The sequence below is a fragment of the Vibrio sp. T3Y01 genome, assembly GCF_013114525.1.
In the GTDB taxonomy this organism is placed as follows: domain Bacteria; phylum Pseudomonadota; class Gammaproteobacteria; order Enterobacterales; family Vibrionaceae; genus Vibrio; species Vibrio chagasii_B.
The window spans coordinates 230,686-288,356 of the sequence record NZ_VTXJ01000004.1 but is presented as its reverse complement, the minus strand read 5'-3'; the positions used below and the strand labels follow the sequence as shown (position 1 = coordinate 288,356).

Here is a 57,671-nt window from a genome sequence, read left to right as displayed (position 1 = left end):
TGATCTTATTGTTGAGCTGACGATTACTTAACTCGGAATAGTATTTAGAAAGGAACTCATTGATGTGCTGTAACTTGATCGATTTGGTTGGCAACCGCCCCATGAACTCATCAAGGCGGTAACAGTCCCTTTCTAAATTTCGATAAACGTCTTTGGAAAGCCGTTCTTCTTTCTTCACACGAGACAACACTAATGGAAGCCACTCTTTTAAAGGCCGATTAAATTTGTCCTTACGGCCTTTAGAGACAGCTTTGCGAAATGGGGTCATCTCAGAAAGGGAAAACGCGCTTCCTAGCTCAGGACGATATTGCAAGTTGTAAACATGCGCGGCTTGTATCGCTTCTTGCTCTACAGTCCCGATAGGAAATAGCTTCTTCACACCATCTACGGTCGTAAACCGAAATCGAGATTGCCCCCTATGGCTCATTTTCACCAAGAATGGAGGGTAATGAGCCGTTTCTTTGCTTCTAGCTCTACCAACCATTTATGACTCCAAGAATCTTAGAAGTTCACTCACCCTGTCTGCAGGGTTCCCTATCTCGTCGTCAACACAGACTAAATATCGGCCCGTTGGCGTTCTAGTGCCCTCGAGCTTGCCATGTTTAATCCAGTTTATGATGGTGGTATTGCATATCCCTGAATCAGGGTAAAACTCATCAATAAATTGTCTAGGTTTGATTTTACGCGTCGCCATGTCGTTCTCCTTACCTTTCTCACTACATGAAAATTAAGATTTTTCATCTACTGGTAGAAAAACTATGCACGATTTTTTCAGTGACATTCTATTTGCGCAGCAATTAACAAAAAGAATTCCCGAAGCATAAAATGATTCAACGAATCGATTTCAAGCCCACTTTAGGGTGGACTAATACAGTAGTACCAAGTTGCTAATCTATTGATTTTATTTGACTATTTCATTGGCCTTTTTAACCGTTTTTTAGGCCAATTAGAGCTTAACCACCAGCTCTAAATGCATGAAATGCATATAAATCAATACCATACAGCTAAGACTACTACCAACATCGGGGTTTCACCGTTTTTGAGCTCTTAAAAACGTCATACAGCCTCTTATCACCACTGTTTTAGAGAACCATCCCCACTCGCCCGACTTCTTTCAAAGCAACACCATCAGCACTGATACCTACAGGCGCCGAATTCAGTGGGTACCACGCGATGCTGTCTGCTTCTTGTGCTGTGATTTCACCTTCCCACTGGGTTACCACAAAATAATGGATCAGCTGTAACTCTTTTGTTGGGTGATAGAGCGAGCATAAGAATGTGTATTCAGTTGGAGTAACGTTTAGCTCTTCGTTAAGCTCTCGAAACAATGCTTGAATTTGATTTTCACCCTGCTCTATATGACCACCAGGTATTGTTATTAAGCCGGGATCAGTGTCCTTAGAATCGCTGCGCTTTTCTAACAATACATGTGATTCATTGATCAAGATAAAAGAGACACACTCATGGACATCCATCGATTTTTCCTTAGGCCGAAGTTTAGATAATTAGACTTTCTTTACGACAACAGAACCTGCAATGAAATCATGAATCGCTCTGCGTTTATGATTAAATAGCATGGAGATGAACTCTAAAAGAACCCAACCGATCATTGCGTACCCAACAAAAATAAAGGCTCGTCCTTGCTCTAAACTTTCCCAAGTCTGGCCGTAGAAAGACAGTTGCGCGTAAGCATAGAGACTAAAGGGGATAAGCATGATTGGGACAATATCTCTCATACAAGACTGTTTGAGGGTTAAGTTTCGACTTTCAGATACATCCACTACTTTCACTCGAGTAACCATCTTACCGATTGTTTGCCCAAATTTAGCATGCATGCCAACGTAGTAAGTGACACCAATTAGTGAATTCACCACTCCCCAAGCAAAAACACCACCCGAGCTGATCACGCCAGAAAGTACGTAGTTGTCTATCCACTCCAAAGGTAAAAATACGATTGAATCTATCCAGATAGCAAAGAAGCGTCTCCAGAAATTAGAATACTTATTGGCATACATTTTTGTTCCTTGGTCTCTATTGGCAATAAAGCACAGACCCTACAACACATCAGCTTTTAATACATTCAACTAGCTATGATTTATAAAACAAATGCGAAGCGGTATGCATATGTCGATAATTTACCCCACCGATTTTCAGGCTCACTAACGCTCACGACAAGTTCTTGCTTAGTCTTTCATACAACTCCAAGGCTTCAACTTTAGAGGTTAATTGCCCGAGAGCGTATTGATGTGCTAATTCAATATCGCCACTTTGGTCTGGATAATAACGCTTGGCTACAGCAGTACACTGGATCAGGTTGGTGTACCAACTGCCGTCTTTCTCAGCGACAAAGTAGTACGCCGCCCGCACTAACTTTTTGCCAATCAGCTTAGCGACATCCGCATCGGTCATTGTTTTAAAGGCTGGACTCATTTGATCCAGAAAAGTAGACAAGTCACCATTAAGCGCTAGGGCTATTTCACGACTAGGTTTGTAACGTTGAAAATCAATAGATAAATCATTACCCCAAATACAACAGCAACAGTGCTTGAGCCAAAACTGCCAATGGAATTTTTCTTGTGGTTGCAGCACTTCCGAAAGAAAGCCAGGGTCAATATCAAGCTTACTTACTTGGGGATATGCTTTGGGAATACAGTCAGAAAGGCGTTGAAATACTCGCTTCTCTTTTTTGCCAATAGGTGTATTGAGTACGATAGAAACATCCAAATCCGAGCGACCAACAACCGCCGTGCCTCTCGGAACACTTCCATATAGGTAGATACCATCAATTTGATTCGGCAGGTCACTTAACAACGAATCAATAACAGCAGTCACAACCTCTTGGAATTCGGGAGCGATATTCTTAGGAGAGTATAGGTTTTCGATGAACCCGTCTTTGTCGAGACCTCTAGTTTGATTCAGCATGCCACTTTCCAGCTATATTAGGATCTGTTTCACAGCCCGAGATAGTACATAGAACAATACCATTCTCTTTTGAGTTTGCACTGATCACGAGCTCTCCTTGCGAACTCCAAACCGAGCTCTTGCCACACGTTTCCCAACCTCCCGTCACAGAGATATGGTTGCTCAGTAATACTGGTATACCGTGTTCCGACGCAATTCCAGATAAGATTTTAGAATCCGGATCAAAGCCATTCTCAGAGATTAAAGCGCTCGCTAAATAGATATCAGCGCCTAGATGTTTGGCTCGTTGGGAGTGATCCGCCTCTATGAAGTCAGCACATATTGCTAGCGCGATTTTATGCCCATTCACATCAAATGTATAATCAACATCGCCAGCGGAGCAGTAGTTGCCCTCTCCATCATGCAGGTGCTGTTTAGAGTAGAACTCGACTCTGCCGTCGGGAAAACAAATAACGGCGCCTATGGTGGGATGGGATAAGCCTGGAACTCGCAGGGGACAACCAGCCACAATAATCATCTCACTTTGAACCGAAGCTCGGGAGAGTTCTTCAAAGTTTGATGCCTCAAGAGACAATGCAAGTTCTTCCGCTAAATCAAGCTCATAGCCGGTTAGTGATAGCTCGGGGAAAACAACCACATCCGCATTGTACTTTGACGATTGCTCTATCATTTTTAGATGTTGCTTAAGGTTTTCTCTCCAGTTGCCTCTGACGACAGGAATTTGGGCCAAACTGATAGTGACACTCATTTCAAACTTCTCCAAAAAACAAAAATTGCTACACAAATGTCTACATAGCTAAATGCGGTCTACGTTAGGGGCTGTACTTATAATTTGGCTGCAAACAACGCTAATCAAAGCGACATCAACTCTCGCTTAATGTCATTGTCCAATTTTTCAATCGCGTAACGAAAAGCCACTCTTGGTATTGAGGCATGTTTGGCATTCAGATAACCAATAACCTGTTGAGGCTCTTTTTGACTGAGTACTTTAAGCATCCAACCATAGCCTTTCTGTACTAAGTCATGCTTATCTTCGAGCAATAGATCCGCCACGCGAAACGGATCCAACGCAGCGTAACGATTCTTATTGATAGGATAAATTAAGACGACCGCAGCGGCCCTGCGTACAGCGAAATTCGAATGCTCGACCCATTTGGTTGTGAGATCGAACAAGTCATTGTATTGAGACAGTAACTCCCCAAAAGCATGGGTACAAAAGTCGTCACAATCGTTCCAGTCTGTGACGAACTCTTTTAACCAACGATCAAAAACAGGAAACGTGTCTCTTGAATATTGTTTTCTTACTCTAAAAGCCCAATCGTACGCGATAACTCCTAGCGCCCAGTCTCTTTGCTCCAATAATTGAGTACACAGAGACAACACACTAGAAATATCTTTGTCTTCAAGAGTCTTAAAAATCTGAGCAGAAATGGAACGAACCTGAGCTGTTTTGATATCCACTTTCGGATAACCCACTTCTGAAAGATGCTGCTTTACCGTTTCGACCATACTCACTAAAACAAACTCCTTGTCTATCTAAATTCAATATTGAAGTGAGATATCCGGCTCTTAAGATACTTCTAGATTGAGTTTTATAAAATAAAGCCATGTAAATCACAACATTCATTATTGGTTAATAAAATCACCTCTGCAATATAGAAATTTCCTTTGGCAATAGTCACTTATGGTGCATACTTGCCGCCTTCAAAAGAGGTGCATAATGAAAAAGAACGGTTTTACAATTATTGAGCTTGTTGTCGTTATTGTGATTCTTGGAATAATCGCCATTACGGCAGCGCCCAGATTCCTGAATGTGAGTACAGATTCGCATATTGCAGCCGTGAAAGGTACTGGCGCTGCTTTCAAAGCAGGTGTCGATCTTGCCTACTCAAAAAATTTGACCTTAAACGGTGGCGGTCCATCTACGAACATCCCTATCTATGATGACTCTGCCACTGGCCAGCTTGACTTCAATGAATGGGGATACCCAGTACAGCAATGGCCTTACGCAGAAGATTTTCCAAGGTTGGATAATCCGGAAGACTGTATTTCGGTATGGGGAGCTCTCCTGATTGATCCACCGAGCGTTTCTAGTTTCAACTCACCGACTAATACTGACTATATCGCTGAGTACATCCACACCGACCAATGCCGTTATCATTATCGAGTCGTACCGGGGATATCTATTTACTACAACTCGATGAATGGCGATGTCACCGTGGATGACGAACCAGACAGCTAAGCTCTAGTTTAATACTCAACGTGTTGGTACACACAAATAAACTTAGAGAATGCCAAGCATCAAGATTCAGCCATCCTAGAAATTAAGACAAGCACGTTTTGGCGAAAACCAGCGTGCTGTCTAACTCTCCAGAAGGTAAACGCCTAGCATTAGCATAGCGCACTTCTGCGGGTGACCACATCATTCCCATTCAGTACTAAGAATCGCCAATACAACGGTATCCCACCACTTATTTTTGAAGAATCGGTGCTCTTTAAAGCAAGCTTCTTGTCTCATCCCGAGTGACTTACACAATCTTATCGCCGCTAGATTCTCACCAATGGTTTCTGCATAAATTCGATGAACACCTAACTCTGAAAACCCAAAACCAGCCAGAGCTTTGGCCGCTTCTACGGGTAGCCCTTTCCCCTGAATTGCTCTCGCAAAAGCGCAGCCCATTGAAGCTTGCTGGTTATCTTCAAGGCGTAAACACACGGTTCCGATAAACTTCCCTGACTCTTTACTTTCCACAGCTAATTGATAGGACTGACGAGGTTCTTCCTCAGCCTGTTCAACAAACAATTGGGTGAGTTGATGGTACTTACTAGGCTCACAATCAGTTTCATCATAGAAACGCTGATATTTGGCGTCCTGTGACATGGCCACAAACGCGCTTTGATCTTCAAGCGTCATATCTCGAAGAACTAATCGGTCAGTTTCTAGTTTGAACATCAAAATTTCTTTTTATCTGTCGCCTAAACTGTATGGCGTTACTGACAGTCAAGCCAATAACGAGCTACTGGGCCAGGAAAGACTTTACCAAAAACTATTTTTTCAAACTTACCGCCATTTGCCTCAATGACTTTTCGTGAAGCTATATTGTCTTCGTCTGCGGTAATCAAAGCTTGTTTAATACCCAGAGAGCTCGCTTTTGGAATAGCGAATTTGAGTATTGCCTTGCCGTAACCAGAACCTCTCTTTGAGGGAGCAATATCGTAGCCAATGTGCCCCGCTTCAAGTGACAGAAACTCATTATCGATGCGATGACGAACACGAATGGCGCCGAGTATCTCTCCTTCATCATTTACCAACCAATAATGATTACATGGCACATAACCATCGGGTAAGTTAACGCCTCTAGCCTCATCATTTAAGCATTCAATATAACGAGAAAAATCAAGAACACCGCCTTTGTAATAATCAGAGTTATCGATGTCGTGCTCCAAGAAGTCTTGGTAATACACCTTAAAAGCGAACTCAAATTCTTTGGAGGGCGATACTAGTTTCATTGTTGTCTATTCCTCTTACGATAAAATTAAAGGATCTTTCTAATTAGCAAGATGAATCTGATAGGTTCCAATTTGACTGCGAGTAAGTATGAGTTCATCAAACCCATTTACGATCAAATCCGCTTGGTTCAATTCTTCTCTGGTATGGCTGGTTAATAGAGCGATAGTGAAACATCCTGCCTTCTTAGCAGATAGTACGCCAGATGGTGAATCTTCAACTGCAACACAATCTTCGGTTTTTGCGCCTAAAGCTTCTGCTGCTTTGAGGAAAGGCTCCGGTGCTGGCTTACCTCGTACCACATCTTCAGCACAAATCATGACCTTTGGTAACGTAAAACCGGAAGCTTCTAAGCTTGTTGTTGCGACGGCTCTTGGCCCACTCGTTGCGATTGACCAGCAATCCGGACCTAATTTTGATAAAAAATCATGAGAATTTGGTATAGCCTTGGCGCGCTTCATCTCTTGGGTCGCAATAGCTTTAACTTTATTGACCTCAGTGACATTGGAGAATTCCATGCCAATACAGCTCAGTGTCTCTTCGATTTTTCGCCCATGGATATACTCACTCATGGTTTCAAAACGAACACCAACAGTCTTGCACCATTTTTTCCAAATATTGTCGATAACCACTTGGGTATCAACCAATGTTGCATCGACATCAAAAATAAACTTCTTACATTCAATCATGAACTCTAAGACCTATGAAAAACACTTTGATACAGTATTGATATGAGCAGATAACACACATTAAGACGCCATGACTTTAATACCAAACAGCGTAAACAAGCCGCCAGTTACATAATCCATGACACTTGAGATACGTGCATAAACACTTTTCGCTGCTCGATGTGAAAACGCTGTCGCCAGAAACATATGCCAGCATAAGGTAATACCAGACATAGTCAGCATAATGGCGATGACCATCGGGATGGTAATATTTTCAGGCATAGAGACACTAAACAAACTCACGACAAAGAACCCCGTTTTAGGGTTTAAGATGCTCGTGATGAACGCCGACATAAAGACTTTTCTACTTGAAGGCAGCATCGCTTCGCTAGTATTCAAACCTTCATCTAGCTGTTTGGCTTTTCGTGTTGAAAGGATCTGGCGCATACCCAAGTACAACAAATAACTGCCACCAACGATCTTCATAACGCTAAACAGTGCCGGGAAATGGGAGAACAAAATAACCAAGCCAGTGCATCCAAACAGTGACCATAGCAATATGGATGTACTGACACCAAAAGCAGAATATTTTGCTAGCTTGCGGTTGTAGTGCAGCGCTGTGTTAATCGTCCACAGCACATTCGCGCCGGGCGTTGCGACCGCCAGCATCCAAATCAGCGCAACGTGAAGAAGAACCAATAAATATTCCATTTTCCTCTACTCAATTCACTCAAGCTTAAGTAATGATATCGCACGCACTAACGGTTTTACGTCGCTTGATTCACAAAATTAGTGCGCTCGAACGTGGTGTGATGAGTGTCTTTTAACTCAGAATTAGAGTCCACATTTAGAACTAAAAAATGCCAAGCCATAAGATTCAACCAATCTATTAACGACCACTACTCTCGACACTTTGCTAAGCCATAAAGTTCCAGTAGTTGCCTACCATCACTAGGCATCCCTTCATAGGCACCAAACGAACTAGGGTAATAGATAGGCAATGCTGTCATCACAAACTGAGCCAATGAAAAATAGACACCAAAATTAATGACGTAAGAAGCGATGTAAGGGAGTTGATTGCTATTAATAAAATACAACGATAGACACAGGAGTAATGAGGTAAGCGGCCCCATAACTAGAGACCATGCTTGTAAGGATTTACTGCCCTGTTTAGTTATTGAGGCAAAGCCAACATTCATTGAAAAGCTTGAAATTGACAGTGTGAGATTGCCAATTTGAACAACCTTGGCCTTTTCGCTATTCCCGAGGGCCACCTCGACTTTGTGACCCGCAATAAGCTGAGGGATTGCATGACCCAATTCATGCACTAAGGTGGCGATAGGCATCACAAACAAAAAGCCTATCGCTAATCCAATCAAACTATTCAATCTCAATCTCCCTATTTAGATCGATAGCCACTGATAGAAAGAGGTAAATGGTTGGTAGAAAACCTACTGCCGCTTATATTGTGTTGGACAATAACCTCTCGACACTTCAGAGCTACGAAGTTTTACATGTTTTGTCGCACGACCTGCGACGCGAGCACGCCACAACTTGAAGCTACCTGGCTTCATATGGCTACGCATAAAACGAATCACCTGTGATTCATTTAAACCAAATTGGTGTTCTATTGCCTCAAATGGCGTTCGGTCTTCCCACGCCATTTCAATAATTCTTGATTCACTCTCTTTAGATAATTTCATTGTCTACTCATCCTTTAAAATTTGAGTAGAAGTACGCTCACTCTCACTTTTTAGATCAGGGTGTTACCACTGAATCGATAAGGAATCATCAAACAAAAAACAGATATTTGTCGTTATCCTCTCTCCAGCCACTCGCTACGGAGCACTCCATATTTCAACGAGTCATAATACTCGCCTTGGTAATATCGCACCTTTCTCAGCCTCGCCTCTTGCTGGAAACCTAGCTTCAAAGCGAGAGACATCATGCGCGGGTTACCTGACCAAGTAGTTAGCCCCACACGCTCAATCTGTTTGTTTTCGAAGAGGTAAGTAATCCAGAGCGGAAGTGCTAATGCTGCGATCCCCTTCCCCCAATAATCAGAGTTATAAATGACCACGCCAGCTTCGAGCCAACGTGTCTCTTCGCATTCCCAGTAGCAACTCACGGTTCCAACAGGTACACCGTCGACAACCACTAGCTGTAGGTCATCGCCCTCGAGCAGCCGTTTAAACGAATGCGCTTCAAAGCTTTCTAATGAAGGATGAGAATACGAAAAATAAGGGCCATTAAACTTAGTCCACTCATCGTTTGAGATAACCAAAGCATAAATGGCAGCTAATTCGCTAGGCATTGCTGGTCTTATCGTTATGTCCATTCGCTTTCCTTGTCCTGTTTTCAAACGCCATCGTACTGTTTAACGATTCTCGGTATTAGCTCGACTAATTTTTGTTGGAGTCTATTAGCTTTAAATGAGTATTTGCGAACTCTCTAAGCACTCTCGCATTATTGTGATGCGCGTTATCTCCACATTGCTGTCCGTTAACTCTAATTTCAGGACTAGAGTAGGCAGGAATAATATCACGCTCATAAGACATCACAGTGCCTCTCTCTGCACATGTAGCACCGAATGAATGTGCGGGCGCTTTGGGGTACCTGTCAGCGATAAAATGTTCGATAGTCGCGTAATCTTTTAGCACCGTTTTATAGTCATGGTTGGCGCCGCTCATATGACCAATTTCATGTTCCATTGTCGAATCCGCGCAATTTATAGCCAAAGAGAAAAAACGAGAGACCTTAGATGCGACACCACAATATCGAGACTCGAAAGCAGAATGATAATTTGAAAACACAACACCTGTAAAAACTGGACGACCGTCCTCTGTGATTTCTTCAATTGGATCTTCCATCGATAATTTGAGTAGCCTCTCTGCCGCACTCACATTTTGAAACCAAAGGCTATCGATAGCAGATGTATAAGTAATTTGGGTTACCTTTCTCCTCATAGGAATACATGAGTTTTTCAAAACTAGGTTGGAGTAACTTTCCCATGTGGCGACTTTACTAGCGATAAACGCCTTCGAGTATTCCAACAACATAGACTCGTCAATGTAAAGGTGAACCTCGGTGTTCAACACTTCACCTTCAACACAAGCAGGGAACTCAATAGTGTCAGCATTAGTGTAAAGACTGAAGCCAAGAAAGATGACACCCAAGGCTACTCGCATTTGCTTAATATCGTTTTTAATAAGTCTTGCCTTTCCAAAAGTAAAAAGCTCGCCAATGATGACGAGCCTTGTTTAGGGGTGAACCATGCTAACTGCGAGGTCGCAGTTAGCTTACAACTTGTTCTCGCAAATTCACTTCGACACTCTTTAAGATCTTAAACTCTTCACGAGTACAGCCTCGAGCTACAGATACCCAGTGATCACCAGTTTCGTCTGACCCTTTAAACTCTGCACGAAGCTCGTATTTTCGCCACGAAACAAAAGCCAAAATAAAGGTCAGAGCGAGCATAGGTAACCCAAACTGAGGTACGAACGCCCAAGTTGCTGCAGATAGCATCAAGGCCAATGAAATGACATTGATTGCGTTTTCTTTGATGCCCAGCTGTCGGATTTCTAGCTGTTTGATTTTACGTAAGCTGTAAACATCCTTCTTCACTCGAAGTTCATCAGAACTCACTAGAAAGTCAGATGCCTTGTATGCTCTACGCAGCCTCAATAAATTCGCTAACCTATTGCGTGTTTGGTTCTTAGTCATCGCCTTTCTCCATGTTATTTAAAGGTTAGTAAAAACTAATATAATCATGAAGTTATCGATGAATGCCTATTTTATAAATCAAGAGAATATAAAAAGCAAGGATATGAAATTAATAACATTTATAACAACACCAACAAAACATTCAAAATATGAATCAATAAATTTGAACTCTAGTTGCTGTTTGCACCGTGCGGAAGGTATTCATCAATTGATTCTTTCCGCTACTCATAATGAATGCTTCCATTAACCAACGCGCTTCATCTGTACTTTGTAACCAGTTATTTCAATTCATTTTGAACAAGAGAGTAGTCTGCTTAGAGTTTGCTGAAGCCACATCACATAAAGTGCTCACTGACATAGAATTCATCAGAATAGAAGCAGCCAGGTATCAACAATTTGAATGGCTCAATCATTCATCTACTCATATCAGTGCAAGCTATCAATTAAGCAATTGATCTCATAATGGCAGAGCTGTATGGTTACTTTATACACACTGTTGCCTAATGGAGATGACGATGGACGAACTACTAACGCACGCTATGGAACAGAAACAACGTACGGTCGTAACAAGCTTATTTGCAAAAAATGGGTTTAAGATCGCCGCGACAGATTTTGATGATGTGACCTTTGAACGCGAAACCGTTTTGGTCAATGTTAGATTCGACGCATCTTCTAATGTTGAATCCATTTCGGTTTTGAATGACTAAATATAATAAATTACGATAACAAGCAGGCAAAGATGTTCGACTATTGAAGATGGTAACCAAGTCTTACCCACAATAAAGCACAAACCTGAACTCGCCTCTCGCCTGCTTGTTGACCCCTTCCCAAAAAACAAAGTAAATGACAAAGCAATCAATAATTAGCAATCCTACGAGCTTGGCTTATATTTGTTAGTACCTTCGAACAAATAATCCAAGTGATAGCTATGTTCCTAACCCGGTTAATTTATGTCAGTACACTTTGTGAAAGTTGTGACGCTGAGGCTTTAGATGACATTCTCCAGATCTCGCACGACCGCAATAAACAAAGCCATTTAACAGGTCTTCTTAGTCACAACGACAAATATTTCCTCCAATGCATCGAAGGATCGAGAAGCGCCGTAAATCACACTTATAACCACATCTTGAATGACAAGCGTCATAAAAAGGTGATGATCCTGTATTTCAAAGAAATCGACTGTAGGCAATTTGGAGATTGGTCTATGGGAGATATTCCTCAATCAAGCTTGACCGAATTGGTGAATTTACAGTTTTCGACATCCAACCAATTCAATCCATATGAGATGTCTGGAGAAAGTGCTTACCAAATGCTTTTAGAGTTGAAGCAGAATTTGCCATCTGAATAAATTGGCGCCCCTTTTATCCAAGTTACACGCATCAAAAAGCCCCAACGCATGGGGCTTTTTATCGTCATTTGAAAAGCTAGCTTTTAATCATTACCAAGCTTCTTTTCGCTTTCACTACGAAGAAACTCTTGCTCACTACCCGTAAGTGTTTGCTGTTCAGCCGTAATATCCGATTCTTTAAACACGATAAACGCTCGGCGGTTCAACGCATCGGCTTTCTCTGAACGTTCGTTTATGGCTGGTTGCAATTTACCAAACGACTTCACTTCCCAGATAAACTGTTTAGGGTCGAGTTTGGTTTTGAGGTATTTAACTACAGTTTCAGCACGGCGTTCCGCTAACTTCTCGTTGTAAGAAACCGAGCCGGCTTGGTCAGTGTGCCCAGCAACCATGATACTGCCTTGCAAACCACTCAATTGAACCGTGAAATCATCCAACTGCGTTAAGTCTTCAGGCTTGAGCACCGACTTATCAAAGTCAAAGTGTGGTGTTATCGCCATGTACACTTTACGCTCAGGTTTTGGTGGCTCACAGAAAGGCATCTCTTCATACTTCTGCGCTTCTTCAAACACGATAAATGCACGGCGGTTCTCTGCTCGATCTTTATCGGTTTTGCCCAACAACAAAGGTTGAGTTTCCCCAAGATGTTTCACTTCCCAATCATACTGCTTAGGATCTAAATGGGCTTGCAGATAATCAGCCACTGACTTAGCGCGTCGCTGTGAAAGACGCTCGTTATATTCCAGAGAGCCTTTGTAATCAGTGTGGCCGACAATTGTAATTCGCCCTTTGAGGCCTCTGATCTCTTTAACAAACGTATCTAAATTGATCTTGTCGAGGTCACGCAATTGGTATTTATCAAACGCAAAATGCTCTGCGATAGCGATATGCACCTCACGCTCTGGCGCCAAACACTCGCTGATTAAAAACTTAGAGACATCTAAGCCTGCAAACTTGTCGCGATTTTCCTGACTCACATAGGTGTCGGTTGCACAGCCAACCAGTAATAAAGCACTCAGTACACTGCTGACTAGACCAATTTTTGTTTTCATCTTACTGTTTGTTCTCAATTTTCAACTCTCTCAGGGCTCGCTTAAATCTTACCGACTAAGTTAATAAACATGCCGGATGCGTCGTAGTCATCATCATTGGTTAAGTCACTATCAAACGCAGAGAAGTTATAACCAATCCCCATTTTGAAGTTCTCGCCGATGTGCTTGTTCACCGAAACTAACGCACCGTGTTCTAGCTCATCGTTAAGTGTGTCGGTTTTCCAGTGATATTCACCCGTTACATCCCACTCTTTCATCACACGGTAAGAAGCGCTCAGTCCGTATAAATCGATGTCGCTTTTAACGATCTCATTCGCGCCAGAAGCACGCTCAAAAGCTTGCTCTTTGTCTTTATGCGCGTATTTAGTGCCGACGTCCCAGTGTTGGTCAATCGAATAGATCGCTTCAACTTCAATGATCTGGCTAGTTTCGTCTTGATAATCCACATCACGATCCAGTTGATCGAAGTCCGCAATGTAGGTGTAACGGCTAAGTAGGTTTAATCGGTCGTTATAGATCGGACGATACGCTAGTCCACCTGTGGCTTCGGTGAATTGAGCCATGGTTTCACCTGTGGTTTCACTCTCTGTGATTGAGTAGTTGTACTTACCAAACAGCGTGTACTCTTCCGTTAAGTGGTGCGTGTAACGGTTAGTCGTCACGATTTGTTGCAGCTCACGCTGTGCTATCTCTGGGTCGTCTTCACTCTTATCCACTCGGTATTCAAACTTGTGATTTAAGGTGATGTCATCTAGATCGATCGAGGCATTGAAACTGATGGACTCACGCTCTGTTGTGATGTTCTGGTCGTCTTCGATTTCACCCAGTTGATAACCGATGCCCATTTCAACATCTTCCGTCACATCGTAACCAAAGCCATAGGAGTCTATTCGACCGTGACCATCGTTTTCATCAACGAATTGGTTCTCTTGGTAGAAATCGACACTGCTAGTGAGGTCTGCACGCTGACCAACAATCACGTTGTTTTGACCTTCGTAGTTATCATCTACATAAGTTACGTAGGTTGAGTGGTCATCCGACACATCGTAAGTCACGGTCGCTTCAGCAACTTGCCCGCGGTCACCATCGGTATATTCACCACCTAATGACAAATCTTCCAACACTTGGAATTCAGCACCAATCGACGCGCTGTCGTTTTCGTCATAGTCATCCGACTGATCCACGGTCTTTTGCCCTTTAACGTAAACGCTATTCTCGCTGTCCCACATGTATTCCAAACGAACACCCGCTAACGTAGCATCGCTGTGCTCGTCGTTTTGGTTAAGCTCTTCAGTTTGTTGCCCTGCCACCGAAACCTTGATGTGCTGGGTGATTTTAACTTGAGTCTCTACCTCAATAGTTTCGGTGTCTGTTTCTAGATTACCGTCAACATCACGCTCTTCGTTGGTCGAAAAACGGGAAAGTACCGCTAAACGATCGGTCGCTTGTAAACGAAGTTCAGCACCGTATGCCTCTTGCTCTAAATCATCGCTGCTGCTCGCGTAGCTATATCCCGCGTCTTTGTCTCGATACCAAAGCTTCAGGTCATTACCTACTGCACCAAAAATTGTTGGGGCAAGGTCATAAAGGCTGGTCACCGCGGTGATTTGAACACTGTCACCCTCGCGGTCTTCCAATGTGTCACCAATGGGCGTAAAGGTTAAACCACCATCCATAGAGACGAAGTTAGACTCGGTTTGAGTACCTTCACTGTGAGCAAATTCGGCTTTAATATAGGTGCCTTCTGTTGCACGCAGCGTTAAGTCCGTGCCATAAGACTCGTAATCTTGATTGTCTTTCTCTTGGGTCGCATACGTCACACCCACACCAACGTAATCGTTGATCCAGCCTTTGGCACGACCACCGTAAGACATCGCATCCAGCGAGTCTGAACCTTGAGGGACATACTCATAATCGACAACCAGGAAGTTTTCGTAATCATCACCGTTTTCAATCACGCTACCGAAACTGTCAGACAAGATATTGTCGAGTGGTTTGGTCAGAATGATTCGACCTTGGTACGGGTCAAAGTCATAGTCGACACCCGGCTCAAGTGGAATTTCGTTTTGTACTAAGCCAGATTCATCTTTTACTTTTACGTAAACCTTGTCACTTCCCGGCACCGCTTCACCGTGGCGAAGGAAATAGAGAGAACCACCCGTACCTAAGAACTCATCATGTGCATACAAAGAGTCAGCTTCAGCCGTAAAGCCGACTACATTCAAACGATCTTCACCGTATTGTGTAGTATCGCGAGTACGATAATCAGCTTTGAAACCATAGAGGCTACGGTTGTAATCGTTATTCTCAGTGCCGGTTAACCCTGTATTGTAGTTACCCCACAAGTATTGCGATTTATCGTATTCAACATTGAGGTAGACCTTACCCTTGGTGTTAACCACTTTTTCGATGTTTGAACTGTCGCCATAGTTGCCGTAATAAAGCTCATCATCGTCTTCGAGAATATCGAACACATCCGAATCGTCTGATGCGAACGGATGTTTGAACATATCTTTTATCTCACTTTCTCGAGTATCAAAGTGAGTGGTCACGCGAAGCTTGTCACCAAATTTACCCTGACCAAAGTACGCTAAACGACCTTGGTTATAGATATCATCTTGATATTGGTCATCAACGCTCAACGCACTGTTATTACCAGAGACATTGTTCTTCCCAACATAAAGATCAGCCAAACCCGTTTGAGCGTAGTACGTATCTGGAATGCGAACGTAGAGCTTATAACGACGCTCATCGCCGTTATCAAATACAACCTTGGTTGGGAAAATGTAAGAGTCTGTCGGTAGATACTGTTCTGCGTATAAGTTGCCATCTTCGACGTCAAATTCATCTTCACCGATGATGACCTTATCAACGCCTTTCAAACCGGTACCAATGAACTTAGCTAAGCCGGCATTGGTCGGGATGTTATGGCGCATTAACTTGGCTTGACCGTAGCTTTTGTCTTTACTCTCTTCATCGTCATTATCGTTACGGTCGATGTCCACTTCAGAGTCAGGCTTCACTAAATCCGTTACACCAACCGTGGTCACGTCCATGTTGCCATCTTTGTCCCACGCTTTTAGACGGAACATCAGCTGCTCACCGACATTAAATTGGTAGTCGACATCGGTTTGACCATCCCAATTGATGTCAGAGTCGTTTGCCAATTTATCACCACCAAGTACCGTGATAGGCTCAGATAAACCAAAATCGCCGACACGGTACACTTCTAACTGATACTTCTTGATGTAATAACCATAGTTAGTCGTGATGGTGAAACCGACGCTGTCACGCAGTGTGCCCTGCTCGACTTCCAACTCATCGCTGACGCTGACATCGAGCACCGGATCAAAGCGAGTGATGTCACGACTTGCCCAAATAGCACCTTGTTCTAAGTAAATACGCGAGCTGTCTTGGTCTTGGTTCGGCTTAGTGATTTCAATGCCCGTTGTCTCAGAACCAAGTTTTTCAAGCTTACCTGTGTCTTTCGCTACCGCCATCACTGGAATGGCAGTCAACACACACGTCGCTAAACGAGACTTACTAAATACTTTCATACAATTTCCAGATACGGTTCCAATGGCTTACTGCTGTTCACTTTGTTGGTCTTTGCGATGCACGCTAAAGTTGAACTTAGTGAGCTTGTTCGGGGTAATTCGCAACACTTTCGGGTTTTCGCTCACCACTTCCATGGAGGTGGATAGCGAATCAGTGTCCAACTTCACGAGGAAGTTCTTACCTTTCTTATTGAGTACCCATTGGTCGGGCACGTGGTAACGACCGTACTGGTCTGTGTAAATAACGATTCCCTCAACCGTCATCAACTTAACGCCCGGAATACCATCTTCGTAGATACCTTTGTTCTCGATAACGATTTCCCACAGGTAATTCTCTCCATCGCGATACAGGTTTCTGGTTACGTTGAGGTTTTCCGCGCTCAGTCCCTTTTTCTTATCCGATTCATGCTTAAATTGAATCTGACCTTGTGCATCAAACTCGATACGGGAGCCCGCATCGGTCGTGACATAAAAATCAAAGCTCTGCTGGGTGCGAGTCTTGAATTGAATCACCACTTTGCTGGTTTCTGGCAACGTTCGATTTACTGAGTGACCCCAAAGATCACCAAGCTCCAAACCTTGCTCAAGTGCTGTGGTTATTGCGCCATCTTTAACAGCAACGTCTTGTCCATCCCGAATGATATGTGTTGAGTCGGTGATATAGCCTTGCGTTGCTAGGTTCGCGGTTAACTCCACATCAAAAGCTGTAGCGTCGGCTTGGAATCCATCTTTGTTGTGATCTTCAAACACCTTGCCGATGATCGATGAAGTATCGAAAACCTTATCCGGTTCTACGGTCACTTTGGCAGTGTCTTCATTGGATACCGCCACCCCATCCACTTTAGCGACAGCTGTGTTGATGTAATCACCAAAAGTGGCACCGACCGATACTCGTAATAAGTAACGAATACGCAGCTTCTCATCCGGTTCAAAATTCAACGAAGTGAACATGAGCTTACCGGTGTCTGACGGCTCTTGAGTGATCACTTGGTCATCTTGTGTTCCAAACTCACCATCAATACCACTCAACACGATTTCTGACGTGTCCACGATGTACTTCAAGCCACCTGGATAACGGTCCTCTACTGTCACGTTTTTAAAGTAAGATTCGTTGTTGTTCTCAACGATGATCTCGTATTCAACCGCGTCACCGACTTGCGCCGTGTCTTGTAACGCAGATTTCGTTAGCTCAAGTACGCCAGAGTTATCAGGAATCTTCTTGATGTGATTGGTTACGCTGTCGCTGGTTTCAGTACCGTCAGATTCAGTAGCCGTAAAAGTATTAGTGATGTCGTCATCCAAGCCTTTACCTAGAGTTCCAACTACTTCAAACGCATATGCGTTACGTTTGTTGGATTTCAGGTTAACTGTGGTGTCTAGATCTTTGTTAACTGGGAAAGTATGACGCTGAATAACTGCGCCCGAGTCATCGACTTCCACACCTTCAATTGTCCAATCCGTAAAGACTTTATTCCCTGTGCTGTTTTGTAGCTCACTGATCGCATCGGTTAGATGCACATCGGCCGCGTTACCTTGCCCGTTGTTAGTCACAACTAGGTAATAAGTGACACTGTCGTCATCTTCGGTGTATTCAGGTTTATCAGAACGTTTTTCAACAACAAGATCAGCACCCACTGGCGGTAGATCCAAAGCGGATACTTGGTCTGCCACTGCCTGCACCGAGGTTTCAGAGGCCAACATGCCCTTAGAACGAGCGCGCATCGCTGGGCTACCAGTTAAATCAAGGTAGTAACCAAGCACATCGATATTAGTCAGCATGTCTTCGTTGACCGTCAATGTGAACGTGTAATCAATCTTTCCGCCAGGCGCGATGTCGACCAACGTGAAGATATCTTTATCGTTATCAAAAGTACCCGGTTGAGTTTCAGCTCCTTCTGATGATGCAGTTAGTGTCCAATCATCAAAGGCATGGCTGTGTGAACCATCGATATGGTCACCCATGGATTCAGAGAACTGAGTATAAAGCGCGACATCTTTGGCTATACCACGGCCAATGTTCTGCACCACTAAGTGATACTCAACTTGCTCACCCGGAACGTAATACGGGGCATCGGTAAACAGCTCGGCTTGAACCACAGCCGCCACAGTGTGAACTGGAGGACTAATAACATCACCGCCGTCTACTTGCGCGGTATTAACAATGTGTCCAGTCGCGGTATCGACTACGGTGCCTTTTGAGCGGAACACAACTGTGCCGTGCGGTGCGATATCTACGTTGTATTCCGTCGGGCTAACTTGCTCGGTGGTAGTGCCTATTGTGGTTGAATCGACCACCAAAGAGGTGGAACCAGCCACAAAAGCAGGCCCCGTCGAACCGTCGTAATACGACACCTCAATAGATTCCATGTCATCAACAACACTTAAGTCATTGATGTAGTTGTTCGAGGTGTTTTCTACGGTGATCAGGAACTCTAGCTCACCACCCGGCTCATACTCGGTTTGGACATTGGTTTTGGTCGCAACAAACTCAGAGTCTTTCGGCGTCATGACTACCGTCGAGTCTTGTGGCGTACCGTTGTAAGTGATGGTTGCCGTATTGCTGATATAACCAATCGCTGTCGTGCGAATTAACGCCTTAACATGGAAAGTCACAGTGCTCTGTGGCGCAACATCCATACTCACATCGATGTCTTCACTCAAGTCGAACGTCTTTGGAGTGACAACAGATCGATCATCCGAGGCATCAAAGCTCACTTCCCATAATAGAAATGCCGACTCTTGTTTATCCGCGGTAGTGTCGACTTGAATGTCACTGATGATGTCTTGAAGTTGAACACCAGATGCAAACGCATCAGAGCTGTTGGTTACGGTGATGTCGTAGTTAATCAGGTTGGTTACTTCATACGATGGCGTATCAACCGTCTTCTTTACCGAAACCGTCGCCAACACTGGTGTACTGGTAGCACTGTCATCAAATGTTGTACCGTCAAAGGTCGCTGACGCGATGTTAGTAATATCGCCTGTCGCCAACGGATTAGTCGTCACTAGAATCGTGAAAACAATGCTGTCTTGCGGCGCAATATCGAGCGCCTCATTAAGGTCTTCACCACTGGTAGCATCCGGTACTGGGGTTTCACCGGTTGTCGATACCGCAGATATTTGGATTGAAGCAGGGTCAAAAGCTTGCTCAGTGGCGCCGCCTGCAATCGTGGTTTCAACCAACTTCAGTGCATCTTCAATGGCAACATCTTCAGCCCAACCTAAGCCGTTATTCTTAACGGTTACCGTATACTGAAGCGCCTCTCCCGGAAGATACTCTGCTTTATCAACCTCTTTAATGATCTCAACTTGCGCGTCTTCAGGAAGGTAAGTCGCGTCAGCAGAGTGCTCACCATCGTCACCCTCAACTTTAACGACGTTAGTGATCTCGCCTTTGGCCTTATCATTAACAGTGTTGGTCACGACAAATGAATAACTGTCACCCGGGTGAATGCTGTAAGTCGCACCATAACCTTGCGGGGTACTAATCACATCTTTGCGTGCGTTCAGTGTTGGATCGCCACTACCATCAAGCTGTTCGTTACTAATGACCCAGTTGCCTGTCAACGCTTGTTCTTGATCTGGGCTGTTAGCCACCTCTGTCATGATGGTGTCGATACGATCGGTTAGGACTTGATCGACAAGGTAACCTTCACCCGTGTTAGCCACGGTGATCTTGTATGATATTGGTTGACCCGGTTGATACTTAGCATCAGGTTCTGCAATTGGCGTCGTTTCTTTGGTTAACACCAATTGACCCGGTTTCGGAGTGATATAACCTTCTCTCAAGCGAGCAATCTTCGAATTATCTAATCCATGTCGCAGGTAAGCCGTATTGGTAAAGCGCCCAATCGCGTCATCACGAACCTTGCCTTCTACGTGAATACGGACAACGGTGTACTTATCACCACCACCAGTGCCAGCATCATCTCGCCCTGCCATCTTGATCGATTCGGCAGGTAAATCGATGTCTGGGCTGTTTTGACCTACTAGCTTATCGAGCTCAGAGAAATCATTAGCGTTAGGGTCTGATGGCGCGGAGTTATAAAGCACATCATAATCAACCGTCCACTCCATGAGTGCGGTTTTCATTGAGCCATCGACAGTTTCGACTTCAAAGCCGCTGATGATGTCACGAATAGAAAACAGGCCAGTGTCCACATCGTTATTGGTTATATCGATGTAGTAATTAACCATTCCGCCCGGCACGTATTCAGGCGTATCTGTCCATTTATCTATCAGGATATTCGAACGACCCGGATCAAGTATGATGTCGTTGGTGTTGCCGTTATTCACTTGTGCCGTGTTGGTGATTGTACCTGTCGCTGATGCCGAGACCGTACCTCTCACATCAAAAACGATACGCTCACCAGGGCGAAGGTCGACAGTTGCATCCAATGGTACGCTGCCACTGTAACTACCTTGCACGTCATAGGTACCAGCAGGTTCAACCGCAATAGCCGTTGCCCAGTCAGAGAACGCATCGTCACCATCTTCGGTTTTGATTACGTGAATAGCGTCAATAACAGGTACATCACCGGCGATACTGTCTCCGATATTTTCTAACGTAACTTGATACTCAACATCACCTCGTGGTGCATAAGTACAACCACTACCATCGTTTGAAGGAACAGAACACCCTGCCGATTCACCATCGGTATACACCAAGGTTTTGAAGTAATCGAGCTCGGCATCTTTAGGAGGAATCTCTTGCGACGTCGCTAAGTCACTTCCTGCTGTCACTCGATTGGCATCAATCGTGCCTAAAGCATCATCGCGAACAATACCCGTTAAGTTAAACGTCAGCACTTCTCTCGCGGCAATATCGGTTTCAATATCAAGGTTGCCACTTGTGTTGTAGCTTGGTACATAGGTATCAATATTGGCATCAATACCATTACCAATCTCATGAGAAGCATCACTGGAAACAAAAGCTGGCATTCTCTTATTATTACCAATAACCTCGACTTCAATATCCGTTATTGTGTCTTTGATCTGAACATCGTTCGCCCAACCGTTTTCTTGGTTAGTCACAACAAATTCATACTCAACCTCATCGCCCGGCAGATAGGTATCACCATCGGTAAACAGGTTACCGTTGATCGACACCACACGTTTTTCAACACTGGTATTATTTTCAAGCGGCATTAAAGTCGCAGTGCGAACACTACCGTCATAGCTCGCTTTGTTTTTAATATCACCCAATGCATCTTCACGGATCAAAGCATGAATAGTGAACGTTAAGCTTTCTTGAGCTGCGATAACAATTTCGTTATCTATATCGATGTTGTTGCCCGATACAAAGTCAATCGCGTCGGTAATAGAACCCGTCGCAGCTGTTTTATCTAAACTCACTTCCCAGCCAGCTAAGAACGGTTGGCCGACAGGATCACCACCAGAAGTGATGCTATCTTCTGCAATACGAGTTTGAATCGCCGAAATAGCATCTTCAAGACGAGAACCATATTCAGTACCATCACCCGTATTCTTAATCTCAACGCGGTAGTAAACCTCACTCTCGCCAGAAGCTTGAGAATATTCAGTTTTTTGCGAAGAGAACCCAGCATCATAAAACGCTTTTTTAGAGAACGTGACTTCAGGATCCGCCATCGACGTAGGAGGAGAAACCGCAATAAATTGGTTACCGTCATCTTCATCGATATAAGCTTTATTAGTAAAAGAACCAACCGCTTTCGGACTGATCTTGGCTTTTATGACATAACGGACAAACGCTGACGATGCAGCTCGGCCAAAGTTGTCTGCCGAGATATCGAAGTGAGTATCAATCGGCTTATTGTCTTGGATCGAATTATCAACATCGGGGTTAGAAATCCCTGAGCTATCTGAAGACGTTTCAATCTCCCAACGATCAAAGGCAGGACCACGACTACCATCGAAATATTGTGTGGTTATTTGGTCGATGTCATCACGTAAACTGATGTCATCAACGTGCGCCGATGCGATATTTTCGATATAGATTTCATACTCGATGTAACCACCAGGTATGTAGCTCGTTGCACCCTGAATCTTGTTTCCATCAGCATCGTAGTAGTCCAGAATATTTTTTTCGTAATCAATTTGACGACCAGCTTGCGAGATATCATGAGAGATCGTGTCGCCATCAACGGTTAAAACGTTAACCACGTCTCCATTGGCTTTGTCATTAATGGTCGCTACAACTTGGTACTCAAGCTTAGCGCCCATCGGGATATCGGCTTCAACATTTAGGTTACTGTTGGTTGATGTGTAAACATTGCCAGCACCTGCGCCCGCATCCACATACTCAGAATCGGTTCCAGTTGCGATCGATGTGATGGTCCAATCTGAATACGCTGGTCCTGTATTACCGTCCACTAAGCTGACCGTAATATCTTCGAGGTTATCGACGATTGGAATATCGTGAGCGTTACCTTTGCCATCATTCTCAATCACCAAGTGATAGGTCACGGTTTGAGCTGGCTCGTACACCACTTCATCGGTCGTTTTATCAAAATCTAGATGGTAGTCATCGGGAATAACGACGGTATCTCGGTAATGAATATCACCGACCGCATCCGGTCTTACGGTACCTGTTACTGTGTAAGTCACGTCTTCGCCAGCATCGATATCAATCGAGGTTACGATGTCAGTGTCGTTCGCAACATCACCGTCTTTAGTACCATCGGTTGTACCCATGTTTGCAGGATCGCTCTTAGCAACCGCCACCGTAAACTTGTTTGAACCTACCGAATCATCGAAAAATGGGTTACCTGAATTGCCGTCTTGTAGCTCCACTGATATGTCATTAATCAGTTCGTTTACGTCAACGTTATTTCGATAACCGTGCCCGTCTTGAGAGTTGTACTTGATGGTATAAGTCAACTGATCGCCCGGAGAGTAGCGGTTAATGTTAGTTGTGCGAACAACGCCGCCACTGTTATGTACCTGATGGTTTTCAGCCACGGCACGTTTCGCATACTCACAATCGTCAGTACAGCCGGCATTATCGTCATGAATCAGCACTGCTTCGTTGCGGATTATGCCGCCGTCTCTGTCAGCGACACCGTTAGATACTGCATTGTCTTTGACATGCGCCTTAATACGCACCGTGACAAAGTCTTTGGCCGGAATTGAAACTGGGAACTCCACATCTTCAGTCGTTTGAGGGCCAAAACCAGAGCCAGTATCAACAGACCAATAGTCAAACGGGTTTTGATTAAGAACATCTTCTACTTCACCATCTTTATCATTAGCAAGCGTGGTGGTGATCTCACTCAATCGATCCATGAAGATAAGGTCAGTTTCGTCGGTATCACCGTTGTTACCAATTACGATGGTGTAAGTAAGGTCTTCACCCGGTGTGTAACGAACCGCATCGGTTGTTTTCGACAGAGACACATTGATGTCGTAAGCACTGTTCGAGTTGTCTATTTGTGCAGAAGAGCTGTGGTCACGGTCTGTAATAGGATCGTAAACATCAACACGGTTCGATACTTGTTCTTCTTCATAGTCAGACTTAACAATGCCGCTCACCTCATAGTGAACCCAGCCTCCGGGAGTAATATCAACGTCGGTATCGATATCAGTGTCGTTAGCAATGTCACCGTAACGAGAACCCGGTTTATCTGTATTGGTCGAACCTACAATTGTCCAGCTATTAAAGAAGTTAAGCGCTGAAATGCTATCTTGTACCGTTGCGTCATTTGCATAGCCAATGCCGCGGTTATAGATATAAATATCGAATGTAGCGCGCTCACCTACAACAAAGTCGGTATTTTGAGCGGTCTTAGCGACTACAAGATTCGGTTCGCTAGGATAGGTACGTACCGTATCCGATAGATTAGTATCGGGTCCCGTCACTGTTGCGGTATTGGTGAATTCTCCCCAAAGAATCTCACTGTCGACACTGCGATCGAGCGTCCCAACAATGGTATAGGTAATCGTCGCACCTGGTGGGATCTGAGCTATTGCATCCAGGTTGTCATTATCTTTGAAAAGGCCAGGGTTAGTGAAGGCTTTCACTAAAGGAGATGTCGCTTCCCTTTCAGCACTGATCGTCCACGAAGAGAACACAGGCTTGCTTTCACCCGGCTCATGAAGTAACTCAGCTTTTATAGCTTTAATTTCATCTTTAACATTGATATTCGATGCGAAACCATTCCCTTCTGGGTTGGTAATACGGATCGTATAGGTAATGGTCTTTGTTGTATCTGTGTATGCGTTTTGTTCGTTATTACCATCAACACGTTTATCTAAAACAAGGTAATAGTCTCTCGGGTATGAGCCTCTATCGGAATAAAGTACACTATCGACCGTCACTTCATTACGAATCTCATCATCAGCAATTGGGTTTACGATCGCGGCAATGCTATAAACGATCTTGTCGTGTGGAGCTAGCTTGGCCTTCACATCTAAGATCTTTTGATTCTTCTGATTACCTTCTATGTCATCAGTAAAGCCGGGCTCGCTGTTTGTCGAGATAGAGCCATCAGAAGCATAAGATTTCGCGGTTATCACCCAGCTAAAGTACGCTTTGGTTTGCGTTCCATTGATTGAGGTGGTCATGACAGAGACTAAATCATCATAAACCGGTACATCAATCGCGTAGCCGTCACCGTTATTCTCTACCGTGATTTCATAGTTCAGGGTACCGCCAGCTGAGTAGTAACGAGAATCCACTTCCTTTTGGACTTTTAATTTCGAGTTTGGCATTTGAACGCCAGAGCCCGACTCGCCTAAGTTATCCCCTAAGCACAAGCCCGCATCGGTACCATCATCAACAATTTGACCTACACTTGTATCAGCCACTTTTGCGGTCAACTTATAATGAACAAAGCCCTCTGGCGCGAGGTCGACTTTTAAATCGATGTCGTTTTTAGTCCAAGCCCCATAGTTAAATGAACCGTAATTAGAGCCATCACCACTTCTATCAGCGACTTCTAATTTCCATTCAGAAAACGCAGAAGCAGTGCTACCATCAGCTTGCTGTGTAACGATACAAGCAAATTTATCGACAACTTCAACATCGTTCGCGAAAAATTCAGCGTCCTTGTTTGAAATAACAATGTCATAGACCACTTCATTATCACCGACTATCCCCGGTACATACGTAGCATCTGTTGTGTTCTTATTACGGGTAATTTGGCTTGATGAAGAGTTCAATACTTGTTGTGTATCTAGAGGAGCCGTTAACACATCAGTAGAACCTGCTGTGCCTTCTGCATCCACTACCCGTGCAATAACTTGAGGAATGACGCCAATTGAGACTGGGCTTACATCAACCTCCACCGAATACAGGACTTGTTCGCCAGGATAAATAGAAACTGTGTCGTTTAACGACTTGTTGGATTCAATCCCAGTATCGTTCAGTTCAGAGTGGCTGTTGGGACCAAGAGTAATAACCTGGTTGGTCCAAGACTCATATGGGTTGCCAGTTGTATCGTCAGCGTTTTTGTCGGTCCCGATGTTGTTACCTAAGTCGGTCTTAAGATCTTCCAAAAACTGCTGAACTGAGTAGTGATAAGCGATACCCGTATTTGCTTGGTTGCTTACCGTCACCGTGTAGGAAAACTTGTCATCAACCAAGTAGCTATCTGACTGGTTCAAAGTGTGTGTCAGAGCGATATTTGGCGCAGTGGGCGGCGTGGTTAGCACATCAGCAGAAACCAAAGCATCACGGGTTTCAGCTGTCACATCGCCATTAACAATATCGCCGACTAAATTGTCGGCAACGGTAGCTTCGATGGTGTAAGTAATAGATCCGCCGATATCTATCGACGCATCACTTACTGATAAGTCCCCTGATTCGGCAAAGGTGCCTGGATCACTTTTGCTACCTTCGACCTTGGTGGCTGAGTTAACGTTGTCAGTAAAGGCTTGCTCCAAGCCTCCTTCAATATTGAGCACCTTGATAGCTGAAATGGCATCTTGAACGTCAATCGCCTTAATAACAGTGTCACCGGTATTCGATACCTTGATGGTATAGGTCAGCTCATCATTCAGTTGGTAGTTCGTCTTATCAACTGACACCGTAATGTCGTGTTCATATAGGCCTCGTTGAATGGACTCTGTGTTTGAGTCCACCGAATCCAACAGCCCTGAACTCGCCGTCGCGAAGTTATCAATCGTTCCTGCAGCCTCACCAGAAACCGTTGCAGACATTGTGTAGGTCACCGAACCACCTGCGGCCACACGCACGTCAGTTGCTTCTAGGTTTCCAAAACGATTAAACGTGCCCGCTGATGAAAGCACCGTCGAATGCGCTTGGATCGTAGCCTGAGTAAACGCGTTTACACTCTTGCCTTGGTCATCTGTCGTCAGAATATTGAGTAGCTCATCTTTAACGTCAAAGCCATTAATGGCTTTGTCTGACCCATTCGTTAAAACAAGCGTGTAAACCACCTCTTGTCCATTGTCATAAGATGCACTATCTACGGACAGATCCATTTTTAGCCCTGTAGTGTCAGCTTGGGCGGAGAATGGGATCAATAAAATAGATAAGAAAAAGGCAAGGTTGTATCTGAACATTAACGCGCACTTCACAGTAGATTGACAAGTCTCCAGGCTAAATGCCATAGATTTGACGTCACTATTTTGGCATTTCGCCTTTTTAGGGACATGCGCAACATACAGATCAATCAACCCAAACAATTAACATCCGTAAAAAACAAATTACTAAGGATGTTAAATAGAGAGTCTGATGTCTAAATTAGAATCGAGACATTGAGTTAATTATCAGAAGGTTAATGTTTTAATGAGTGAGTTTTCACAGTTGTTACGTAACTTCAGAAAGGAACTTCAATTTACACAAACAGAATTTGCAACCTACTTAAATCAGCTGGACGATGAATTTAATGCGGTTGACGTCGTAACGATAAATCGTTGGGAAAACAATAAGGTAAAACCTAGTACATACAAAGCACTCAAGATCTTACAGTACCTTGGTGGAGATTTGTTTGAGACAATAAAGAGCTTCAAGTCCGAACAAAAAGATACACTACTCGAAACGTTTTTTAACGAATCCCATGGCTCATTTCAAAGTCGAATTTCAGCTCTAGCAGGCCTTAATAAAAAACAAGGCCAACGCAATTTTAAGTCACAGCCTTTAATGTCCGAGCCGTGTGACACTAGCGTTATCGACAGAATCAAACTACTTTCTAAATTCACAAAAGTCGATATTTCGCCACTGGACCAAATTGATTTATATCTCTATTACTGTGAGAAAAAAGCCCATGGCCACAAGCTCATCAATACAGATGGTGACATTGTGAGTCACAACGTAGGCTTTTTCTTTGAAGACCATCAATTTGAGCTATTAAAAACTCAAGAGCTAGATCTCAGAATGGCCTGCTCTTTAAATTCAGGCAAAAGCATAAATTATTTTAATATAAGCTCACACTCAGAGACAAAAGATCATGTTATTGAGCATATAGTTTCAGATATACAGTTACTTTCTCAGAATAAAAATATTAAAAAGTATTCTGTTTTAGTAAAAGATCCCAACATGATGAAACTCTTGAAGGGACTAGGGTTTGAAGTATTTAAATTTTCAGAGCCTTCTGCTAAAAAATGTAATATCACATTCAAAGATAAACATTATAGCTACTGTATATTAACAATTGATAAAATAGACTATCTGACGAATCGGAACGTAATGTCACTAATCAAAGATGAATACTCTACCATGATGAAATTTCCGAAATTACTTCGCGAAGCGCGTAAGAAATTGAAGTTAACGCAAAAGGATTTTGCAGCATACATCAATCACTTAGATGATGAATTCAGCTCTGTAGATGTCGTAACGATAAATCGATGGGAAAATAGCAAAGTAAAGCCAAGTAACTACAAAGCCCTAAAGCTATTGGACTGCCTTGGTCTAGACTTGTATACAACGTTGAAGTCCTTTGATTCCGAAGATAACGAAGACACTGCACTACTTGAAGGTTTCCTGACTGAACGGTTTTTTTCATTTCAAAGCCGAATATCATCTATCACTAAAGGGGATATTGAAGAAGGCTGCAACTGTAAGATCATGCCATTGATGACAGATCAGAATGACAAAACAGTAATAGATAGAATAAAGCTGATTTCGCAATATACAAAGGTGGACTCTTCACCTCTTGAGACTATCGATCTGTTTCTCTATTACAGTGAAAAAAAGGCCCATGGAAGAAAATTGGTCGACGTTAATGGCGATATTGTTAGTCATAGCTTAGGCTTTTTCTTCAACGAAGAGGTATTCGAGCAATATAAAAATAAGCGTCTACATCTTAAGCAAGCCTGCTCTTTGGATTCTAATCATAACTTAAATTACATTGTGGTTAGCGGTCACTCTGAGAAGCGCGAACAGTCTATTGCGAACCTGATTTCCGATATGAAGCTTCTTGCAAGAAATACGAAGATCAAGAAATTCTCTATGATGGTCAAAAACCCAAATGCATTGGATCTAATGAAAACACTCGGATTTGAAATCTATAAATTCTCAGAGCCAACAGAAGAAGCCTCTAACATTAGGTTTAAAAATAAATCATACGCATACTGTATTCTAACGATCGATAAAATAGAGCTACTTAGCAATAAGCATGTTATTGCATTTATTAATAAGTATGGATAATTTTCAACAAGCGTAAATTATAAGAAAGCCACTGTATCAACGATGGCTTTCTCATATTCTCATTAATTTGATTCGAGGTTCTCAAGTTAATATCGGCAACGTCCTAGATATTACCTTCTGATAATCACGGCAATTGCGACTGAATATCTGCAAGCACCTCATCCAGCCCCTCCCCTAAAGCTTCGACAAGCGACTCATACCCCGACTCTTTTAATGGCGTATTAGATTCAAATTCCGCTCGTGCTAATTCCACGTCTTGCTCGCTCAAGACCCAAGTTCCTTTTACTTCTGCATTGCCAGTGTAAGAACCATTGAACTGCTCGAAAGTAATAATCAACTCTTTATCCGACTCCCCTGATGCATCGGAAGAGTCAATACGCTCTTCAAGTAACCCTTCTAGATTCTCAGCCCAAACATGTTTACGCGCAGAAACCAGTTCATTTTCAGACTTGCGATACGCAATGCCGATGGTGTCGAGATAATCAGGTAAGTCGACTCGAGTTTTTACCTTGAATATGGGCTTATCTAGCGTACTTTCTGGTAGAAGATAAGCATGAGTGCCATCAGTGGGAGAAGAGCACCCAAAAAGCCCGAACGATACAATCAGTGATATAAATAGTTTTCTCATTATTCCACTCCCTTAACTGGAATCGGGTCTTCTTCTACATCGCTACCAAACACCAACGCATTGGGTTTGTCGTTTAATACTTTGATCAACGGGCGGAGTTCTTTCAGCACATGCTCTAACTCTTCAGACGCACTAATGAGCTGTTTATAAGCATCTGAGTCTTCATCATAGCTATCTAACGTCACCTCAAGCTGCTTCATGGTTTCACTGATATCTTGTGGCAAGGCTTTCGCGCCCTCGCTATCAAGCAGTTCATCCATACTCTTCAAGGTACTGTCTAACGAAGCCAGTGAACCATTTAGGTTAGCGATAGTGGCATCCAGTGGAAGCTCATTGATCTTATCAAGGAAGTCGGTGATCTGTTTTTGAATTTCCGTTAAGCCACCAGCGACGACAGGGAATACTTGATAACCATCAAATTCTCTTGGTTCATAAGGCTCTTCGTCTTCATAAAAGTTAATATCGACAAACAGTGCCCCGGTGAGAAGGTTACCTGTTTTTAAGGTCGCTCTTAGCCCCTCTCCCATCTGCAATTTGACCCGTTCAGCAAAGGTTTTTGCATTCACTTGCCTGAAGACTTCAGAAACTCGCTCAATTTCGAGTTTAATAAGGATAGGAATACGGTTCGAAACCTTGCCATCTTTGTCCATACGTATCTGCAACGGCACCGTATCGACCGTACCTATTCGCACACCACGATATTCCACAGGTGCGCCTTTTCTCAAGCCACGAACCGACTCTTCAAACAACAACACATAATCAAGCGAGGTCGTGTATTTGCCCTGCAATACGGCGTCGTAATTGTCATACAGCGTGTACTCTTTTAGGTTCTCTTTGATTTGGGCGCCCGGTTTAATGCTCTCGGCCACATCGAAACTTACGCCGCCAGTCAGAATACTCTCAATCGAGGCAAAGTTGACATCTAAGCCATTAGCACCAAATCTGACATCAATGCCAGAAGAGAGCCAAAACTGTGTTTTTTCGAAAATTAACCCATCATAGGGAGCAAAGATGAACAGCTGATATTTACCCTCTTTCTTTTGATAGTCGAAGCTGGTTTTCTCAACTCTCCCTACCACGAAACCATGGTGCAACACCGGTTCACCAACTGAGAGTTGATTCGCTTTATTGTGGGAAACTACAACCCTGATACCCTTGGTGTCTGGTCCCGCTACTGGAGGTGTATCCAACACATCAAACCTCAATTGGGCTTCACTCGATTTACCCGGTTTGAGCTCAATGTAAGAGCCCGACAAAATAGTCTCAAGACCGCTAATGCCGTCAGTACCAACATGCGGTTCCACTACCCAAAACTGGGTTTCAGCATTGATCATACGTGAAGCTTTCTTGTCTATTTGAGCTTTTGCAATGATGTATTCATAGTCCTCACTCAGAACGACGTCGGTAATCGTACCTACATGCACATTCTTAGATTTTATCGCCGTTTTTCCCGCTTCAATACCAGACGCATCCGGTAAGATCAGAGTGATCTCTGGCCCGCGATTATTGAAGTATTGAAACAGCATCCAACACCCCACCAAAACCGCAATGATTGGAACAATCCAAACGGGCGACAACTCACTTTTTTTTGATACCTTCGCATCCGAAGTACTTTGCTTTTCCATGTGTTTCACACCTCTTTGAGGAGATTACTTCCATATAATTCGAGAATCGAAAATCATCGCTGACAACATCGTAAATATCACGACAGCTGCAAACGACAGCGCCGCAGGCCCCGGGTAAATCGCCATAACGCCATCCAATTGAACCAATGCCACCAATATTGCGACAACGAAAATGTCTATCATCGACCAACGTCCAATGAACTCAGTCACGCGATAAACTTTAAGATAACGATTTGCCTTTTGCTCGGTCAGCCCATGCACCCTTTTGGCGTTCCAATACAGATATGCCAAGGCGACCATCTTCGCCATAGGGATAAACACGCTCGCGATAAGAATGATGAGTGCCACAGGGTATGAACCCATATTCCAAAGCAAGATCACCCCTTCCATGATGGTGGAACCTTCACTGGTTCCGAACGCAGACGTATACATCATTGGATATAGGTTTGCTGGAATATAGAAAACGACAGAGGTGAACAACAGCGCCCACGCGATTTGTAAGTTTTTGACTGGCTCAAAGTGATGTAAGTGAGTGTGGCAACGGGTACAACGGTGGAGGCTGTCGCTGTAATGGTGGACTTGCCCACAGATATGACAAGAAAGATGCTGCTTATTTTGAAATATGCTCCCGATCATTGGTTCTTGCGGGGCTTTGGTTGGTACCAAGCGATCCCATAACCAATCAAAATCGACTAAAGAGATGGTCTTAACCACCAGCATGGCATAGATACAAAACGCCCAGAATGATATCCCCATCGATACATCGGCTAATGCTGCGATCTTGATTAAGCTGACCAATACGCCGATCAAAAACACATCGACCATCAACCAAGGCTTTGCCCAACTTAATGACTTCAACGCCAAAAAGGTGAATCGGTTATCCGCATAATGAATGTGCTTCTTTCTGTCTACGAGCAGATTAAACCAGAGAGAAAGCACCAAAAAATAGGCAGGCAAAAGAATCACAGCCAGAAAAAGTAATATAGCAATCAGGCTGTTATCCATTCGATTCATCATATCAACAGCTTGATACAGGGTGATTTGCTGGCTAATTCCTTGAACGCTGAACGACATATACGGAAATGTCAGGCTCATGATTAAAGCAATAAGGCTAGCCGACGCATAAGCCATCACACCCTGCTCTTTATGATGGCCGAGGCTCGATAAGGTGTGAGAACATCTCGGGCAAGAAGCTTCACTGCCCGCAGACAGTTCTTCAAAATGACTAACCAGCCCGCATTCGTGGCACGACTTGGTAAAGCGCTCTGGCAATGACGTCCCCTTTGATGTTAATAAGCAACTAGACACTCTAGGTAAATATAAGTAAGGATTGGATTTTTTGCCAATGTCCACACTATTAAACGAACGCAATCTGGTAGAAATGAGAGGTAGGAAGATAGAAGATGACCGGTTTGTCATCTTCTATGTTAGTAATTGCACCGATAGCAACTGGTCGGCATCAAATTAAGCTTTGCTTGAGCTTCTCTTCTAATGCTTGAATACACAGCTTGATGGCGATAGGCGTATTAGAAGCAAATGGATTTAGCGCATAAACCGTGTTAGTCGGTAGTTGAAAGCTTGGCATTATGTCGACAACATCATTGGATGACTGAGAGAGGTAGAAATCTGGGATCACACCAATGCCAACGCCTGATTTGATTAAGGCAAGGCAACTATGGAATGAATTAGTGGTACAACTGGCTTGTTGTTGGTAAACGAAGTCTTGCTCACATTGAGAGCCAAAATGATGAGTCACCTGTTTTCCTTGCCATGAGTTAGCAATATAAGGAATTGATTCAAGTTCACGCTCTCGCATGCTTTCAACACCACACAACACGTCTTTAAATTCACCCAAGCGTTTCTGTTTGAGGTTACTGTCACGAGAACTGCCCACTCGTACCGCAAGATCAATATCGTGCTCCATGAAGTCTAAATGCTGATCGTCGCTTATCAGTTCTGGCTTTAACTTCGGATATTGTTTCATCAGATCGGCAATAACAGGCGCTACCAATAAATCCATCAACGCATTCGGTGCCGTGATACGAATCCGGCCTTGTGGCTCTTCTAGCTCGGCTTTTGCCATATCCCAAGCCGATTCAGCAATCACGTTGATGTCTTTGCAACTCAAATAAAAGCGCTCACCCATGCTTGTCAGAGTTTGTCTTCGTGTTGTGCGTTTAAGGAGAGAGGCGCCTAACTCTTGTTCTAGAATTTTGAGATGTTGACTGACGACAGATTTAGACAATTCTAGTTTTTCAGCCGCAGCCGAGACTGAACCCTGCTCTACGATATGAGCGAAAATCGACATCTGCTTTAGCTTACTCATTTTATTGTTCTCTTTTTACAAACGGTATTTTCTATTATCTCTGTTTTTCAAGTTAATTACCAAAGCTAAACTGTATTCAACTTATCGAGATAACCCAATCAAAAACACAGTGTTTCAAAGAAGACTGTTATGGAGAAAACAATGTCAAACAATCAAGTATTAGAAGCGTGTAAGCAAGGCATTAACGCATGGCAAAAAGCATTCAACAGCCAAGACGCGAAAGGTTGTGCGGACCAATATACAGAGAACTGCGTAATGGAAGCTCGTCCATTTGGTACTTTTGAAGGTCGTGAAGCGATTCAAGCATTCTGGCAAGGTATCATAGACCAAGGCTTCAAAGACGTTGATTACACTGACGTGAAATGGGAAGAACACCCAGAAGGCGGATACATCCTTACCGCTAGTTGGACAATGAACAAAGCATTTGGTGTTGTACACCGTGAACACTGGGCAGTACAAGAAGATGGTAAAGCTCGTCTTGTCAGCGATGACTTCGAAGTTCAAGGTGAACGCTAGAGCTGTAATTAAAGGCTAGAAGCTCAAACCTCAAAATAGAAACAGAAAACAAAAAGCCAGCAATCCAAATGGACTGCTGGCTTTTTAATGTTCACTCTTGTCGCCATTTCACTTGATTTGAAGGTGATTGAGTGACTCTACACAATCACTCAACACGCTCATCATTTCAAATCAAAATGTCTGGTAAGACAGAACAAATCCAAGTCTAAGTTACAGTGCAGCTTTCTTCGCTTCTGTAATCCAACCATCGAACGTGCTTTGGTTCGCTTTGATCCAACCGTTTACGTGCGCTTCGATATCCGCAGAGCTGTTCTTACCTTTACTCATCATCATGTTCTGAGCACTTACATCATTGATATTAAGTTTGATGATTTCGAAAAGCTTCGCTGCTGATGGGTTGTTCTTAGCAAACTCTTTGTTCGCAATGATGCGCATTGAGTTCATTTCGAAGCCGTAGTTTTTACCGTTAGATAACGTCGTATCCACGTTCGAACGTTCGCCAGGAAGTGCTGAGAAAGGTACTTCTAACCAAACCACATCTTCGTTAGGCACCAGTACGCCACTTACCCAGTAAGGTGTCCATGTGTAGTAAAGGATTGATTCACCCTTTTGGTAACGAGAAATCGTGTCTGCGATGATTGCAGCGTAGTTACCTTGGTTGTGAGTCACCGTATCGTCCAGTTTGAACGCTGAAAGTTGATGTTCAATCACCATCTCACACCCCCAACCTGGGTTACAGCCTGTTAGATCTGCTTTACCATCACCGTCCGCATCAAACAGCTTCGCGATTTTTGGATCGGTTAATTGACCAATGTTAGTGATGTTGTACTTTTCAGCCGTTTTCTTATCAATTAGGTAACCTTGAGCAGCGCCGCTTACATATTGGCCTTCACGGTAGAATTTCTCATCACCACCAGCCATTGTGTATTTGTCAGCATGAAGCGGGAACCAACCTACTGTTAGGAACGTTGCATCACCCTTTGCAATTGAAGTGTAACCTACGTTGTAATCCACTTCTTGAGTTGATTTCACGTCATAACCCAGTTCTTCTAGAGCACGGTTAACGATCAATGTTTGGAACGTCTCTTCCGCTACAGACGATTGAACAGGCTGAACTGATACGCCCTCACCCGGTAGGCTTGCTGCCCACACGTTAGTCGATACCGCTAATGTAGAAACGATGCTTACTGCGAGTTTACTCTTCCATGAATTATTCATTGGTGTTTTTCCTTAATTGAAGTTCTGATTTGTTACCGCGATTAAGTACATTCAGTACAAGGGAAACAGGTCCCATGCGATACCAGCGTAATTTTGTATTACCAGCGTTGACACCCAGTACTTGGGTGATGCGGTCTAATAAGATGGCTAAGATAACGATACCTAAGCCACCAACAGCGGCCAGTCCCATATCTAAACGGCCAATACCTCTCAGTACCATTTGACCTAAACCGCCTACCGCAATCATTGATGCGATAACCACCATAGATAGCGACAACATCAGTGTTTGGTTCACGCCCGCCATGATAGTTGGCAATGCAAGTGGTAGTTGAATTCGGTAAAGCATCTGCTTTTTGCTTGCACCGAATGAGTGACACGCTTCGATCAATTCTTCCGGTACTTGCTGAATACCCAAGATGGTCAAACGCACAACAGGAGGAAGTGCGAATATGATGGTCACTACTACACCCGGAACGTTACCGATACCAAACAACATTACGATCGGTACTAAATAAACGAAGGCTGGTGTGGTTTGCATAGCATCCAAAATTGGGCGCACGAATTTGGCTGCCGTGTTACTTCGGGCGAGCCATATACCCATGGGTAAGCCAATCAATAGACAAAAGAATACGGATGTCATGACCAGTGACAGTGTGGTCATTGCTTCAGACCAAGCACCAATCAGGCCAATGAAAGTCAAAGATACGGCCGTTGCAACGCCAAGCTTCAAGTTTGAAAACTGCCATGCGACTAAAAACAGAATGATCAACATGAATGGGGCTGGCGTAGACACCAACGCCGTTTCAAATGAACTTAGAATAAAATCGATAGGCACACGGATCGCTTGAAATAATGGGCGTCCGTGCTCAACTAACCAATTCAGTCCAGACTCTACCCAAGTGTCGACAGGCAAAACTGCCTCTGCAAAAGGGTTCAGTGGATCAAAAGGTGTCGCTTCAACTGTTTCGCTGCTTAACCAATCTGCTGATGGTGAGGTATCAGCTGCTTGACCCCAAGGATCACTTGCAGGTTGAGCTGCAGGAGCCGATTGAGACCATGGGTCATTATTTGTTTGTTCAGACGACATGATCTACCCCTTATCCAATGTTTGTAACAGTCGTGACTTAGTTACCACGCCAAAGTAATTACCTTGCTCATCCACAACAGGCACTGAGTAAGGCACACCACCAACTAGGCCAAGCACATCATTGATTGGTAAATCAGGGTTCAGCGTTAATCCATCATCGAGCTGCGCGCTGACGAGTGATTTGTTCTCTTTGTGAGCTTTACGAAGCGAGTCAATAGAGACAATGCCAGAGTAACGGCTGCTCTTCTCAACTACGATTCCGTATTCGCGGTCGTTATCCATTAAAATTTGCAGAGCGGACGCCGGGCCATCGTGTTCTGACTTTTTAAATACCGCGGCTGGCTTCTTACGCGCAATGTCTTTCACAGTAAGCACGCTTGCCACGTTCACACCGCGGAAGAAAGCTTCGACATAATCGTTGGCTGGCTTATTAAGAATATCGTCTGGAGTACCTACTTGAACCACTTCGCCATTTTGCATAATCGCTATTCGGTCACCGATACGCATCGCTTCATCCAAATCATGCGAGATAAAAACAATGGTTCGTTTATCGTCATTTTGAAGGCGAATAAGCTCATCTTGCATTTCTGTACGAATCAAAGGATCGAGCGCCGAGAACGCTTCATCCATCAACAAAATATCTGGGTCACATGCTAGTGCACGAGCCAAACCAACACGCTGCTTCATACCACCAGATAGTTCATCTGGGTAAGATTCTGAATATGCGCCAAGACCTACACGTTCTAGCGCTTCAAGTGCTGACTGCTTTCGTTGTTCAACTTCAATACCCGCAAGCTCTAGACCAAACGCAGCATTCTCTATAACCGTCATATGCGGCATCAAAGCGAAATTTTGGAAAACCATCGAGATGTTGTTGCGGCGAACTTCGCGGAGTTCATCTTCTGAGATGTGGGCAATGTCTTTGCCTCGAAGAAGCACATTGCCTTTGGTAGGTTCGATCAAGCGGTTAAGAAGGCGTACTAGGGTTGATTTGCCAGATCCTGACAGTCCCATTATGACGAAAATCTCGCCTTCTTGAATACTAAGAGAAACATCGTTAACGCCGATCGTTAGACCTGTTTCTTCGAAAACTTTGTCTTTGTCCGCACCTTGATTAATCATCGTAAAAGCGCGGTCGGTGTCTTCACCAAACACCTTGTACAGTCCCTTAACTTCCAGTATGGGATCCATGTAGTCTAATCCTTTCTTAGTTATCTAAACTTATAGTTACTTAAGCTTAAAAACTGTTATTTAAACTTAAAAACGGTTATTTAAATTTAAATAATTACTTATTTAAACTCAAAAAACGATTAGCACTCTAAGTAAATAATCAATGTAAATCAAGGGGGCTCGTACTGTAACTCACCCACAAAACCACCAATCCCCTAGAGAAATTAATGATTAAAAACAAAGCTGCAAACACCCAACACACTGAAAACAAAAGATATTAAAACAACAAGACCGCTTGCAACATTATGTATTGCTTACTGATAGATTATTGAATATTTATTTTACATTTGAGCAATTAATACGCGAAACAGACCAAGAATAGGACCAAATAGTTCGTGTACAAATAATTCGAATACAAACTATTTATTAAGATTTAATGACGTTTTAGATGCAAGCATCCAACCTGTTGTAAAGATCAAATACACCACTCGTATTTAGCCTAAAAACCAAAGGGGAATCGGCTAAAACCAACGAGACAAAATCGAGTTTTTCAACCCAGAATTTCAAAACATCACACCAACTGTGATACTTGCTGCAAACTGTTCAATATCGATTATCTAAGCCACAAGACAACTTGTAGAGTGCTCACTGCTGAGCCATTCTTTATAAAAGAAATAGACATTTTCCCGCGATGAATGAGAGAAAAAGACAAGGAATTCGAATGATAAAAATGCTGGTGTGTGACTTTGACGGGACGCTGGATGGAGGATCTTCTCATGGCGTTAATCAGTTATTTGACTACCTAACCGAGCAACCTGATATCCGTTTTATCATTGCGACAGGAAGAACTCTGCCGTCAATTCGAGTTGGGTTGGCGTCTGATAACTACCCTAAACCACACAGCATTATCAGCGATGTTGGCACTAGAATTCATCACGTTCACTCCCAAAAACCCGATCATGTTTGGCACAATCAATTAGAAGCGTCGTGGAACAAATCCAAAGTAGAGACAGCACTCGCACCACTCGACTTTATGGGCGAACGCTTTGAAAATCATCAAGGAGATTACAAGATTACTTTTGAAGGGAAGCTGTCTGAACCTCAACATGAGTTGATTGAATCAAGCTTGGAGTCGCACGGGTTAGATGTACACCTCACCTACTCCCACGACTGGTATTTGGACATCACACCAAAGGGCGTCAATAAGGCTACTGCGATTCATCACCTGCTCAAGCAGCATGGTTTGAGCGTAGAAGAAGTGTGTGTCGCGGGCGACTCTGCAAACGACACATCCATGCTAACGATAGAGGGTGTAAATTCGATATTGGTTGCTAACCATTATCCAGAAGTGGCGCACCTATCAGACAGAGACAATGTGTACACCAGCACAGCAACGCACGCTGAGGGTGTGTTAGAGGGGCTCAAATACTGGCAAAAGCGAGCGTCGAGCATCCGATAAACGCTAGTTAGCCATTAACAACAGATTCTAATCAAACAGGCTTCTAGCCCTACTTCCAGCCTGGGAGCCAATTTTGATTATCAGTAAGCTCACGCCAATTGATGTCTTCTTCTCGTTTGGTCATTACCGCCTCTATCATGCAGCGCACGACCTCCCCTTCATCAAATTCTACTTCTGTGACCATAAAGTGCTTTTCTTTCTTTACAGGGCTAACGGCCGTCCATTTACTGCGAAGTAGTTTCTTTGGATTGATTCGATTCATGATCTTATTTCTCGCTTAGATGTCATTGATTATTATGGATTGTCTAGCCGACATTGAGTAATAGTCTTCATCGCAAGAAAAGGATCAAAAAAAGCCAGCGATTAGGCTGGCTTCGTTCGGTTAGCTATTTCTCGTTAAAGATTAGCCGTTTTTAGGTGGATCAAATGCCGTCAGTTCTAAAACTGGACCTGTATATTTTTCAATCTTCACAAGCGCAGAGTTTGCAGCACAACCATTTGCCAAACGAGAGGTCGGAATATCCAACGTAAGTACGTTACAGCCGCCGTTTTTACATAGGCCTGTATCTTTATCTAAATCTGGCCAACCGCCTTCATGGATACATACAGAGCCTTGTTTGATGCCATCAGTCACTAATGCACCAACCAATACTTGGCCACGACCATTGTGTGCACGAACCAAATCACCTGTTTTAATGCCACGCGCTTTTGCGTCTTCAGGGTGGATTGAAATCGGCTCGCGGTCTGCGATAGCGTACTCTTCACGAATCTTCGCGTAGTTGAACTGACTATGTAGACGGTGCGCCGCGTGCGCTGTCATCAATTGCAGTTCGCCATCTTTAGCATTGCCGGTGTACTCTGTTGGCTCCATCCAAGTTGGATGTGGAGGACAATCATCAAGCTTGTAACCTTCAATCGTTTTCGAGAATATTTCAATCTTACCACTTGGTGTACCTAGTGGATTCATGATTGGATTCTCTCGGAAGTCAGCGTAACGAACAAACTGTGCGTTCTTCTCGTTCCACTTCATCTCAATGAGTTGGTTATCATCCCAGAACTTGCTGAAGTTAGGCATTACGATGCGCTGACCACGACCGCCTTGCTGTGCTGTTTTGTAGAAACCGTATAGCCATTCCATTTCGGTCTTGCCTTCGGTGTACACATCACGGCCGCCCGGAGCAAGCAACTCAGACATGTCCGAAAACACATCGAAGTCATTACGCGCTTCACCTTGAGGCTCAACGACTTTCTTCATTGGCACTAGGTGCTGGTTACTGTAGTCACCTGTCATCGTCATATCATTACGTTCAAACGATGTAGTAATTGGCAACACAATATCCGCGTGTTTAGCTGCTGCTGTCCAGTAAGGTTCTGAGATAACAATCAGCTCAGGTTTTTGCCACGCTTTGATCAAGCGGTTGGTATCTTGGTGGTGAGTAAAGTTTGCACCGCCTGCCCACCAGATCATTTTGATCTCTGGGAACGTTAGGTTGTGGCCATTGTGATGGTAGCTTGAACCCGGATTTTCTAGCGCTTCAACAATACGCGCGACAGGGAATGCATTCACAGATCCTGAAACTGCCCAGTCGTTACCCGCCGATGAACCACCGCCAAGCGACGCTGAAATAGCAGGAAGTACACCAGCATCACGAGCAGGGTTACCACCGTTTGAGTAGTGGTAAGAAAGACCGAAACCACCACCAGGTAAACCAACTTGACCTAGCATTGTCGCTAGCGTAACCAACATCCAGTGGCGTTGTTCACCGTATTGTTGACGCTGCATACCCCAGCCAGACATCAGCATAGTACGGTTCTTACTGAAGATATCAGCAAGTAGTTCAAGCTGCTTCACTGGCACACCACAGATCTCAGACGCCCACTCAGCAGATTTTTCAACGCCGTCTTCTTTACCCATTAGGTAAGCTTCGAATACGTCATAACCTGTTGTGTATTTGCCCAAGAATTCTTTGTCGTGTTTACCCTGCTTCACTAATGTGTGCGCAATACCCATCATCATGGCTACGTCAGTCATTGGGTGCGGAGCAATCCACTCAGCGTTATCGCCAAAGAACTCGATAGTTTCGGAGCGCATTGGATCAATCGCGATCACTGTCTTGCCCGATTTCTTCAACTGGTGAAAGAATTCAAGACCTGCACAGTCTGTTGAGCTCCAAGCGATCTTCAAAGTATTGATTGGGTTTAGACCCCAAAGTACCACCACATCACTGTGCTCAAGGATTACCGGGTAAGTCGTTTGTTGCTCGTATACTTCAATCGAACCGACCACGTGCGGCATGATGACCTGCGCAGCACCTGTTGAGTAATCGCCTAAGTGACCAGAGTAACCACCAGCCATGCTCATGTAACGTTGTAGAAGTGTTTGCGCTTTATGTAACACACCACTTGAACGCCAACCGTAAGAACCTGCAAATACCGATTCTGCTCCGTGCTCTTTACGAATACGTGAGTGTTGTTGGTGAATCAGTTTGTACACTTCATCCCAAGATATACGAACAAACTCATCGCTACCACGTATACCTTCAGGTGCCGATGGGTTGGCCAAGTAGCCTTTACGAACCATAGGGTATTTAACACGCGCTTTAGTGTGTACTTGGTCAGGGCCTGTAGTTTGTAGGCTGTTTGGAACGGTTTGTGCCAGTGCATTCGTGGTTGACACTAACTTGCCATCTTTCACTTCACACAGCATTGGTCCCATACGGCCTGATGTTAGAACACCAGAACCGCGCTTGTCAGAAGCCATTGCGCTCATCGGCGTCAAGGATGTGAATGCCAACGCACCAGCAGTGATACCTGTGCCTTTCATAAATCCACGACGGGTCATATTAGTCATAATTTTATCCTTCTAATTCTCTTTAGTGACCAACAACGTCTTTCGCGTGGTTTTGGAAGTACTTAGTCAGCAGCTCAAGGTTTTGCTCAGAAATGTCGGTACGGTCGCCCATACTTTTCGCAACAGGTCCCCAAGCATTCACGGTGAAGTGGTTTGAAGGAATCTTCGCGTGACACGTTGCACAATAAACATTGTCCAACTCTTCTGCGTAAGACCAGATTGGGTCTAGGCTATCGACAACTGGATCAGTAATGTCACCCGTTAACGCAACAGAACGCCACTCGTTACCGTAAGCATCGGCTTCGTATTCACCGGTAGTCAGTGCTTCTTGACCTTTGTCTGTCAGTGTCGCAACGATTGCACGTTGACCTTCTCCGAAGTAAAGCACTTGCTCTGCGCCTTTCATTTGGAACGCATTCAGAGTCACCGTACGGTTGTCGCCTTCAGCTTTAACCACTTCAAGTTCGGCCGTTGGGTTTACGCTACCGAATTCGCCCATTGCGATGTCGGTTACTGGGTAAACCACTTTCGCATCCGCTGGCGTGTTTTTGGTAAAGGCAATCAGGGTATCGAACGCTTTGCTGTCTAGCTGAGCTTCAGGAGCAAAGTGCGCGACGCCTTTGTGACAGTCGATACACGTTTGGTTGTTCTCTTGGCCGTAAGCGTGCATTTTCGCCGCATCACGAGATTGCTCGAACTCTTCCATTGCATCGAATTCGTGACAAGAGCGACACGTCGCTGAGTCATTCTCACGGAATTGAGCCCATACTGTTTCAGCCATCTCTTCACGATGTGCTTCGTATTTCTCAGGTGTGTCGATCTTACCTGAGATGAATTCGTGGTAGATGTCTTTAGACGCTCTTACTTTGGTGATCACATAGTCAATCGGATCCGTTGGGATGTGGCAATCGGCACATTCAGCTCGAATGCCTTTTGCGTTACTGAAGTGAACTGAACCTTGGTATTCTTTGTGAGGTGCTTCCATCGTGTGGCAAGAAACACAAAACTCAGTGCTCGATGTATAGTGCATAACGGCTGCAGTTCCCCCTAAGGTTAACCAGCCAATGCCTATACCAACCGCCGCTATTAGTGCGATATAACGTTTTTTTATTGTCATAATTCTTAATCATCTTCAACAATTGGTTACAATTGAGATCAGAATAGTACTTTAGGGGTAGATCTGTTTGATTTGGATCATCAATCGCAACCTGAGGAACAAAAAATGAACCTTTCTGAGAGCTTGATGTCACTTTTAAAAATTAGCGCCCCAACAACCCAATTACCATGCAAATACAAGGCTCGCGTTAGATTTCAATAACTGATTAATCCAACAATAAAGACACTAAACTCGCTCCCAAATCAAAGAAGTAAATTGTAAATCTAATACAATGTCGGCTAACTCTTTTCATAAACTCTTCACTCCATGAACCAAACAGAATTCCAGCAAAAAATAGCGAGCTTCACCTCCATCGAACAAGCGCTTGATTACTTTGAAATTGGGTTTGATAGCAAGTTCATCGAGCAAAACAGAATCGAACTCGTTAAGCGATTTAATGGTTATCTGATTCTTGCGAAACCTGATGATTGGTTTTCTGGACGAAGAGTGCTAAAAAACGCTTATTGCAAGGTGCAACGTAGCAAGTTAGATCGCCACACACGTTCTGCCTGTCGTGGGTGTACCACTTGCCAGCGCCGATAGTTGGAAAGTGGGTTGTTGAAAAATAGACCACTAAAAATGAGATAGTTGAAATAACATCTCATTACGATTTAGTTAGTGGTTTGCTCGAAAAAAAGTGTGCTAGTCTTACGGCAACTCAACTACGAGATAAAAACTACAATGAAAATTTTCAGCAATTTCGAAAGCGGCAACATTCACGTCGTTTCAGCAGATTCACCACAAAACATTCAACTGACTATCCCAGCAGACAACCAGACTGAAATCTCTCAGTGGTTCCACTTCCGTTTAGAAAGCGATGCTCAACAAGCACACCACTTTGAAATCGGTCAACTGGCAACGTCTGCATACCCTGAAGGCTGGAAAGATTACGATGTGGTTGCATCGTACGACCGCGAAGAGTGGTTCCGTATTCCATCTCAGTTCGATGGCGACACGCTAAGCTTCGATATCATTCCTGAGCACGATTCAATTTACTTCGCGTACTTCGCACCGTACTCATACGATCGTCACCAAGATCTTCTGCACAGCGCGCAAACGCACCCGGCTTGTAAGCTTGAAACTCTGGGCCACTCGTTAGACAACAATGACATCACTTTGCTAACCATTGGTGAGCCAAGTGAAGAGAAGAAAAACATTTGGGTTATTGGTCGTCAACACCCTGGCGAGACAATGGCTGAATGGTTGATTGAAGGCCTGCTTCAGCGCCTACTTGACGAAACAGACACGGTAGGTCGTTCTCTGCTAGACAGCGTAGTATTCCGCGTTGTTCCTAACATGAACCCAGATGGCAGTATCCGCGGTCACCTTCGTACTAATGCGATTGGCGTTAACCTGAACCGTGAATGGCAATCGCCTTCTATGGAACGTAGCCCAGAAGTATTCCTTGTTCGCGAGCGCATGCTAGAAACGGGCGTAGACCTGTGCCTAGACATTCATGGCGACGAAGCGATTCCATATAACTTTGTAGCAGGTAGCGAAGGCACGCCTTCATATAACGAGCGCATTGCTAAACTAGAGAATCACTTCAAGCAAGCACTACTCACGATTACACCAGAGTTCCAAGATGAGTTTGGTTACGATAAAGACGAGCCAGGAAAAGCGAACATGACAGTTGGCACAAACTGGATTGGTGAGCAGTTCAAGTGTTTGGCTTACACCGTGGAGATGCCATTTAAAGATCACATCAGCCACGCTGACGAACTTTACGGCTGGTCTCCAGAGCGCAGTGTTGCGTTTGGTCACGACATGCTAGCGGCAGTTTGGGCAACAGTAGACGAGCTATAAAGCTAACTACGCGCCCTAGCTTTACTCATAAGCCTAGATCTATAAAAATCTGGCAACAAGAGTCTTGGCTATCAAAAGCAGGCCTATCGATAGAATAAAGCCCTAGCACTTGCGAAAGTGCTAGGGCTTTTTAGTGTTTATTTATGATTAACGATTGATTGAGCCACCTAGCTCTAGACGCCGTTATGCGACTCTCAGGCTTGCAAAAAAGACTGGGTACTTCTTTCGAATGTGCCTTTGCTCAGACACCATATCCTTAAAACTTGGGCCTTGTGATAACTTAACAATCACTTCATCGCCTTCTTGGCGTAACACGGCACCACTAATAGTGACACTGTTGTTTCCGTGCAGCCTCAAAGTACCTGCCATAGAGAAGCCACGATATACCGGGATGATATTACGCATCATAAGGCGAACACCCTTTTCAGAAACCTCACTGACATGAAAAAGCTCATCCTTAATTCGCATCACCGGACGTGCCTTGTGTGGGTACTTCAAACGGTAATATTTGCGCTTCTGAATGAATGACTTTTCACTCATCTGTGACTCCCTGTCTCTGTTTATTCGCAGTAGCAAACTGGCCGTTCATTTCAACTATTCGTAACTATCGAACAACCGAATAGCCTTCCGCCCCAGTTTGTAACTCAACTTAGATATTCACCAAACTAATAACTGACTATTATATCGACATTATGCGTTATTGCTTTAGGCATTTGTGTAGAGAGTCACGGATTCCCTATGATTCACTAAAAAGTGAGATATGAGTCGTATCATCTCAGCCTCAATACCTCATAAAAGATCATAAAACCTAAAGCTGAAATAAAGCCAGCTGAATACTGAACCCAACAAATAGCACGCCACATACAATATTCATCATCTGCGAGGTGCGCTTTTGAACCAACAAGCGTTTGAAGGTATCTGCCATTAAAATCACAACTAAGAACCACATTGAAACAACCATTGCCTGAATCCCGCCAAGAATCAGGCTGTCGGAGACAATTGCATCTGTAGTCACAAATTGAGGGAAGATCGATAGATAAAACAGGACGATTTTCGGGTTAAGCAGATTCGTAAGTAGCCCTTTAAAAAACTGGCTATAGAGTTTGCTCCCGGATGCACTCACGACAGAAAGCACGCCCTCTTGAGCACGCAGTGCCGCACGAAAATGGTTGTAACCTAACCAGATAAGATACAACACACCCACCCACTTCAGCCCCTCAAATGCCATTGGCGTTTTCGACAATAACAGGCTGATACCATTTGCAGAGATAAAAGCGTGGAAAAAGAAACCACATGACACGCCCAACACATTCACAAATGCGAACAACTTCCTTTGAGTCAACGCAGTGCTTAGTACAAGCAAGGCATTGGGTCCTGGAATAATGGCAATAAAAAAGACAATAACAATGAACAGCCAGATACTATCCCAACTCATTTTGTTCTCATACAGTGAAGGTTTTTAGGGCAGACATTGTACGTCCAATTGATACCATTACAATATGCTCAACGCTTAATTAACTAGTATGGCTAGCGTGCTAAGTTAGCGCATATAATAATTACGTTTATCGTGAAGCAAACAAAACTGATTCTCTAACATTTCTAGCCCTGTTAGACTTCATCTCCCTTTCGATACTTGGTTCATTTATGTCATTTGATAACCTAAGCCTTAAAGTAAAAACCGTTGCTGCTATCCCATCTCAATTCGATAAGCCGACTGAGATACAACAAGCGGCCATTCCTAAGATTGTTTCCGGAAAAGATGTACTTGCATTAGCGCAAACAGGCAGCGGAAAAACATTGGCTTTTGGCTTACCTTTGCTAAACAACATCGACCAAGATTCGAATAAACTGCAAGCACTGATCATCGTTCCAACGCGCGAGCTAGCATCTCAAGTGACTGAGTCTTTACAACCGATCGCAACCGCCCTGTGTATCAAAACAGTAACGCTCACGGGCGGTGTGAATACAGATGAACAACAGCAGCAATTATCAACCACACCTCAGCTCGCTATCGTTACACCAGGGCGCCTGCTTGCACTCATTAAAAGTGGCGAGTTGGAGTTAACTCAATGCACATCAATGGTTTTAGATGAAGCTGACCGATTGATCGACATGGGCTTTTGGCCAGATATTCAAGCGATCACCGCAGCTCTGCCGACTAAACGCCAATCACTGTTATTCTCAGCGACACTTCCTCCAGAGTTGATTAATCAGGCTGAAACGCTTTTATCAAACCCAGAGAAGATCACAACGCATCAAGAAAACAGCGTTGTCGAAACGATTGAAGAAACACTGTATCTAGTAAACAAAGGCAGTAAAGCTCAGGCATTAATCGCACTGCTCAATCAGAACCCATGGCCACAAGTATTGGTGTTTATGGGCGCGAAAGACAATGCAGACGCATTAACCAAACGGTTAAACAAAGCCAAAATCAGCGTGAGTGCATTACATGGTAACAAGAGCCAAGAAGAGCGCGCGCAGGCGTTAGACAGCTTCAAAAATGGTGATACCCGTGTGCTTATCGCGACCGATGTTATGGCTCGTGGCATCCATATTGATCAGCTACCTATTGTCATTAACTTTGAGTTACCGCCTCATGCAGCGACTTATGTACACCGCGTTGGAAGAACGGCGAGAGCAGGAAGTACTGGTTGTGCAATCTCGCTGGTCAGCCACAGTGAAACTGACTACCTCACTGCCATTCGCACTTTAACCAACAAAACACTGCCGCTACAGTCATTGGAAGGCTTCCCAGTCACAGACAAACCAGCATCAGAATCAACGGCTCGTAAGCGCCCACCGAAAGACAAAATGGCAAACCGCAGAACGGCGAAAAAGAAGAGCGTCAAACAGTTTAAGAGCAAACCGAATAGCTCTAGATCCAACAGCGCTAAGCCAACGAGATCAAAGTAGAGCGATAGCAACGAGTCAACCTCAGTGCTCAAACTTAGAGGCTGTCATTTCAATTAAATTCAGCCCAGAATTTTCTGGGCTTTTTTGCGCTTCAAATAGCCGCTTCCTAGACCTAAATATGACAATAATGCTGCTCGTTAGATGACATTTTTATGAATTACGAAGGCAAGGTATTGATTCTTGGTCGCTCAAAAAAAATACTTTCTGAACACGTTGACGCCCCTATATCTGGCAACTAGATTTTTCTATTAGTGTCTAAAACCAGGAGGTCATTGAAATGAAACGTGCTAGCTCTACATATCGATTACAACTGATAAAGGAAGTGGCAACTCGCCGAGATCGTCAACGTTCCAATGACCCGATGGCAAACTACATTCAAACCCTAATCGATAACAAAGAAGATTGTGATACGTCGGTTGAACGCAACCAAAGATTCAGTGGTAATCATTTTGACGAACACATTGGTGGCTGGGTTAGCGATCATTGGGGTAGTAAATAAAACCAAGAAAAACCCACCAGCTTTGCTGCTGTAGAATTAATCTCCGCATTAACCTATCATCTGCAACCACTTCCAATCATTGAGTAAGCAGAAAGTGTCTGAGTTAAAAAGAGAAAAAGAAGTGATGGTTGCCTTCCAAGTGATCCCTCGCGTTAAAGAAGGCAACAACTTCGAAGTGGTTGATAAAGCTATTGAAGTTGTGAAAGCTGCCGATGTGCCTTTCCAAGTCGGTGCGATGGAAACCACGATGAAAGGTGAACTTAACCAATTACTCGATATCGTAAAAAAAGCAGAACAAGCTTGCTACGATGCAGGGGCTGTAGAAGTTATCACAAACATTAAGATCCACAGTAAAACCACCGAGGCCGATGATACATTTTGCACTTACCATCGGGGTGTGACGAAAGCAAATCATATGTTTGTCTGAGAAAGTGCCATTAAAGCAAGGCTCTGAAGAACCCGTGGTGTTATTGAAAAGGCATGTCTGAAAGGTGAGAAAGGATTTCCATTCGCTCTTCTTCTGACATCGAGTGCCAATCTCGTGGGCTCTCTTCAGGGTCATCTTTCGCCCCAATCGGTTTTCGGTCCAGTGCTTTGACGGGCTCTGTTTTGAGTTTTACGTTCTTTTTATTCATACCGACACCACTCCTCTGGTACAAAGGTACCTATCTTAATATTACACCCCAACCATTATGTAAAGTAATAGTTACTTCGGAGTTAAATAAAATCTTAATACATCCTCTTTAGCCAAAAAGATCTCTTTGGGGACTTGTATTTCCCTCTTCGTCGACCTGTTTACCAACCAAGTTTTTTTGCTTCATTATTTTTCGTCTATAGCGCTGACGACACAGCTTTATCACGTGCAATTGCTCTGCGGGAGTCATCGACATCCAATTAAAGCGCTCTTCTCTTTTGCGCATACAACCATTGCAATAGCCTTTGTCATCACTTGAGCAAACCCCAACGCAAGGGCTTGGAACTTGGAAAAACTCTAACTGCTCCACCATGCCTCCTTACACATTCAAAATTACGCTTACTATCTCAAAAATAAGCGATTAAGTTGTCGCCACGCCTACGAAATCCATACTAAACTATGACCTTATACTGACACATATAGTGTTTTGTAAACTATACTTTTAAACCATCAAGTTACAGATTTTCGGTAACTTCGTTTTTTCCTTTGGAGCCTTATAATATGAAGTTTAGTTCAAAAAAATTACTAGCAGTAGCCGCTTTACCTATGATGCTAGCAGCATGCACAACAACAGGTGATAACGCGATGCAAGTAACACCAACCGATCTACAGCACCATAATTGGGAACTTGCGCAAATTGATGGCAAGGACATTGAGAAAAGCGAACACCAAGCGACACCTCGCCTAGAAATCGGTGAAAAGATGACTGCAAACGGCGTAGCTGGTTGTAACAACTTCTTTGGCCAAGGCGAGCTGAAAGACGGTCAATTCCGCATTAAGCAAATGGGCATGACTATGAAAATGTGTCACGGCTCAGCGATGGACATCGAGCAATCAGTTTCTGCTACTCTAAGTGAGTGGAGCGACGTAACCCTAACAAAAGATACGCTAGTACTTAAAAACGATGTACACACGCTAACGTACACAATTCGTGACTGGGTAAACTAATCTGTCATCGACATCAAATACCGAAAAGGAGCCTCCATGGCTCCTTTTTTATTGTCCGCTTCAAAGTTCAATCTACTCAAAACCACTCTTCACACCCGCTTTTCGTGCCAAGCTCCAATAAATAACAAAAAAACCTCATTTAGGTGTAATTAATTCACCGCTTCAACGGTCTGTTGCTAGGATGGCAAAAGCCCAGAGTCTGTTGAGTTTCATAGATAACTACACATTGAACAAAACTCAACTGAGAACTCCCTAGGTCTTCTCAAGTAATTGATTGAATTTACTGTTGAATTAGAATTTATTTGAGAAACAGATAGAATAACTATTATGCCGTGTTGATCTTTCGTTAGCCACGAAAGGTCGACATGGCCAAGGGAGTTCGAAAACACAATGCTCTTGCCCGTTCACTACCAAATGGAAAAGTTTATGAACAAGATAGTAAGTACGTTAGGAATCATGGCAACCGTTGCCTACAGCGCAACCATTTATGCTGATGAAGCAACATCCACCGATAGCTGGAATAAAATAGAACAGCAGGCAGAAGGACAAACTGTCTACTTTCACGCTTGGGGCGGAAGCCAAGAGATCAACCGTTACCTACAATGGGCAGGCAAGAAGTTACAAAGTGACTATGGCGTAACGTTAAAACATGTAAAAGTCACAGATATCGCTGAAACAGCAACTCGCCTACTTGCGGAGAAAGCCGCAGGTAAGAATAGCGAAGGCAGTGTCGATATCGTTTGGATCAACGGTGAGAACTTCCGTTCAATGAAAGACAACAAACTGTTGTTTGGGCCATTTACAGAATCCCTTCCTAACTGGAAGTACGTCGATAAGTCTTTACCCATTGATGTCGACTTTTCTGAACCAACGGAAGGGCTAGAAGCACCTTGGGGCGTTGGGCAATTGGTGTTCATTCACGACCAAGAAACACTGCACAATCCGCCACAATCGTTTTCAGAGATGTTGAGCTACGCTCAGGCATTCCCTAACCGTTTAAGCTACCCTCGCCCACCAGAATTTCATGGTACTAGCTTTATTAAGTCTTTACTGATTGAGCTAACCAACAACAGCCCTGAACTCGCGAAGCCTGTTTCAGAAGAGAACTTCCAAGCGATCACTGCACCATTATGGGCTTACTTAGATAAATTCCACAAAGTTGCATGGCGCGGTGGTAAACAATTCCCTGCAGGCACATCAGAGAGCATTCAGCTTTTGGATGACGGACAACTCGACCTCGCAATTACATTCAATCCAAACTCTGTGTATTCAGCGCAATCAAGTGGTCGTTTAGCAGAAACAACCAAAGCTTATGCGTTGGAAAACGGTGCTTTATCTAATATCCACTTCCTTGCGATCCCTTGGAATGCCAATGCTACCGCAGGCGCACAAGTGACCATCAACTTCTTGTTAAGCCCAGAAGCACAATCGCGCAAAGGTGACCTCAATGTTTGGGGTGACCCTTCAGTATTGAGCAGCAAGTACCTAACAGGTAGCGCTAAGAATACTCAGCAATTTAAATCGATTGATGAACCACACCCAAGCTGGCAAAACGCACTCGAGAAAGAGTGGCTAAAACGATACGGTAACTAAGCTCGATGCTACGTGCTCTATATTTTGTCGTTATAGTGGTATGCATTATCCCAACAATTCCTGGGGTAGCGGGAGTAGTGGCTTCGTCACTCAGTTATATCCCGCCCTTAGGGTTGATGGAGCCCTCTCTCAACGGTTTTAGCCAAGTATTCCAATGGGAAGGCGCTTGGCACTCTATTGGTTTGAGTCTTGGTTCTGCGATTGCGAGCAGCTACATCGCATGCTTTCTTACCTTTTGTATTCTCCAAGCTTCGTGGAGAAACCGATTTTGGAGAAAGATCGAACTGACCCTTTCACCTATGCTGGCTATTCCCCATGTGGCTTTCGCCATTGGCTTTGCTTTTCTATTTAGCCCGACAGGTCTCGGAGCGAGAGCTGTGCATCATTTGCTTGGTGAATCCGCGACCAGTTCCGAGTTAGCGTTACTCGTAAAAGATCCGTATGCATTTGGCTTGATCATTATGTTGGCACTTAAAGAAGTGCCTTTCTTATTGCTCATGAGTATATCGATACTTCAGCAAATTGACGTTGAGCGTATTACTAAGGTGAGTGCTTCATTGGGTTATAGTCGCTCACAGATATGGTGGAAGTGCATTTTCCCACAATGGTTCACCAAGCTTCGCTTCCCAATGTTGGCGGTGCTCGCTTACAGCGTATCGGTTGTCGATATTGCGCTAATCATTGGCCCAACTAACCCGCCTACTTTTGCCGTTTTAGTATGGCAATGGTTTAACGATCCCGATCTTAACCTACTGCCGAGAGCAGCGGCTGGCGCTATTGTTCTGTTTGGCTTAGCGTCCTTGATCATCGCCTTAGCCCGCTTCATTGAATGGGCTGTATTGAAGTTCTTTAGAGCTTGGCAATATTCGGGGCGAACAGGCATTAAACTACCAGGAAAAACCGTATTCACAGCTTTGGCAACACTATCACTCGCAATCATTCCTTTGATGATGATTTGGAGCGTGGCTCAACGTTGGCGCTTCCCTGACTTACTTCCGAGTCGCTACAGCATGCGCTTTTGGGAATTTGAATGGGATGGCATCATGAGTACCGTTGGTCAAAGCTTATGGATTGGTCTAATCGCAGCTTCAGTTGCGCTGGTCCTTGCACTGATTGCTCATGAGTACCGAATCAAATACAAGTGGCAAGTGCCTGGTTTTGTTATCGCAATTCCGATGTTGATCCCACAGCTATCGGTATTATTTGGTATGCAAGTCACCACGCTGTATGTAGGAAGTAATGCCTATGAATTCTGGGTGATTTGGGCGCACGTATTCTTCGCCTTCCCATTTGTCTATTTATCTTTAGATGGACCATGGAAAAGCTTCAACGATGGACTTATTAAAGCATCACTCAGCTTGGGCAAATCGCCATTTCAAAGCTGGTACTCCATCAAGCTACCTATCTTATTACCTGCCATTGCCTTTGCGTGGGCCGTTGGTATCAGCGTGAGTTTGGCTCAATACTTACCAACACTGATGCTAGGTGCAGGGCGTATTAGTACCATCACCACAGAATCTGTCGCCCTAACGAGCGGCTTCGACCGTAGAGTGACCGCCATTTATGCTATTTGGCAGGCCTTGTTGCCTCTGTTCTTTTTCTCTTTAGCGATATTAGTCAGCCGACTTCAACTCAGATATCGCCGTCTTACTTTCAAAGGTTTCTTAAGTAATGAGTCTGTACCTCAACGACCTCGCCATCCGTAAAACCGATGGCGAATCGCTGTTTTCAGCGCTAAATGTAACATTAGAATCGGGCCAGATACTGGCATTGATGGGACCGAGCGGTTGCGGTAAATCCACCTTATTGGACGCCATCGCAGGCCACTTGAATGAAGAGTTTTCGTATTCTGGAAGTGTTGTTTTGAATGACATTCAACTGGACGATCTCCCATCACACCAACGTAAGGTCGGTATTCTTTTTCAAGATGATCTATTGTTCCCTCACTTAAAAGTATGGGAAAACTTGGCATTCTCACTACCTAATTCGGTTAAAGGCTCTGCTCGCCAACAGCAAGCCATGGCAGCGTTAAAAGACATTGAACTGACACACTTAGCAGAGTCTTTTCCCGATCAGATTTCTGGTGGCCAACGAGCGAGAATCAGTTTAACTCGTATGTTATTGGCGAAGCCTAAATTGGCTCTACTTGATGAACCATTCAGTAAGTTAGACCAAGAGCTCAGAGCACAATTTCGAGACTGGGTATTTGAGCAATTAACCAAAGCTAATATCCCAACCCTGATGGTGACGCACGACGAAGCAGATGTGCCTCAAGGGGCTCAAGTACTCTCTTGGCCATGGAGAAGCAACCATGCTGGATAAGTACTCAATAAAGGTCATCAAGTGGCCATTAAACCAGTCTGCAAAAGTACTGAATCGAGTCGGTATTACCGCTAATCAAATCACCCTATTCGGTTTTTTGGTCGGTTGTTTGGCGTTTCCGGCGTTAGCGTTTGAGCAATATGAGTGGGCGTTGGGCTTCATCATTTTCAACAGAGTTTGTGATGGGCTTGATGGCGCCTTGGCTCGAATCCAAGGTATCAGTGATGCGGGCGGTTTCCTCGACATCAGTTTAGATTTCCTTTTCTATTCACTGATCCCTTTTGGTTTCGTGATTGCCAATCCAGAACACAACGCCATTGCCGGCGCATTTTTGATCTTCTCTTTTATCGGTACAGGCAGTAGCTTTTTGGCGTTTGCGGTGATGGCGGGCAAACGAGGTATTGAGAATCCAGTGTACAAGCACAAGTCGCTCTACTACATGTCTGGCCTAACCGAAGGGACAGAGACCATCGCCTGTTTCATTGCCTTTTGTATTTGGCCACAACACTTTGCTGTTATCGCCTATACCTTTGGTGCAGCATGTTGGCTCACCACATTTATGCGTATCTATTTTGGGTTCCAAACTCTTAAGACTCAGCAAGAGAGTTAGCGGTCTAACAAACGACACAAACAAGAACAAAAACGCCACTCAATATGAGTGGCGTTTTCTTTTCTAATGCTGAGGTTCAATTAAGCATCAGCAGACGTGTTAATTCTAAATTTCAGTACTTTGAGGCTTGAATCAAGGTCGACATCCACAAACTCAGGTGGGTTGTTTAAGCGTTCAATAAACTCAACGTTTGGCGCTTCTTCTGCCATCGTCTCGATAAGGAAGTTAGGTGACACTGCTGGTGAGTTCACACACGCGATCACTTCCCCCCCTTCCGTTAGAAGCTCTGGCAAACGACGTAAGATCTTTTTGTAGTCTTTAGTCAGCGCGAAACTGCCTTTTTGGAACGAAGGTGGGTCGATGATCACCAACTCATAAGGACCGCCCTTCTTGATTTTTCCCCACGACTTAAAGATATCGTAACCAAGGAAATTCACAGAGCGCATGTCATGCTCATTCAAACGGTGGTTATCACGGCCTTTGTTCAGTGAGCCACGTGACATATCAACGTTCAAACATTGACGAGCGCCACCCGCAATTGCAGCCACAGAGAAGCCACAAGTGTATGCGAACAAGTTAAGAACATTCTTACCCTTGGCATTATCTTGCACCCATTGACGACCATTGCGCATGTCTAGGAACAGACCAAAATTCTGGTTACGACCAATGTTTAGCTGATACTTAAGGCCATGCTCAACAACCACTGGAGAGTCGTTAAGCTCACCCCACAGTACTTCCGAAGGTGCGCCGTCAGCGTAACGGTGTTGAAGCACGATGCTTGTACCTTGCTTGGTTTGCCAAATGTCTTTGCTGGTCAGCGCTAGCAAACCGTCTTTAAGCGATGACAAAAACGCGTCATCAATCTCTTTAAACACGTTCACCAATAATTGGCCATCGACCCAATCACATGTGATCTGTTCTAGGCCTGGCCAAAACTTACCACGACCATGAAAAATACGACGTAGCTCGTTAGGTACTTCGTTTAGCTGTTGTTCGATATGTTCAAAAAATACAGGTAAAGCAGATGCTTCCATTATTTCACTCACTTAGTATTTAGCTTTGGCCAACTTAATGACCAAGGTTCAAGCCAACCGTTCAAACCGTTAGATACGGTTTCTTGGTGCCACTTCTCGCCTAAAGAGTGTAGGCTCCTTGGGTCACAGACAAATTGGTAGGCTTGTGATTGATAAGTAAATCGAATCGCGAAGGCATGCAGATAACCTCTGTCAGCCTCACTCGATGGATTATAAATTGGGTCACCAACGATGGCTGAGCCTATCGACTTCATCGCCACGCGGATCTGGTGCGTGCGCCCTGTAAAGGGTTTACATAAAAGAAGTCGCTCACCAGGTTCAGCCGCTGCTGATAGAAATTGAGTTATCGCTGGGTTTTCTTTGGTTGTTAAGAGTTTCCAGCTAGAGCGTCGTGAACGCTCCATATCCCCAGAGATTAAACCCTGTTTTTTCTTCGGCTTCTTAGAGCCAATCGCCAAGTAGTACTTCTCCACTTCGCGCTTAGCAAATAGTTGTGAAAGCTCACTAGCCGCCGATGCACTCTTGGCTAATAACAGAATACCTGAAGTCATTTTATCAAGACGATGAACGAGATATAGCTTAGGCTCATTGATTGCCTTAGCGACTTCTTGAAGCAGCATGGTATCACCATCGTCTTTGTGGACGCTGATTCCAGGGTGCTTATTGATGAGTAAAAAATCAGAGTGATTGAGAAGAATATCGAACATGTAAAGGCTAGCTCCGTTATAGAAGGTGGAGTATACCGTGTCTGAATCCAGATTCCAGCCACGAAAAAGCCCAACTCACTCAATAAAGATTGAATCGCTGGGCTTGTTTCTCGTTGTCTGCATTCAAGGGTAGGTTTTACCCCCTATAAATAGAAACTAAGCGAGCTTGAACTTACCGACCAAGGCTTCTAGCTCCGCAACCTTCCCGTTCAGACCTGAAGTATTTTCTGAGCTACGCGTTGCCAGTTGCAAGGATTGCTCAGAGATATCGCTGATTGCCGTGATATCTGCAGCAATTTCTTTGGTCACAGCGGTCTGCTCTTCTGCTGCGGTCGCAATAGAGTTAACCATGCTTTGTACATTGCCTGCACCGCTTACAATCGCTTCTAGGGCAGAAACAGCACCAGAGCTTTGCTCAACACCAATCTCAACTAAGCGGCAGTTATCTTGGGTATAAGTCACCGCCTCTTGAGTGCCAGACTGAATCGACTGAATAATACCAGACACTTCTTGTGTCGCTTTGGTCGTTCTCTCCGCTAACGCGCGTACTTCATCGGCAACCACAGCAAAACCACGACCGAATTCGCCCGCACGTGCCGCCTCAATCGCCGCATTTAACGCTAAAAGATTGGTTTGCTCAGCAATGTCTTCGATTACCTTAATTACACTACCAATCTGCTCACCATGTGAACCCAAAGTATTCATTTGCAGAGACATATCGCTCATTTGAGTCGACACCTGTTGAATACTCGCCACCATTTCGACAATCACGTTGCGGCCATCTTCTGCAGAGGTTTCAGAGCGGCGTGCTTCTTCATAAGTCGAAGTACCCTGCTGCGCCACTTCTGAAATGGTCAAGCTTAACTCTTCAGCAGCCGTTGCAATCAAGTTCGCTTTATCAGCTTGAGCAGAAGCGCCCGTTACGATGTCTTGGCTAATAGAAGATAGCTCACCAGTAACAGATTGAACTTCGTGCGTCACAGAAGAAATAGAACCTAATAAGTCCACTAACGACTTCTGCATCTGGTTAATCGAACTAGCAAGATCAGCTAGTTCATCACCAGACTCATCGGTAATGTCAGCTGCGGTTAAATCACCATTTGCCACGCGGCGTGCTACTTGTTCAACACGAGTCAGGC

General features: G+C 44.1%; 52 protein-coding genes (2 of these 52 only partly in view). 16 read left to right on the top strand and 36 right to left on the bottom strand.

What is annotated here, in order from left to right; all coding sequences use genetic code 11:
* From F0232_RS06845 to F0232_RS06815, 7 genes are all read right to left on the bottom strand, one after another.
* On the bottom strand, positions 1 to 484 hold the 5' portion of the coding sequence (locus F0232_RS06845) for an integrase (RefSeq protein WP_150878411.1). It extends 779 nt beyond the left edge of the window; only the first 484 of its 1,263 coding nucleotides appear in the window; the start codon lies at positions 482 to 484; its stop codon lies beyond the left edge, outside the window.
* The gene (locus F0232_RS06840; RefSeq protein ID WP_102305368.1) at positions 485 to 694 is read right to left on the bottom strand and encodes a hypothetical protein; all 210 of its coding nucleotides are present in this window, start codon (positions 692 to 694) and stop codon (positions 485 to 487) included.
* A 388-nt stretch (positions 695 to 1,082) separates the two neighbouring features.
* Complete coding sequence (locus F0232_RS06835) at positions 1,083 to 1,475, bottom strand: NUDIX hydrolase (RefSeq protein ID WP_061031695.1); 393 nt, start codon at positions 1,473 to 1,475, stop codon at positions 1,083 to 1,085.
* 30 nt (positions 1,476 to 1,505) lie between these two features.
* Positions 1,506 to 2,015 (bottom strand): RDD family protein, encoded by a 510-nt coding sequence (locus tag F0232_RS06830; protein ID WP_061031696.1) that lies wholly within the window; start codon positions 2,013 to 2,015, stop codon positions 1,506 to 1,508.
* A gap of 151 nt (positions 2,016 to 2,166) precedes the next feature.
* On the bottom strand, positions 2,167 to 2,922 hold the full coding sequence (locus tag F0232_RS06825; protein ID WP_105059311.1) for a nucleotidyltransferase domain-containing protein: 756 nt from the start codon (positions 2,920 to 2,922) through the stop codon (positions 2,167 to 2,169).
* On the bottom strand, positions 2,906 to 3,670 hold the full coding sequence (locus F0232_RS06820) for a carbon-nitrogen hydrolase family protein (RefSeq protein WP_105059310.1): 765 nt from the start codon (positions 3,668 to 3,670) through the stop codon (positions 2,906 to 2,908). The genes F0232_RS06825 and F0232_RS06820 overlap by 17 nt, the downstream gene beginning before the upstream one ends.
* A 104-nt stretch (positions 3,671 to 3,774) precedes the next feature.
* Entirely contained in the window at positions 3,775 to 4,437 is a 663-nt protein-coding gene (locus F0232_RS06815) for a DNA alkylation repair protein (protein WP_105059309.1), read from the bottom strand.
* A 205-nt stretch (positions 4,438 to 4,642) separates the two neighbouring features.
* Here F0232_RS06815 and F0232_RS06810 point away from each other — a divergent pair, with 205 nt between their 5' ends.
* Complete coding sequence (locus F0232_RS06810; RefSeq protein ID WP_105059308.1) at positions 4,643 to 5,164, top strand: prepilin-type N-terminal cleavage/methylation domain-containing protein; 522 nt, start codon at positions 4,643 to 4,645, stop codon at positions 5,162 to 5,164.
* Positions 5,165 to 5,344: 180 nt separating this feature from the next.
* Here the strand turns inward: F0232_RS06810 and F0232_RS06805 are convergent, their stop codons facing one another.
* The 9 genes from F0232_RS06805 to F0232_RS06765 all read right to left on the bottom strand — a co-directional run bounded on the left by F0232_RS06805 (position 5,345) and on the right by F0232_RS06765 (position 10,821).
* The gene (locus F0232_RS06805; RefSeq protein WP_061031701.1) at positions 5,345 to 5,875 is read right to left on the bottom strand and encodes a GNAT family N-acetyltransferase; all 531 of its coding nucleotides are present in this window, start codon (positions 5,873 to 5,875) and stop codon (positions 5,345 to 5,347) included.
* A gap of 38 nt (positions 5,876 to 5,913) precedes the next feature.
* A complete protein-coding gene (locus tag F0232_RS06800) occupies positions 5,914 to 6,432 on the bottom strand; it encodes a GNAT family N-acetyltransferase (RefSeq protein ID WP_105059307.1) in 519 nt (172 codons plus the stop codon).
* A 39-nt stretch (positions 6,433 to 6,471) separates the two neighbouring features.
* The gene (locus F0232_RS06795; protein ID WP_105059306.1) at positions 6,472 to 7,119 is read right to left on the bottom strand and encodes an HAD-IA family hydrolase; all 648 of its coding nucleotides are present in this window, start codon (positions 7,117 to 7,119) and stop codon (positions 6,472 to 6,474) included.
* A gap of 60 nt (positions 7,120 to 7,179) precedes the next feature.
* On the bottom strand, positions 7,180 to 7,809 hold the full coding sequence (locus F0232_RS06790; protein WP_105059305.1) for a LysE family transporter: 630 nt from the start codon (positions 7,807 to 7,809) through the stop codon (positions 7,180 to 7,182).
* Between the two features lie 188 nt (positions 7,810 to 7,997).
* The gene (locus F0232_RS06785) at positions 7,998 to 8,486 is read right to left on the bottom strand and encodes a hypothetical protein (protein ID WP_105059304.1); all 489 of its coding nucleotides are present in this window, start codon (positions 8,484 to 8,486) and stop codon (positions 7,998 to 8,000) included.
* A gap of 63 nt (positions 8,487 to 8,549) precedes the next feature.
* Positions 8,550 to 8,801 carry a TIGR03643 family protein gene (locus F0232_RS06780; protein ID WP_008222468.1) on the bottom strand — a complete coding sequence of 84 codons (252 nt, stop codon included), beginning with the start codon at positions 8,799 to 8,801 and terminating at the stop codon, positions 8,550 to 8,552.
* Between the two features lie 113 nt (positions 8,802 to 8,914).
* Positions 8,915 to 9,436, bottom strand: coding sequence for a GNAT family N-acetyltransferase (locus F0232_RS06775; RefSeq protein WP_061031706.1), 522 nt, complete (start codon positions 9,434 to 9,436; stop codon positions 8,915 to 8,917).
* A gap of 64 nt (positions 9,437 to 9,500) precedes the next feature.
* Positions 9,501 to 10,286 (bottom strand): hypothetical protein, encoded by a 786-nt coding sequence (locus tag F0232_RS06770; RefSeq protein ID WP_105059303.1) that lies wholly within the window; start codon positions 10,284 to 10,286, stop codon positions 9,501 to 9,503.
* A 106-nt stretch (positions 10,287 to 10,392) separates the two neighbouring features.
* A complete protein-coding gene (locus tag F0232_RS06765) occupies positions 10,393 to 10,821 on the bottom strand; it encodes a hypothetical protein (protein ID WP_105059302.1) in 429 nt (142 codons plus the stop codon).
* Between the two features lie 515 nt (positions 10,822 to 11,336).
* On the opposite strand from F0232_RS06765, the gene F0232_RS06760 reads away from it, so the two are divergent.
* Positions 11,337 to 11,528, top strand: a complete 192-nt coding sequence (locus F0232_RS06760; RefSeq protein ID WP_061031707.1) for a hypothetical protein — start codon at positions 11,337 to 11,339, stop codon at positions 11,526 to 11,528.
* A 221-nt stretch (positions 11,529 to 11,749) separates the two neighbouring features.
* Positions 11,750 to 12,169, top strand: coding sequence for a BLUF domain-containing protein (locus F0232_RS06755; RefSeq protein ID WP_061031708.1), 420 nt, complete (start codon positions 11,750 to 11,752; stop codon positions 12,167 to 12,169).
* An 83-nt stretch (positions 12,170 to 12,252) separates the two neighbouring features.
* On the opposite strand, the gene F0232_RS06750 is transcribed toward F0232_RS06755, so the two are convergent.
* Genes F0232_RS06750 through F0232_RS06740 form a run of 3 tightly spaced genes read right to left on the bottom strand, consistent with a single transcriptional unit; the run spans position 12,253 to position 27,203 of the window.
* Complete coding sequence (locus F0232_RS06750; RefSeq protein WP_105059301.1) at positions 12,253 to 13,221, bottom strand: OmpA family protein; 969 nt, start codon at positions 13,219 to 13,221, stop codon at positions 12,253 to 12,255.
* A gap of 41 nt (positions 13,222 to 13,262) precedes the next feature.
* Complete coding sequence (locus F0232_RS06745) at positions 13,263 to 16,778, bottom strand: hypothetical protein (protein WP_105059300.1); 3,516 nt, start codon at positions 16,776 to 16,778, stop codon at positions 13,263 to 13,265.
* Positions 16,779 to 16,805: 27 nt separating this feature from the next.
* Positions 16,806 to 27,203: a DUF11 domain-containing protein gene (locus F0232_RS06740; protein ID WP_105059380.1), complete on the bottom strand. Its 10,398-nt coding sequence runs from the start codon at positions 27,201 to 27,203 to the stop codon at positions 16,806 to 16,808.
* Between the two features lie 307 nt (positions 27,204 to 27,510).
* Here F0232_RS06740 and F0232_RS06735 point away from each other — a divergent pair, with 307 nt between their 5' ends.
* A complete protein-coding gene (locus F0232_RS06735; protein WP_105059299.1) occupies positions 27,511 to 29,370 on the top strand; it encodes a helix-turn-helix transcriptional regulator in 1,860 nt (619 codons plus the stop codon).
* 124 nt (positions 29,371 to 29,494) lie between these two features.
* Here the strand turns inward: F0232_RS06735 and F0232_RS06730 are convergent, their stop codons facing one another.
* The 4 genes from F0232_RS06730 to F0232_RS06715 form a co-directional block, all read right to left on the bottom strand.
* The gene (locus F0232_RS06730; RefSeq protein ID WP_061031712.1) at positions 29,495 to 29,998 is read right to left on the bottom strand and encodes a membrane integrity-associated transporter subunit PqiC; all 504 of its coding nucleotides are present in this window, start codon (positions 29,996 to 29,998) and stop codon (positions 29,495 to 29,497) included.
* Positions 29,998 to 31,623, bottom strand: a complete 1,626-nt coding sequence (gene pqiB, locus F0232_RS06725) for an intermembrane transport protein PqiB (protein WP_105059298.1) — start codon at positions 31,621 to 31,623, stop codon at positions 29,998 to 30,000. The genes F0232_RS06730 and pqiB overlap by 1 nt, the downstream gene beginning before the upstream one ends.
* Positions 31,624 to 31,647: 24 nt before the next feature.
* On the bottom strand, positions 31,648 to 32,895 hold the full coding sequence (locus F0232_RS06720) for a paraquat-inducible protein A (protein ID WP_105059297.1): 1,248 nt from the start codon (positions 32,893 to 32,895) through the stop codon (positions 31,648 to 31,650).
* A gap of 187 nt (positions 32,896 to 33,082) precedes the next feature.
* Positions 33,083 to 33,949 (bottom strand): LysR family transcriptional regulator, encoded by an 867-nt coding sequence (locus tag F0232_RS06715; protein ID WP_102426574.1) that lies wholly within the window; start codon positions 33,947 to 33,949, stop codon positions 33,083 to 33,085.
* A gap of 141 nt (positions 33,950 to 34,090) precedes the next feature.
* Here F0232_RS06715 and F0232_RS06710 point away from each other — a divergent pair, with 141 nt between their 5' ends.
* On the top strand, positions 34,091 to 34,465 hold the full coding sequence (locus tag F0232_RS06710; RefSeq protein ID WP_171750727.1) for a nuclear transport factor 2 family protein: 375 nt from the start codon (positions 34,091 to 34,093) through the stop codon (positions 34,463 to 34,465).
* 210 nt (positions 34,466 to 34,675) lie between these two features.
* Here F0232_RS06710 and proX read toward each other — a convergent pair whose 3' ends face one another.
* Genes proX through proV form a run of 3 tightly spaced genes read right to left on the bottom strand, consistent with a single transcriptional unit; the run spans position 34,676 to position 37,961 of the window.
* Positions 34,676 to 35,683, bottom strand: a complete 1,008-nt coding sequence (proX, locus tag F0232_RS06705) for a glycine betaine/L-proline ABC transporter substrate-binding protein ProX (RefSeq protein WP_017065372.1) — start codon at positions 35,681 to 35,683, stop codon at positions 34,676 to 34,678.
* Positions 35,676 to 36,770: a glycine betaine/L-proline ABC transporter permease ProW gene (gene proW / locus F0232_RS06700; protein ID WP_171750726.1), complete on the bottom strand. Its 1,095-nt coding sequence runs from the start codon at positions 36,768 to 36,770 to the stop codon at positions 35,676 to 35,678. The genes proX and proW overlap by 8 nt, the downstream gene beginning before the upstream one ends.
* A gap of 3 nt (positions 36,771 to 36,773) precedes the next feature.
* On the bottom strand, positions 36,774 to 37,961 hold the full coding sequence (gene proV / locus F0232_RS06695; RefSeq protein ID WP_105059295.1) for a glycine betaine/L-proline ABC transporter ATP-binding protein ProV: 1,188 nt from the start codon (positions 37,959 to 37,961) through the stop codon (positions 36,774 to 36,776).
* 700 nt (positions 37,962 to 38,661) lie between these two features.
* On the opposite strand from proV, the gene F0232_RS06690 reads away from it, so the two are divergent.
* On the top strand, positions 38,662 to 39,399 hold the full coding sequence (locus F0232_RS06690; RefSeq protein ID WP_105059294.1) for an HAD-IIB family hydrolase: 738 nt from the start codon (positions 38,662 to 38,664) through the stop codon (positions 39,397 to 39,399).
* Between the two features lie 49 nt (positions 39,400 to 39,448).
* Here the strand turns inward: F0232_RS06690 and F0232_RS06685 are convergent, their stop codons facing one another.
* From F0232_RS06685 to F0232_RS06675, 3 genes are all read right to left on the bottom strand, one after another.
* Positions 39,449 to 39,661, bottom strand: coding sequence for a TIGR02450 family Trp-rich protein (locus F0232_RS06685; RefSeq protein WP_102431639.1), 213 nt, complete (start codon positions 39,659 to 39,661; stop codon positions 39,449 to 39,451).
* 141 nt (positions 39,662 to 39,802) lie between these two features.
* Entirely contained in the window at positions 39,803 to 42,250 is a 2,448-nt protein-coding gene (locus F0232_RS06680) for a molybdopterin guanine dinucleotide-containing S/N-oxide reductase (RefSeq protein WP_105059293.1), read from the bottom strand.
* Positions 42,251 to 42,272: 22 nt separating this feature from the next.
* On the bottom strand, positions 42,273 to 43,367 hold the full coding sequence (locus F0232_RS06675; protein WP_061031721.1) for a NapC/NirT family cytochrome c: 1,095 nt from the start codon (positions 43,365 to 43,367) through the stop codon (positions 42,273 to 42,275).
* Between the two features lie 306 nt (positions 43,368 to 43,673).
* On the opposite strand from F0232_RS06675, the gene F0232_RS06670 reads away from it, so the two are divergent.
* Both F0232_RS06670 and F0232_RS06665 read left to right on the top strand, forming a co-directional pair.
* Positions 43,674 to 43,949, top strand: a complete 276-nt coding sequence (locus F0232_RS06670; protein ID WP_105059292.1) for a nitrogenase-stabilizing/protective protein NifW — start codon at positions 43,674 to 43,676, stop codon at positions 43,947 to 43,949.
* 138 nt (positions 43,950 to 44,087) lie between these two features.
* A complete protein-coding gene (locus F0232_RS06665) occupies positions 44,088 to 45,212 on the top strand; it encodes a M14-type cytosolic carboxypeptidase (protein WP_105059291.1) in 1,125 nt (374 codons plus the stop codon).
* A 183-nt stretch (positions 45,213 to 45,395) separates the two neighbouring features.
* On the opposite strand, the gene F0232_RS06660 is transcribed toward F0232_RS06665, so the two are convergent.
* A complete protein-coding gene (locus tag F0232_RS06660) occupies positions 45,396 to 45,752 on the bottom strand; it encodes a PilZ domain-containing protein (RefSeq protein WP_105059290.1) in 357 nt (118 codons plus the stop codon).
* Positions 45,753 to 46,020: 268 nt separating this feature from the next.
* Positions 46,021 to 46,647: a LysE family translocator gene (locus tag F0232_RS06655; RefSeq protein ID WP_061031724.1), complete on the bottom strand. Its 627-nt coding sequence runs from the start codon at positions 46,645 to 46,647 to the stop codon at positions 46,021 to 46,023.
* A 209-nt stretch (positions 46,648 to 46,856) separates the two neighbouring features.
* Between F0232_RS06655 and F0232_RS06650 the strand changes: the two genes are divergently transcribed.
* From F0232_RS06650 to F0232_RS06640, 3 genes are all read left to right on the top strand, one after another.
* Positions 46,857 to 48,125, top strand: coding sequence for a DEAD/DEAH box helicase (locus tag F0232_RS06650; RefSeq protein WP_061031725.1), 1,269 nt, complete (start codon positions 46,857 to 46,859; stop codon positions 48,123 to 48,125).
* Between the two features lie 277 nt (positions 48,126 to 48,402).
* A complete protein-coding gene (locus F0232_RS06645; protein ID WP_008222442.1) occupies positions 48,403 to 48,624 on the top strand; it encodes a hypothetical protein in 222 nt (73 codons plus the stop codon).
* Between the two features lie 124 nt (positions 48,625 to 48,748).
* Positions 48,749 to 49,051 carry a thiamine-binding protein gene (locus F0232_RS06640; RefSeq protein ID WP_017065764.1) on the top strand — a complete coding sequence of 101 codons (303 nt, stop codon included), beginning with the start codon at positions 48,749 to 48,751 and terminating at the stop codon, positions 49,049 to 49,051.
* Between the two features lie 40 nt (positions 49,052 to 49,091).
* Here the strand turns inward: F0232_RS06640 and F0232_RS06635 are convergent, their stop codons facing one another.
* Both F0232_RS06635 and F0232_RS06630 read right to left on the bottom strand, forming a co-directional pair.
* Positions 49,092 to 49,259: a hypothetical protein gene (locus tag F0232_RS06635; protein WP_162884289.1), complete on the bottom strand. Its 168-nt coding sequence runs from the start codon at positions 49,257 to 49,259 to the stop codon at positions 49,092 to 49,094.
* A 108-nt stretch (positions 49,260 to 49,367) separates the two neighbouring features.
* The gene (locus F0232_RS06630) at positions 49,368 to 49,631 is read right to left on the bottom strand and encodes a DUF1289 domain-containing protein (RefSeq protein WP_081090307.1); all 264 of its coding nucleotides are present in this window, start codon (positions 49,629 to 49,631) and stop codon (positions 49,368 to 49,370) included.
* A 188-nt stretch (positions 49,632 to 49,819) separates the two neighbouring features.
* Here F0232_RS06630 and F0232_RS06625 point away from each other — a divergent pair, with 188 nt between their 5' ends.
* The 5 genes from F0232_RS06625 (at position 49,820) to F0232_RS06605 (ending at position 54,791) form a co-directional block, all read left to right on the top strand.
* Positions 49,820 to 50,266 (top strand): META domain-containing protein, encoded by a 447-nt coding sequence (locus F0232_RS06625; protein WP_061031726.1) that lies wholly within the window; start codon positions 49,820 to 49,822, stop codon positions 50,264 to 50,266.
* Positions 50,267 to 50,692: 426 nt separating this feature from the next.
* A complete protein-coding gene (locus tag F0232_RS06620) occupies positions 50,693 to 51,859 on the top strand; it encodes an ABC transporter substrate-binding protein (RefSeq protein ID WP_105059289.1) in 1,167 nt (388 codons plus the stop codon).
* A gap of 5 nt (positions 51,860 to 51,864) precedes the next feature.
* A complete protein-coding gene (locus F0232_RS06615) occupies positions 51,865 to 53,565 on the top strand; it encodes an ABC transporter permease (RefSeq protein WP_061031728.1) in 1,701 nt (566 codons plus the stop codon).
* Positions 53,531 to 54,181, top strand: a complete 651-nt coding sequence (locus tag F0232_RS06610; RefSeq protein WP_061031729.1) for an ATP-binding cassette domain-containing protein — start codon at positions 53,531 to 53,533, stop codon at positions 54,179 to 54,181. The genes F0232_RS06615 and F0232_RS06610 overlap by 35 nt, the downstream gene beginning before the upstream one ends.
* Positions 54,171 to 54,791 (top strand): CDP-alcohol phosphatidyltransferase family protein, encoded by a 621-nt coding sequence (locus tag F0232_RS06605; protein ID WP_105059288.1) that lies wholly within the window; start codon positions 54,171 to 54,173, stop codon positions 54,789 to 54,791. Before F0232_RS06610 ends, F0232_RS06605 begins: the two co-directional genes overlap by 11 nt.
* 80 nt (positions 54,792 to 54,871) lie before the next feature.
* On the opposite strand, the gene F0232_RS06600 is transcribed toward F0232_RS06605, so the two are convergent.
* The 3 genes from F0232_RS06600 to F0232_RS06590 form a co-directional block, all read right to left on the bottom strand.
* The gene (locus F0232_RS06600) at positions 54,872 to 55,825 is read right to left on the bottom strand and encodes a class I SAM-dependent methyltransferase (RefSeq protein ID WP_105059287.1); all 954 of its coding nucleotides are present in this window, start codon (positions 55,823 to 55,825) and stop codon (positions 54,872 to 54,874) included.
* Between the two features lie 8 nt (positions 55,826 to 55,833).
* Positions 55,834 to 56,532, bottom strand: coding sequence for a TIGR01621 family pseudouridine synthase (locus F0232_RS06595; RefSeq protein ID WP_061031732.1), 699 nt, complete (start codon positions 56,530 to 56,532; stop codon positions 55,834 to 55,836).
* 156 nt (positions 56,533 to 56,688) lie between these two features.
* Positions 56,689 to 57,671 carry the 3' portion of a methyl-accepting chemotaxis protein gene (locus tag F0232_RS06590; protein ID WP_105059286.1) on the bottom strand. 634 nt of this gene lie beyond the right edge of the window, so the window shows 983 of its 1,617 coding nt (coding positions 635-1,617); the start codon falls outside the window, past its right edge; the stop codon is at positions 56,689 to 56,691.

Coding starts and splice junctions, on each gene's coding strand:
- F0232_RS06805 (WP_061031701.1), bottom strand. CDS start 5,875: ATGTTCAAACTAGAAACTGACCGATTAGTTCTTCGAGATATGACGCTT.
- F0232_RS06835 (WP_061031695.1), bottom strand. CDS start 1,475: ATGGATGTCCATGAGTGTGTCTCTTTTATCTTGATCAATGAATCACAT.
- F0232_RS06655 (WP_061031724.1), bottom strand. CDS start 46,647: ATGAGTTGGGATAGTATCTGGCTGTTCATTGTTATTGTCTTTTTTATT.
- F0232_RS06830 (WP_061031696.1), bottom strand. CDS start 2,015: ATGTATGCCAATAAGTATTCTAATTTCTGGAGACGCTTCTTTGCTATC.
- F0232_RS06615 (WP_061031728.1), top strand. CDS start 51,865: ATGCTACGTGCTCTATATTTTGTCGTTATAGTGGTATGCATTATCCCA.
- F0232_RS06840 (WP_102305368.1), bottom strand. CDS start 694: ATGGCGACGCGTAAAATCAAACCTAGACAATTTATTGATGAGTTTTAC.
- F0232_RS06765 (WP_105059302.1), bottom strand. CDS start 10,821: ATGACTAAGAACCAAACACGCAATAGGTTAGCGAATTTATTGAGGCTG.
- F0232_RS06690 (WP_105059294.1), top strand. CDS start 38,662: ATGATAAAAATGCTGGTGTGTGACTTTGACGGGACGCTGGATGGAGGA.
- F0232_RS06675 (WP_061031721.1), bottom strand. CDS start 43,367: ATGACAATAAAAAAACGTTATATCGCACTAATAGCGGCGGTTGGTATA.
- F0232_RS06775 (WP_061031706.1), bottom strand. CDS start 9,436: ATGGACATAACGATAAGACCAGCAATGCCTAGCGAATTAGCTGCCATT.
- F0232_RS06630 (WP_081090307.1), bottom strand. CDS start 49,631: ATGGTGGAGCAGTTAGAGTTTTTCCAAGTTCCAAGCCCTTGCGTTGGG.
- F0232_RS06820 (WP_105059310.1), bottom strand. CDS start 3,670: ATGAGTGTCACTATCAGTTTGGCCCAAATTCCTGTCGTCAGAGGCAAC.
- F0232_RS06770 (WP_105059303.1), bottom strand. CDS start 10,286: ATGCGAGTAGCCTTGGGTGTCATCTTTCTTGGCTTCAGTCTTTACACT.
- F0232_RS06665 (WP_105059291.1), top strand. CDS start 44,088: ATGAAAATTTTCAGCAATTTCGAAAGCGGCAACATTCACGTCGTTTCA.
- F0232_RS06605 (WP_105059288.1), top strand. CDS start 54,171: ATGCTGGATAAGTACTCAATAAAGGTCATCAAGTGGCCATTAAACCAG.
- F0232_RS06760 (WP_061031707.1), top strand. CDS start 11,337: ATGGACGAACTACTAACGCACGCTATGGAACAGAAACAACGTACGGTC.
- F0232_RS06825 (WP_105059311.1), bottom strand. CDS start 2,922: ATGCTGAATCAAACTAGAGGTCTCGACAAAGACGGGTTCATCGAAAAC.
- F0232_RS06670 (WP_105059292.1), top strand. CDS start 43,674: ATGAACCAAACAGAATTCCAGCAAAAAATAGCGAGCTTCACCTCCATC.
- F0232_RS06715 (WP_102426574.1), bottom strand. CDS start 33,949: ATGAGTAAGCTAAAGCAGATGTCGATTTTCGCTCATATCGTAGAGCAG.
- F0232_RS06710 (WP_171750727.1), top strand. CDS start 34,091: ATGTCAAACAATCAAGTATTAGAAGCGTGTAAGCAAGGCATTAACGCA.
- proV (WP_105059295.1), bottom strand. CDS start 37,961: ATGGATCCCATACTGGAAGTTAAGGGACTGTACAAGGTGTTTGGTGAA.
- F0232_RS06645 (WP_008222442.1), top strand. CDS start 48,403: ATGAAACGTGCTAGCTCTACATATCGATTACAACTGATAAAGGAAGTG.
- F0232_RS06790 (WP_105059305.1), bottom strand. CDS start 7,809: ATGGAATATTTATTGGTTCTTCTTCACGTTGCGCTGATTTGGATGCTG.
- F0232_RS06800 (WP_105059307.1), bottom strand. CDS start 6,432: ATGAAACTAGTATCGCCCTCCAAAGAATTTGAGTTCGCTTTTAAGGTG.
- F0232_RS06730 (WP_061031712.1), bottom strand. CDS start 29,998: ATGAGAAAACTATTTATATCACTGATTGTATCGTTCGGGCTTTTTGGG.
- F0232_RS06600 (WP_105059287.1), bottom strand. CDS start 55,825: ATGGAAGCATCTGCTTTACCTGTATTTTTTGAACATATCGAACAACAG.
- F0232_RS06640 (WP_017065764.1), top strand. CDS start 48,749: ATGGTTGCCTTCCAAGTGATCCCTCGCGTTAAAGAAGGCAACAACTTC.
- F0232_RS06755 (WP_061031708.1), top strand. CDS start 11,750: ATGTTCCTAACCCGGTTAATTTATGTCAGTACACTTTGTGAAAGTTGT.
- proW (WP_171750726.1), bottom strand. CDS start 36,770: ATGTCGTCTGAACAAACAAATAATGACCCATGGTCTCAATCGGCTCCT.
- F0232_RS06635 (WP_162884289.1), bottom strand. CDS start 49,259: ATGAATAAAAAGAACGTAAAACTCAAAACAGAGCCCGTCAAAGCACTG.
- F0232_RS06625 (WP_061031726.1), top strand. CDS start 49,820: ATGAAGTTTAGTTCAAAAAAATTACTAGCAGTAGCCGCTTTACCTATG.
- F0232_RS06745 (WP_105059300.1), bottom strand. CDS start 16,778: ATGAAAGTATTTAGTAAGTCTCGTTTAGCGACGTGTGTGTTGACTGCC.
- proX (WP_017065372.1), bottom strand. CDS start 35,683: ATGAATAATTCATGGAAGAGTAAACTCGCAGTAAGCATCGTTTCTACA.
- F0232_RS06780 (WP_008222468.1), bottom strand. CDS start 8,801: ATGAAATTATCTAAAGAGAGTGAATCAAGAATTATTGAAATGGCGTGG.
- F0232_RS06750 (WP_105059301.1), bottom strand. CDS start 13,221: ATGAAAACAAAAATTGGTCTAGTCAGCAGTGTACTGAGTGCTTTATTA.
- F0232_RS06610 (WP_061031729.1), top strand. CDS start 53,531: ATGAGTCTGTACCTCAACGACCTCGCCATCCGTAAAACCGATGGCGAA.
- F0232_RS06595 (WP_061031732.1), bottom strand. CDS start 56,532: ATGTTCGATATTCTTCTCAATCACTCTGATTTTTTACTCATCAATAAG.
- F0232_RS06740 (WP_105059380.1), bottom strand. CDS start 27,203: ATGGATCTGTCCGTAGATAGTGCATCTTATGACAATGGACAAGAGGTG.
- pqiB (WP_105059298.1), bottom strand. CDS start 31,623: ATGGAAAAGCAAAGTACTTCGGATGCGAAGGTATCAAAAAAAAGTGAG.
- F0232_RS06810 (WP_105059308.1), top strand. CDS start 4,643: ATGAAAAAGAACGGTTTTACAATTATTGAGCTTGTTGTCGTTATTGTG.
- F0232_RS06650 (WP_061031725.1), top strand. CDS start 46,857: ATGTCATTTGATAACCTAAGCCTTAAAGTAAAAACCGTTGCTGCTATC.
- F0232_RS06685 (WP_102431639.1), bottom strand. CDS start 39,661: ATGAATCGAATCAATCCAAAGAAACTACTTCGCAGTAAATGGACGGCC.
- F0232_RS06680 (WP_105059293.1), bottom strand. CDS start 42,250: ATGACTAATATGACCCGTCGTGGATTTATGAAAGGCACAGGTATCACT.
- F0232_RS06795 (WP_105059306.1), bottom strand. CDS start 7,119: ATGATTGAATGTAAGAAGTTTATTTTTGATGTCGATGCAACATTGGTT.
- F0232_RS06735 (WP_105059299.1), top strand. CDS start 27,511: ATGAGTGAGTTTTCACAGTTGTTACGTAACTTCAGAAAGGAACTTCAA.
- F0232_RS06620 (WP_105059289.1), top strand. CDS start 50,693: ATGAACAAGATAGTAAGTACGTTAGGAATCATGGCAACCGTTGCCTAC.
- F0232_RS06660 (WP_105059290.1), bottom strand. CDS start 45,752: ATGAGTGAAAAGTCATTCATTCAGAAGCGCAAATATTACCGTTTGAAG.